Source organism: Pseudoalteromonas sp. SG45-5 (genome assembly GCF_014164085.1).
GTDB classification, from domain to species: Bacteria; Pseudomonadota; Gammaproteobacteria; order Enterobacterales; family Alteromonadaceae; genus Pseudoalteromonas; species Pseudoalteromonas aliena.
On the sequence record NZ_JACJEM010000038.1, the window covers coordinates 1 to 48,407 of the forward strand.

Sequence of the window (48,407 nt, forward strand, 5' to 3'; positions counted from 1 at the left end):
CCGAAAAAATAATTCAGTTCTAGGCGTAAATTGATGTAAATGGTTGTTCCCTTTGCGAAATTTACAACAAAGAAATGGGTTGTTTTAGCAAGTAAAATAGATCAGCTATTTATTGGAATTGGTATAAGACAGGCCGAATTATGTGAACTACTTGCAGTTAAAGCTGCCAATCAATACTTGTCTTATTTAACTTACATACCAAACACCGCGCTATAAACCTTTGAGTGCTAGTTTTGCCATGCTGGTCAAGGTGTTTATCATTAGAGTTAAAGTACTCCTTATAAACTTGTAAGATAATTCAATGGCCTTAAAGGGTAATCCACAAAATGAAAGGATGTGGCCCAAAATACCTCTTACATCTTCGGTATTACCTTTTGATATATCAATACTGTCCGTTAACACTTTTGCAATTCTATCGTAAACCGTAAGGGTATTCGAAATATCAGCTTGTATCGCATGTAATCTGCCCGACGCATGTAAATGAGTTATAATCGCTTCGCCAATTGTTCTTGCCCAACGAGTTGTTGGTCTAGCTTGCAAGCGCTTATCATAATCAAGTTTTACTTGGCGTCTTAATCTAGATTCCTTCCCTTTATTGATTGCAGCATAGCTCTTAAAGCAACTAGCAGTATGTAAATACCCTGGTGTTTTTTCCGTCATACTGTGAGCTTTTGCTGTTATTGTCGGTGCACCATGCAAGATGTATTCATCCTCGGTGTGCACAAAAGGCCACACAGGCACTAGCGGAACTGGGTCGCCAGCATGGACACAACGATAAATACCATTATCGGTCGCATAAACGGTTTTTAATGCAAAGCTTGGATACCCCACCCTAGGGGCACCAAAGGTATATAGTTTTACATTAGCGTTAAAGTGTTTCTTTAACCAGTTTGTAGCTAGATTAGCTAACGCGCCTCCTAAGCTATGACCAACAACATGAATATTTAGACCTGTTCTTGATTGCGAAGCGGCTAATGTGAAGTAATCTTCAAGCTGCTGCTTTAATGAATTAAAAGTGTTATTAAATCCAGCATGAACAGGTTGCCCATTAGCGCATGTATTCACACCACAGTGTAAATCAGTAATAATATCACGCTTCTTTTCCGTCCCTCTTAAGGCTATTACAAAGTCACCTTCAAATGGCCCTCGTTTGCCTTTTGCTATACAGCCGAAAGGAGTTGTATGTTTAAATATTCTTTCTAAAACACTGCCACTAATTGCTTGCAAATTATCACTTTCAAAAGAAAACCCTACTGCCAACCTACTATGGTAGAGACTTTTTTGAGTTCCGCCGTTACGGTTTACATCATAAGCTACCGAAGCAAACAATGCAGCTAACTCCGGTGTTAATACATTCATATTTGTACTCATTCCAATATCCTTATTGTCAAATTCCGCTTATCATCCGATCAAAATCGGCTTCAAGATCTATTAAAACAAAATCGTCGTCCCATCGACAGATACTTTTTGCACAGTACGAATTCTGACACGATGTACCTTTAAAGGAAAAAAAAACTTCCTCATTAATAATGTCGCCATTCAACGAGTTCAACTTATCGGCATACTCTTGAATAACAGCAATTCCACTAGGGTTACTTGACCATAATATAAAGTTGTCGCCACCGTATTGGGCTGTAATTTCCTGCCATCTTATCCTCTCTGCTATTAGCAAAGCAGGCTGACTGGATCTCAAGCTCATTTCTGGCATTTCAAATTCGCCATTGCTATCTGTAAAACACTCATCTTTTGTGTATTTACCATCAGAATAACTAAGTGATCTTAATATTCTTACATTGGCAAGAGGCGCACCATTATTAACTAAACGGCCTTTCACTTCGGGACATAAATGTACTTTGTGAGTACCTATATGATTATTGATCTTTCTTAATATTTCAGAAAATGACATCAGCGAACCTTAAAATTACCGTTAGCTGACAAAGTAGGAAATATTCCATATTTATATTGCCAACATCCTTGTAAAAAAAGCAATATAACAAAAAAATGTAAAATTGCAAATTAACTAAAATAACAGCTACTCTGAAATCTTTCCTTTGATCACATCACCTGTTTGATCTTTCTTAAATTAAGCAATTACTATTGATTCACTCTCCTATCTAGCAAGTGTATAATTTGCCTAATATTATAAAGGTGCTTTAATAGTTACTTTTTAAGTTTCGCCTTTGACAAAAACAGCCCCCATTCAAGTTGATATATTTTTTATTCTGGTTTGGCTATCCTGATCAATAAACTTATATAGATCATCATTGTTAACTTCTTGAAAATTTTCTTTCCAACGGCATATACTAACGCCATTATATTCATTAATAAGATGATTATCTTTAAATGAGAATAAGATTTCTTCGTCAGTAATATAACCATTTAAGGTCCGTAACTTATTTGCGTATTCAGGTTTCGTGTTTATACCCGAATTCTCACTTGACCATAATAAAAAAACCTCATTTTTATTATGTACAAATATCCTTTGAAAAGTAAACCTTTCAGCTATTAACAAAGCAGGCTGACTGGATCTCAAGCTCATTTCTGGCATTTCAAATTCGCCATTACTATCTGCAAAACACTCATCTTTTGTGTATTTACCATCAGAATAACTAAGTGATCTTGATATTTTTACATTAGCAAGAGGAGTACCGTTATTGACTAAACGGCCTTTTATTTCGGGACATAAATGTACTTTATGAGTACCAATATAATTATTGAGCTTTCTTAATATTTCAGAAAATGACATCTGCAAACCTTTAAGTTACCGCTAGCTAACAAAGTAGATAATATTCCGTATTTATATTGCCAGATAGCTTATCCACGACTGTTTTAATCTCGATAATTTGTTTGTTTTAATCAATATTAAATTGCGTTGCGCCAAAAAAATTGCTGTTCCCCTTGCGCGTAAGGTTTGTAACCTAATGGACTCAGTAACGGCTCCTGCGTTACTCTAATGGCTTTCATCTCTGTAAGAATGAGCAAAAATAGAGCAGTGAAAAGTTAATCGCCCCTAGTTCAAGCTCAAAAGGCAGCGCATATTTGGCATTTTAATGCGCTATCGCCTATTTATGGGAAATAGCCACACATCATAGGTTCTACCTTGCCTAAAAATCAAATAGCTTGCTGGCAAATTCAACTACCAAAGTTCAACACGCCTTTATTAATCACACAGCTCTATATTAAGGCTGGTAAGCAAATTAAGTGCTTCGAAGCGATCAAACTTAGCATTCGCTAAGATATTATTATTCAAATCTATATTAAACGCTGTCGCACCTACAAAATCGCATTTTGTTAGGTTAGTTTGAAAAAACTCACTATCGCGAAAATCTGTTCCTGTAAACTTACTACCGCTTAAATCAGCGTGTCTAAAATCAACGTTTTTAGCAAAGCAATGTGTTAGTTTGAGGGCTTTAAGGGTTAATTCAAAAAAAGAACTATTACTGAGCTCGCAATAATTAAAGCTCACAGGCGCATTAATACAAAGCGCTGGCCAATCTACATCAGCCCATTGCACATTATTTAATTTACAGTGGCTAAAATACACATTTTCAAGCGAGCTGTAGTTCCATTTAAGTGACGACAGATTACAGTTTTTAAAACTGCATTCTATAAATCGGCAATGTTTAAACTGCCCGTATACAAAGTCGCAATCGGTAAATGTGCACTGTTCAAATTCTGAATTTTCAGTTGTTTGCTCTGCGTGTTGCAAAGTACTAAATTGTTGTTCGAAATAATGAGTATGATTGGCAATTAACACTGTTGACTTAATTTTTAATGAGCATAGGCGCTATTTTTAGGTAAATCTTTTCTTAGCGCAAGCACAGCAATAAAAATTAAACCAAATAGTGGGAATAATGCTAAGCATCCACCAACAAAGGCCAAAATGCTTGGCATGTTACTTTTACGCTTACCGACTTTATAACTAATAAAGGCAAATATAGGGATGCAAAATAAAATGAAAAAAACTAAAAACTCACCAAATAGAGTTAAATTAACAGACATAGGAATTCCTTTTCATGCGTGGTTAAATTATGAACACCCTTAAATTTAAGCACAAAAAAACCCTTAAGCAAACAACTCAAGGGTTTTTATATTAATCGCTATTTGCTAAACAGAATTACTCTTCGCTAGAAGGCGCTTTTTCTACAACACTAATTGCAAGTTCAGCTAACGAATCAAGGTTAGGCTTACTAGGCGCGTTAGTTAATAAACACGACGCTTGTGTTGTTTTAGGGAAAGCAATAACGTCACGAATGTTATCGGTACCACATAAAAGCATTGCTAAACGGTCAAGGCCAAATGCTAAACCAGCATGTGGTGGTGTACCGTATTTAAGTGCATCAAGTAAAAAGCCAAATTTGTCTTGTTGCTCTTGCTCGTTAATACCTAAAATTCTAAATGCAGTTTCTTGCATATCTGCATTATGAATACGTACCGAACCGCCACCCACTTCGTAGCCGTTTAATACCATGTCGTAGGCATCTGAAATAGCCGCAGCAGGGTTTGCTTCAAGCTCACTTGCAGTAATATCTTTTGGTGCAGTGAATGGATGATGCACAGCATGTAATGTACCTTCGTCATCTTCTTCAAACATTGGGAAGTCTACAACCCAAAGTGGTGCCCAACTGTTAAGGTTAGTGATTTCTAAGTCAACACCAATCTTAACGCGCAGTGCGCCCATTGCTTCATTTACTGTGTTGCGTTTATCGGCACCGAATAAAATGATATCGCCAGACTGAGCATTAGTACGCTCAAGTAATTTAGTAATTACGTCTTCACTTAAAAATTTAGCCACTGGTGACTGAACACCTTCAACGCCTGCAGTGTGGTCATTTACTTTCATCCACGCCATACCTTTAGCGCCGTAAATACCAATAAACATAGTGTAATCGTCAAGCTGTTTACGAGAAAGCTTAGCGCCACCCGGTACAGTTAATACAGCAACGCGACCTTTTTCGTCGTTAGCTGGACCTGAGAAAACATTAAACTCTACATCTTTCACTAAATCTGCAACATCAACTAATTTCATTGGGTTACGCAAATCTGGCTTATCAGAACCGTAAAGGCTCATTGCCTCGCTGTAAGGCATGATTGGAAAATCGCCTAAATCAACGTTTAACAATGTTTGCCACATCTCGCGGATCATTTTTTCAGTCATACCACGTACTTGATCAGAGCTCATGAACGAGGTTTCTATATCTATTTGGGTAAATTCTGGTTGACGATCGGCACGTAAATCTTCATCACGGAAACATTTAACAATTTGGTAGTAACGGTCAAAACCCGACATCATCAACAATTGCTTAAACAACTGCGGCGACTGCGGTAATGCGTAAAAACTACCTTTATGAACGCGGCTTGGCACTAAGTAATCGCGTGCGCCTTCTGGCGTTGCTTTAGTAAGTACAGGTGTTTCGATGTCTAAAAAGCCGTTTTCATCTAAAAAGCGACGAACAAAGCTGCTTGCTTTAGCACGTAATTTAATACGGTCACTCATTTCGAGACGACGTAGGTCTAGGTAGCGGTATTTTAAACGACGCTCTTCAGAGTTTACTTGGTTAAAATCAAGTGGAAGCGGTTCAGAGCGGTTAATAATTGTAAGCTCAGTACCTAAAATCTCAATCTCGCCTGTCGCCATGTCTTTATTTACTTGGCTATCTGGGCGTGCACGTACAGTGCCTTTTAGCTGAACACAAAATTCTTGGCGAAGTGTGTTCGCTGAACTCATTAGCTCTTCAATGTCAGAGTCGAATACAACTTGCACTAAACCTTCTCTATCGCGTAAATCGACAAAGATAAGTCCACCAAGGTCACGTCGTTTGTTGATCCAGCCACATAGTTCTACTTCTTGATCTACGTGAGTTTTATTTAGCTGTCCGCAATATATAGAGCGCATAGTTTTCCTGTCAGATAAAAGGCTTGAACGGTTATATTTATTTGTTTTAAGACGTGTGATTCAAAAAGCAGGTCACCACAATACAAATAAAGCCGCTAGCAATCTAAAAATAATCAAATTAAGCCCTGCATTATACTCAACTAACATTAAGATGCTAGGGCGTGTACGGCTTTTACCCTTGAATTTACAGCAGCTCGTTTTGTTATTTGCTACACTATCGCCACTTTATAATAAGGCGCTAGTTTGTATGTTATATATTGGATGCCCTCAGTGGTCGAGCAACGCATGGAAAGGCAATTTATTTTCAAGCCAATGTAAAAACGCCGATATGCTTAGCCAATACGCTCAGCATTTTAATTCAGTTGAAGGCAATACCAGCTTTTACGCCGACCCATCGCCAAGCACCGTGTTGCGCTGGGCAAACAGCGTTCCCGACGATTTTAAATTTACGTTTAAGTTTAATCGTCGCTTTAGCCACGAATTGCACCTTACTAATGTGCAAACCGAGCTTACTGATTGGCTAAACTTGTTTACTCCTATTTTAGAAAAAACTGGGCAAATCATGCTGCAATTACCTAAAGCATTTGGCCCTGACGACTTACCCAAACTCGCCCAATTTATTAGCCTATTACCAAAAGAGGTTAATTACGGTGTAGAGGTACGTCATACTGCGTTTTTTCAAAAAGGTGAAGCCGAAATAGCGCTTAATCAGTTATTAATGGCAAACAACATAAATCGCATATCGATGGATACTCGCGCCCTCTTTGCCGTAAAACCAACAACCGACGCGCTAATAGATGCACAACAAAAAAAGCCGCATTTACCCGTGCATGCCATTGCTACAAGCACGCAACCCATGGCGCGCTTTATTATAGCCGATTTACAAAACGACTATAAACCCTTTTATAAACCGTGGCTAAGTAAAATAAAACAATGGCTTGATGAAGGAAAAACGCCTTATGTGTTTTTTCATACGGCAGATAACCGAGAAGCGCCATTATTAGCAAGGCAGTTTTGTAAGGACCTTGGTTATAATCACAAAGCATTAAACCCATTTACTGGCGAAAAAGAAGCCCACCAGCAAGCACTTTTTTAAAAGTAAAACGACAGAGAAATAATAATGAGTGAATACGCACGTTACTTTACCGGCTACCCAGCTAACATTGTTGAGCAAGTATTAAGCCTTATAAGTAACAACAAGGTATGTGACTACTTACTTAAAAAGTATCCGCAAGCACACACTATTACCAGCGATAAACTACTTTATAGCTACGCCACAGAGCTTAAAAAACAGTATTTAAAAAACGCCCCACCGTTTGGCCGTGCTGCATTTAAAAAACAAGGCGACATGGTCACCAACGCACTTGGTACGCACACTTACCGTATGCAAGGTAAAACCCGTAAGCACGATTTAGCGATTAACAGCGACTTGCTGCGCGCTCCAGAGCCGTTATTAAAAGCGTTAGTGGTACATGAGCTCGCCCACTTTAAAGAAAAAGACCACAATTATTCCTAACAACCGATTATTGGCTAAATGTTGTCAACTTATGTATGGCTATTGTAGGTCAACATCACTAAATATTTAGCTCAAAAAAAGATGCTCTTTCTTCTTGCACTAAAAAAACAATAATTAATTTATTTGACCTAAAGCTCGACGAAAGATGGATGGTTAGCAGTTGTCACTATCAGAGTAAAAATAAGTAAGGTACAATTTTCTTTATTCAATTACCAAAGCTTAAAAATACCTAAATGTCATCTTCAAAAGTTAAGTCAGCCCCGTTGAAATATTTATCGTCATATTCACTTGGAGTACAAGATCAAATTCTAAAGATGATTGAACAAGATACATTAGGTCAATTTTTACTTAAAAAACATCCCAAAGTGCATAATATTAACAATGATAAATTGCTTCGTGAATACGTCATGAATTTGAAGAATACTCATCTACGAAAATCTTCCCCATTAAGTAAAGTTATTTACGATAAAAAAATACATGTAGTAAACAATGCTCTAGGCATGCATACATTTGTTTCTAGAGTTCAGGGTAATAAGTTAAAAAGTAAAAATGAAATACGCATTAGTGATATTTTCAAAACAGCACCTGAAGTATTTTTAGAAATGATTGTTGTTCATGAGTTAGCCCACATCAGGATCAAGCCACACGACAAGGCATTTTATCAATTGTGCCAACATATGCTACCAGACTACCATCAACTAGAGTTTGAGATGCGTTTATATCTAACTCAAGTAGAATTAAAAGGTCAAATTTACTAATAAAAATTTGATATTTATTACTACGTATAATTTCTGAGGTTACCAATAACTAAATAAGATTTACATTTGGGAACTAAAACATATAAAAACAACTCAATTAGATATAGATTTATCACAGTGTTTTTTCTTTAGAAACATCCAATACGAAAACATCAATAAACCCCTTTATCTCTGGCGGGATTTCAGTTTCAATTGATTCTTTTAATTCCTTTGCATTGGTTATTTGGTGCCTCTTTTTGTTAGCAACGTTTTCATCAGGGCCAAACCAAATCACAAGGTATATTCCTTGTTGTTCTGCATCAGGGTGAATCGAGTAGCGTTCATAAAGTTGAGTCGATGCAGCAGTGTATAGCTCCGGATGCCATTGCCCTTTTGCTTCAATTACAAGTAACCGTCTTTTGCCATCAATCATCTTGGCGGCAGTAATATCAATCCGATTTTGGTTTTGAGTCTGGTGTTCAGAGGTAATGATGATATTTTGAGGGTGGAGGCGTAAACTCAGCCTTTCCGCAATTATCTCAACAGACTCTACTTCACCTAGACGTTCATCACCTGTTGTTTTGTTACTTCTATAAAAACGATTCGCGGCATTAAATTCACCGCCATCAATATCTTTTTGATAGTTATTCAACTCTAAAATTATTAGTTGTCGTAGCCCCTCCACTGTCACTACCGCATTGTCATCTAATAACTCTATAATTTTTTGTGGTGAAGGTGGCTTAAAATCTCTTAGTGCTTTTTTCCTTAGTTGCTCTGCTTGTATACTTTTCAATGAACTATGCATTTCTAGATATAGAGGGTTACATAAAAGAGTACCAAGTACAGGAAGTGCCTTGTCGGGACCGTCGCTACCTATTTGCCAAATAATATTTGTTAAAAAACGATAGGCGGTTTCTTCAGGAGGGCTCCCTGTCCCAAAATGACCTGGCAATACGACTTGAGGCCAGTCTGAAAAAAAAGCTTTCAATATTTCTAGAATTTTATTGGACGTTAGATTTGGCCAATTTGGATGATCACTTCTATTCATTCGACCAGAACGTTTATCAAATAAAAAGATTGCACCTTTATCTTTCTTGAGGAAATTCCAATAAGGTACTGTTTGCTCTGTACTTAAAAAATAAAACGCTCTGACAAACCAAAACTTTTGTCTTTGCTCAAATACATCAGCATCTATTTGAGCAGGTTTTTCCTGTAAAAGCTGAGAACAACGCATTAGAATAATACCGTGTAGCTCTGCACTACTTCCGAATTGAGTTGCAATCTCAAAAAGTGTATTCATTGCGTAATACGTCAACTCCTCGAAACGACCAAGCCAATCAATTGATAACTTTCCTTTCAACGGACTGAATATGTCATCGTTATTTAACAAGTCAACTTCAGGGTGAGCACATATTGGGCTTACCAGCTGAGGTACAAGGTACTCTATAAGAAAACCTTCAGCCGCATCTATATTTGGAAAAAGTAAGCGATCTAACTCAATTTTAATTGCATTAACTTCATCTTGACCAACCATACGATGACCAATATTCAAATTCGTTCTCAGAGCAAAAAGCAAAGATGTTTTTACCTCCTCTAAATTCCCAGTCTCGCGTATGATTTCTATACAAGCAGCATAAAGGATAGTTTCAACTCTCAAACTTTTTGATTCGCACTGTAAATTAGCTAACTTTGTTAAATCAGGAATACTAGGTTCAATAAATTCTAAGCAATTTCTTAAGGAATTACGAACTAGTGGTTCATCACCAAACTCATCTTTAATCTTATCTGGATTGTCTAAGACCAAATAAGCAAAACGTTCCAAGTAACCAAAGTGTTTCCCTTCTTCTATCAACTTTCTATTTTCTTGAATGTAATTTATGTTTTCGGCATTAATTTGTAATTTACGGATATCACGTCGCCTCATTGAGCGACGATATTTTACATCCCACTTTCTGTTCTCATGTTTAGCTTGATTAGACAACTCTCTACTCTGCAATGCCCACCTACTCATAAATTCAGGTTTCTCATTTGCTTGTTTTCTCATCTGCTTTCGTAAAGTGTCAGTACCTTTTATTTCTGACCAGTAATTATGAGAGTGTTGTGATAAGAAACTTGTCCATAATTGAATGTTGTTCCGTTCAAATGCCAAGTCCACAATGAATCTATGATCGTCTAGAGTCAGATTAAGTCCAGCATGTGAGTAACGCCCTCCGAAAGAATGTATTCTTGTATCAAATATAAGTTCACGATCTGTTAAATCGCCGAAAACATGCGCAATAATGCTTTTTCGTAACGTTATATCCTCCTGCAGTACCTTTACCGATTTAATGTCTTGAGTGTTTCCTTGACCTGTAAAGTTTAAGTTTTTGACCCAAGTCCAAACTTGTATGGGGTTATAAGAGAGGTTAATTAATTCGAAATAATTATCTAACAAAGAACCAATTACTTTACTTATTCCTGTTCTACATTCACATTCATATGCAGACTTTTTACAATCACAAGTTAAGCCATTACTTAAAGTATCTAACAGCGATTCTGTTTGGCTTTCTTTTAGTTGAAATATAAAACGTTTAACAAAATAGCGACTCGCTAGAGTTCGAGACATATATTGTTCTTTACTTGGATATAAGTTCGCACAATTACGTAAAAAGGTTTCCAGCTCTTCGAGAGAAAATGTTTCAGGTCCAAGTGTTTCAATTACTTTCGAAGCAAGGTTAAGTGATGAGTTACTAGCTTCCTTGATTAAACAACTCAAATCCAATCGAGGTTTATAACATTTAGAACTGATAAGGCAGTTGATTGCTAACATTCGTGTCTGCATAGTTTCTGAAGGAACTAACAATAACTCTCTTAACTCTTTAATTAGTAAGCTTACAGCATCGGTATCCACCAGGAGCTCAAGTAATAAGTCTCGTAGGTCGCCATCACTTCCCACTGTTATTATTGGTCTAACTTCATTTATAACTTCCGGTGTAAAAAAACCTGCAACGCTAAATCTACGCCAAGAATCACTTCGTCTAAAGTAAGGGTCTTCGGCCTCAATATCCTTTAACCTAGATAACAATTTACCTTTTGACGAAGGACTTAATTGAGAAGGGTCTCCATTAGCAAGAACAGCGTATGGGTCTACCATAATTGCAGCTTCTTCAACTTTTTTAAAGCCCAATGATGCCATCCAGCCTAGTAAGCCCCTTAACTCATCACGAACGGTGCTGTTTGGGGCGATGACGGCTAAGCAATGATCCATAGTCAACGAATCTGATGGAGAAGAAATGCGCTTGGTAAGATAATCGGCAGCACAGTATTCAGAAACTATTTTATGAACGGGTCTATGCTGATCAGGATTATCTCCAGGCTTAAATAGTCTAGTCGCTAGAATACTGCTAACACTTCTATCATTACTGATGAGGGAACCTATGAATGGAAACATTCTATTTTCATTTACTTCATTTATACTTAGTCCTTCAACTCCAGCTAACAAAAATTTGGCAAAAACCTCCGAAGCTAATTCTATTTTCTGACTACTCGATAACGCTCCTGTAGGTTTATTACTAGCATTTACTTCTCTCGCCAAACTTCTAATAGCAAGAGTAAAAATTGATCGTTTATCAGGAAAATGTCCATCACTTTCTACATAACCATCTGCGAACAATTTAAGGAATTGTGGGTTAGGAAGGAGTGGTTCCAATGAAAAACGAGTAACTTCGGTTTGAAATTCGTCAAAAGAATCCAGCTTGGTATGATGGTGATAAATTTCTCGCTGCTCTGATTCACTAAACTCACACAGCCTGACGACAATAGGTTTATGACCGATAAACTGCTCAAAAGTATTCGTAGCTGAACTATCCCATTCGCTGGATCGACTCGATACTATAAAACATTTGGGTTTTGCCTTCGCGACATTAGCTAGAAGCTTATGAATACCGGTATTATCTACTTTAGCTAGTTCATCAAAAGCATCAATAAGCAAAGGGGTACCTACATTATTAGCTCCTAGAGAACTAAATACATTTGCAGTTATTTCTTTTGTACCTAACCGCCTAGCCAGACTACTTAATAGCTCAGTCTTACCTGCTCCTGGTTCCGCGAGGATTACAATATAGTTTGAAACAGTAAGTAAAACTTCTTCTGTGTAATTTTCATTATCAATAAAGAGTGTTCGGTTGAGATAAAATTCCTGAGACATGAAAATATATTACCTCTCAAAAAACGGTAGGGAGTTTGCTAAACATTGATACATTACTTTTTTCCAGTGATTATCAAATTGGTCGGAGTCGATAATTGGTTGCAAGTTAGCTTCAACAAATGCATCTTTTATCTGAGCGGAAGTTGCATTAGGGTTAAATTTAAAAATCATTTTTTTAAATGCGTTTTTTTGATCAATAACTTCACTTAAATGCTTTCCTGCTTCCAAGCGATACCTGTTAGCTAAGCTTAATGATTTAAAGTGGTTTTTCGCCCTATTTATATCTTCTACCCTCCAAGTTACAGGGCACTGAACAAAGTACCTTAAAGCACCATCATCTTCATTTAAATACTCAGCAAAAACCCATTGTTCTTGATAAAAAAGATCTTTATCAACATATGGATGAATAGCCTGGTCGTCTTCTAAAGTGGCATAATCTTGACCTTTCTCACCCATGTTACAATCACGGCAAGAAGGAACTAAATTAAGCGGCATTACTGAAAATTCAGGAAAATGAGCTTTGGGTAAAAAATGATCTAAATTCTTGGTTTGTCCTATATCACCACAAAATGGACAACGCTCTCCAGAAGAAACCAACAATGTATCGTAATAATCTCTTGCAGGTTTATCTTTATCACGTAAATTATTTTCATATAGATTAACTAATTTCCTCTTTGTCATGTGACCAACAACTGGAGTTGTATTAGTTAAAGGGTTAACTTTAGGGTACGCGTATAAATTACCAGCCAGACTTAATGCTTGGTATTGTTGTTCTTTTGCGTAAAAGGTTAGGAAAAGCGAAATAAAGTTATTTCTAACATTAACTTGTTCCATTCCTTCTGAGCACTTTAATAACATATCATTGAAAGAAATATCAGGTAGGGCTAGTCTTTTCATTATGCTTTATTCGCATCCCTACTTAAAACCATTGCTTTTAAAACGGTTCTGCCTTCTAAGCCTATTTGATTTTTATATTCTGATAATATTTCATCATACGATGCCCCAGACTCAACAGACCTAGTTAGAAGCGAGTGATATCCTGAATTCTTAACTTCTAAAGCAAATACTTCACGAGTTAATACACCAAGATTTTCTCCAAAAGTTTCTATTTCTGGTCTTTCAACTGCAATAGCTTCTCTAACGCGATTGACTTTCCATACACATGATTTAGGTACTTCTTGAAGAACAACAGGGGAATGAGTAGCGATTATTGCTACTCCATTATTGATATACAATAAATTACTTAAGGTACGCAAAAACGCAGACAAAAGAGGTGGGTGTAGATGCCCCTCTGGCTCATCTAACAATACAAGAGATTTCTCCCCAACAGTATTAACTAATCTCGTGATAGTAAATAATACAATGGCATGGCCTGAACTCATGCACTGTAAGTAATTGGTAATGTCCTGATAAAATAACTCTTCAAATTTATTATTATCAATTTCAGTGTTTTTGTACTTTTCTTTAAGGTTGGCATACCTCGTGTTGAGGATGCTTAACCCCATATTTTCGAAGTTCTGATCGCTACTTAAACTATTAATAGCATCTAACCATAGCTCTTTTTTACTTTCATTACTTAAACAACCAATTAAAGCAGAAACAAACTCCTTACGAAGAGCTCCTAATGAATTTAAGCCTTCATTATTTTCTCTGCTTTTTAAACCAATATAAAAATACTTTGTTCCCTTAGCCGGGTCTGGTTGTTCTTGAGGAGGAGTAAAAGGGTCAAAAGCGCTAAATGAAACTGATACTAAGGAACGGAAATAACCTTTTGGTATTCTAGTTGTCCTTTGATCATTAATTTCTGTAAAAAAGCATTCGTTATTAGACGGTTGGGTAATTGCATCAATCATATTATTTAAGATTGTTGTTTTACCACATCCATTACGACCGATAAATGCATGGATATTGGTATTTGGCGTAGAGCGAACTTGGACTAAAAATGGTATTGTTAAATCACAATACTCGGCATGATTAGCTCTTGTAAAAGCGAAATTAAAACCAATGAATTTAAGACCAGATAATTCTCTAGCAAACTGCCCATGTATTTCTGATAAAGTAACATCACGAAGTAATGATACATTTAAAACATCTTCGTCTTCTATATCTTCGAGTTTTTCTGGGTTATAAACAATATCTTGTAATGAAGTCAGAATTTCCTTACTTAATTCTGAATCCAGTTTATTAAGTTTTTTGTAATATTCAACATCTGTCCCTAATGAAAAGTACTGTTCATTTAAAAGTGAAAAACTTTTATCAAACGTTGTATATGTACCTTTATCGGTGGTTTGCCCCTTAAACCCTATTTTAACGTCACCAATTTCATGCTTACTCCCTGTTTTATCAAAAATAGTCAGATAAAACATAGTAATAAAAGAATGATCATTCCAATAATCTACATTCAGGTATGCGGTGCTAATACCTGTAGTTGGTCTATAAGCATTTCTCGGAAGAACTACAAAATTCATCATTACATCCCACCATAAAACGTATTAACAAAGCCTTTTAGCTTTTCTGCCAACCTTGGTATTACTTTTTTGCGTTGTAATACACTAGGTGGCTTTTCCATGGTGGCTACAATGTCTTCACGCAACGGCTCTTGGTTGCTGAATATCATGCGTTCAACAAGTTCTTTTACGTTTTCTGGTATCAAGTGTTCTTCTTCAGCCATTGCTTGGGTAGCTTTTTCTTTTTCTACTTCCCAGTAAGCGGCAAAGGCATCGTCAACTTCTTCGGCTGACTGTACATCAGGCAGGTTTTCTTGAATGAATTTATCAATCAGCTCTTGTTTACTACGCAGTTCAGGATCTCCACCAATGGTTTGCATTAGTGATTTATACTGCTGCTGGTATTCTTCGTCAGAGTCAGATTGTTTAAGCTTGCTTAGTAGCTTTAAGATGTAAGCAACATTCACTTCATCCATTGCTAGTAACTCAAGCTCAAAGTCAATTTCTTCTAATATCGACTCTTTTTCAGGGGCTGTATTAGTTTTAACCTTGTCGTATAAATCGAGGTATTTACTTTTATAGTCTTCATATTCTTGTTCTTGAATACAAACATCATCAAACTTAAAGTCAGCAAAGGTAGAAAGCACATTACGTAACCGCATCAACTCCCTGAAAGCTTTAATAAACTCTAACTCAGCGTTTTCATCTTCAAGGCTATCAACGCTCGCTGTATCAGGTGCGATGATTTGCATTTGGTCTAACGCTTGGTTAAACATCTTAATGAATTCTTCATACGGCGGCATGATCACCGTATCTTTCGCATCCTTATTTGAAAACAGCGCTAAAGCATCATCGGTGCGCTTTTTCAGGTTACGAAAGCTAATAATGTTACCTTGCGACTTTTGCTCGTTTAAAATGCGATTGGTGCGTGAATATGCTTGTATTAACCCGTGATACTTAAGGTTCTTATCAACATAAAGTGTATTTAAGGTTTTACTATCGAACCCCGTTAAGAACATATTTACCACAAGCAAAATATCAACTTTTCGCTCACGCACTTTTTTAGAAATATCGTTGTAGTAGTTGTAGTAAGACTCGCTATCTTTAGTGGTATAACTACTGCCAAACATTTTGTTGTAGTCGCCTATAAACTCTTCCAGTCTATCTCGGCTATGGCTGGCTATACCTTCGTACTGGGCTTGAGGCTCTGCAACTTTATCTAATACAACTTCTTTACCCAAAACAGCTTCGTCTAAACCATCAGCATCTGGGTCTTCTTCGTTCGCGGCATACGAGAAAATAGTAGCGATTTTAAGGTTATGTTTATCTTCTGCCTTTTTCTGTGCAAATAGCTCATAGTACTTAATTAATGCTGGCACGCTTGAAACACAAAACATGCCGGTAAAGGCTTTGCTATGGGTTTTACGATTATGCTGAGCAATAATGTAGTCGGTTATTTTTTCTAACCGAACTTCAGACTCCATTAACTCTTTGGTGTCGATACCTTCAACGTCAATATCAACTTCATTGGCGCTATCTTTTTTCTTATAACGGCCCACATACTCAACATTAAACTTAAGTACGTTTTCGTCTTTAATAGCATCAACAATGGTGTACTTGTGTAATGGCTTATGGAATAAATCACTGGTGGTGTATTTACGAGAAAATTTAGACACCGCATTTTCAGCAAAAATAGGCGTACCAGTAAAACCAAACATTTGGTGATTCATAAAAAAATGGCGAATTCGCTTATGCGTATCACCAAACTGACTACGATGACATTCATCAAAAATAAATATCACGTTTTTATCTTTTACAGGTTCCATACGGCTTGAATAACGTTTATTGCTAATGGCGTTATTAAGCTTTTGAATAGTAGTAACAATCAACTTTTCATTACGGCGAGTATTAACCTTGCCACCTTTTGCTTTAGTTGATGACTGCTGTTCACCGTCTTTTTCAAGGTAATACACATCTTTACCGGTGAACTGGTCAACTAGTACTTTGGTTTTGTCTGTACCGTCTACACAACCTTTGATGAAGCTATTAAATTCTTTGGCGGTTTGATAATCCAAGTCTTTCCGGTCAACTACAAACACCACTTTGTGAATGGCGCTATCACCGGTAAGTAACTGAGCGGTTTTAAATGAAGTAAGTGTTTTACCTGAGCCGGTAGTATGCCAAATATAACCATTTTGCTTTTCTATTGATTGGTTACTAGCTTTTAATTTTTCACGCTCCGCCACCCCGTCAATAATCGCTTCAGTGGCGTATATTTGATATGGGCGCATCACCATTAATATACGATCTGTTTCGTTCAGCACCACGTATTTAGTGATCATATCGGTTAAATGATTAGGTGTTAAAAACACCTTGGCAAATTCGCCTAGCTCGGTATAACGGTCGTTATTTTCTTTTGCCCAGAAGAAGGTTTGTTTAAAGCTTTGCTTGCGGTTATTGGCGTAGTATTTGGTATTGACACCATTAGAGATAACAAACACCTGCACATATTGGAATAAGCCATCTTCAGCCCAATAAGAATGGCGCTGATAACGATTAATTTGATTAAACGCTTCTTTAAGCTCTAAACCACGGCGCTTTAATTCAATTTGCACTAGTGGCAAGCCGTTAACCAATATTGTTACGTCATAACGGTTTTTATAACGGCCTTCTACGGTAACTTGTTGCGTTACCTGAAAATGGTTTTGATTAACATCGTCATCAATAAAGCGGATATAACCTGCTGTGCCATCATCTTTGTTAATTTGTAGCCTATCACGCAGTATTTTTGCTTTATCAAATACATTACCTTTACCTAAGGCATTACGAATCTGTTTAAGCTCATTGTCACTTATTTCAAAGCCATTAAGCTTTGAAAGCTGCTTTTTTAAGTTAGCTCTTAATGACTCAACATCGGTGATGTTAACCTTTTCAAACTGCTGCTTACCTGCAACTTTTTTAGCAAGCTGAGCAACTAACTTATCTTCTAATTGTTGTTCTGACTGATAGGCCACATTAACTTCCTTTTCTTTTAGGCATAATCAATTTATTCCTATACAAGCATCTGCTGTAGCAAACCTTTTTTGAAGGTTTGGGTAAGTTCCAATTGCTGTTTTACAGCATCTATTTTACTTTGCAATGAAAGAAAAAAGTTCGCGATTTCATCTTGCTCATCTTTGTTTGGTAGTTCTTTTTTAAAGTGAATAAACTCACTGAAATGAACACGTTTTTTTTCTTCTAAGGTTCCTGTAGCTGTTTGATGGTATGTTTTCATCATTTCATAGCTTCTGAGGTAGAGCTCAAAAAAATCCATATTAATTGACTCATCAACATAAAAGACGTCGTAATATTTAGAAATTTTAACTGAGCTTTTTAAATTATTTTTAGCTATAGCACCGAAACGTAAATTCATCGGGTTTGCTACGAAGTCATTTGGATACACAAGTTTATAAGCCTCAGTTTCATCATTGACCAAGAAATCTCTTGTATATCTAGCAGACTTCATTTCAATTCCAGTCTCTATCGTTAAGCTTGCTAACGGACTACTATCCAAGTCATTAGGATATTCGGTACGCTGTTTTATGAAATCATTAAAGTGTCTTTCCTTCCAATCAGGAAAAAAATTGCCATCATTGTTTTTAAAACGAACCTCCTGCTTAAATATTTTTTGCAGCAACCCCTTTTTGTATAGCTTTAGACATTCTTCTTTTTCTCGGAGTAAGTTTACTTTCTTTTCAAGTTCATTAAAAAATTCAGCGATTTTTCTCTGCTCTAATTTATCTTTTGGAAAAAAGAATGGATATGCGTTAATAAAGTCCATATCTGCTCTTGGCATTTTAGAGCCAGAACTAATTGTTGATACACGAAAAAACTTGTCTGTGCGCATTAGATAAAGTAAGAATTCATTTTCTAATTCTTCAGACTCCATAGGTAATATTTCTGAAGAGCAGACGCCATCAACCGGAGCTATTGCCAATTTTTTTAAGTTAGGCCTTAACTTACCAAATAGGACTTGTCCTCTAGAAAATCTATTCTTAATGCTTTTTTGATTCTTGGACTCGCAGTTACCTAATACCCGCCCACTGCCTTTCTCTATGTGTTCTAATTCTATGCAAGGGAGATTTTCATGATCTTTATCTGGGTTATATTTTCTTTTTGTTACTGAGACTATTTTTCCAAAAGGTTTTGAAACCCAATCGTCTGAAAACTCAGGAAATCTTATCTCTGGATTAGCTTTATTGATACTCATTTTACGCTCCAAAAGGTAATTTAATACCTAATTTTGAAGCAAAATTTTGAAGCTGTTCATCTGAGTTTGACAACTTGTCTTCAATTTTTTTAGATTTATAAAGTAATTCATTTAAATCGATTGCATCTTCCTCTTCATATGAATCAACGTATCGCGGAATATTCAAATTAAAGTCATGGTCTTTATTAATCTCAGAGATTGGGGCGAGGTAAGAAAGTTTCTCTGTTTGCACTCGTTTTCCATAAATATCTAAAATTAATTCAAGGTGCTCATCTCTCAAATAGTTCTGTTGCTTTTGCTTCTCAAACTTTTGGCTTGCATCAATAAACAAAATATTGGCACTATGCTCTCGATTTTTTTTGAGCACTAAAATACATGTAGGAATATTTGTTCCATAAAAAATATTGGCAGGTAGCCCAATTACTGCATCTAGGTAGTTTTTATCTTTAATTAAATGCTTACGAATATGCCCTTCAGCCGCACCACGGAATAAAACGCCGTGGGGTAATACAACAGCCATAGTGCCATTTTCATCTAGCTGATGAATCATATGTTGAACAAAGGCAAAATCGGCTTTGCCCTTAGGTGCCAACTTACCGTAATCTTGAAAACGTTCATCTGTTAAAAAGCCTGCTGACGCACTCCAACCAGCTGAAAATGGCGGATTTGCTACTACCGCTTCAAAGCGCTTTTCTATATGGTGCGGTTGCTCTAAGGTATCGTCTTGCTGAATATCAAAATTACGGTAATGCACACCATGTAAAATCATATTCATGCGGGCTAGGTTGTACGTACTTGGGTTAGATTCTTGTCCAAAATAGCCGCCAACTTCACCGCCTTTGCGTTTGATCTCTTTTGAGACTTTTAAAAGCAGTGAGCCTGAACCACAAGTAGGGTCGTAAACACTTTTCAGCTTATCTTTACCATGTGTCACTAACTTAGCTAATAATGTAGAAACCATAGGTGGTGTATAGAATTCACCGGCTTTTTTACCTGCACCTGAGGCAAACTGACCAATGAGGTATTCGTAAGCATCACCTAGTACATCAATGTCAGTTTCATGATGAAGAAAATCAATATCATCAAGGTGGGTAAGTACTTTTGAGATAAGCTCGTTTTTAGCGTTTTCTGTTTTACCTAGCTTGTTCGAGGTTAGATCTAAGTCGTCAAACAAACCGTTAAAGTCATCTTCTGCGGCAGTACCCATCGTACTTTGTTCTATATGGTTAAGCACATCAGATAAGTCTTCTAAAATAAACTCGCCGTTTTCACCTTTTTGCGCCAATACATGAAATAGCTCGTTAGGCTTTAAAAAGTAACCTAAATGGTCGATTGTCTCTTCTTTAATCGCTTCTAAGTATTCTTTGCCTTCGTCTGTGTTTTCATCAATAGCGTCAAACTTAATGCCATCTTCTTTTAATAACTCGTCAGCATATAAATCCATACGCTCAGACAAATACTTGTAAAAGATAAACCCTAAAATATAATCACGAAAATCATCGGCACTCATATTGCCGCGAAGCGTATTAGATATTTTCCAAAGTGTTTCTTTTAATGCTTTTGTATGCTGTTCAACCATGCTGGTTAACTTCCTTTTTAAATTCTTTAATGAGTTTTTTTTATGTCTATCAATGGCTCTACTCGTTCGGTAGACGCATGTTCGTCCATAATTTTTCTCTTCAACCATTGACTGATCCGATTAGAGAGATTTTTGTAAAGACTAATTAAAGTTATCCCCCATATCGCTCCTAGAAGATTCAAGATTATCGTAATCACCGTAGCTATAGTAAAAATCAAGCTTGTTTTACCATTGAGTACGTTTATACCTTTTAACGAAGAGTAGATCCCTAAAACTAAAAAAAAGCATAAAACTAATGTTAGCATCAACGATACAACCCTCCCTGAACTGTCGAGGAATGATTCAAACTTTCCTATTTTTGAATTGCTTATGATTAGCTCTTCATTTACTAGAGATAACTTTGATTGTTCAATATTTACTGCATTTTCAATGGCTGATTTTTTATCTTCTTCTTTTTGAATCTCAAGACGTTTAACTATTTCTAAAACACCTTCGTCAGAAAAGTCATCACCAATTTCGATTGAGTAATCATTAACTTCTTTAAGTAAATTTTTATGATATCGAACTATTTCAACTGTTTCGTCATCAATAACACCAGCACTGTTCATTTTTTTAAATCTAGATAAGAAATTTTCCCATACAGAATTAGACTTATTTAATGTTGCATAAGCATGAGAAACCAATGTCTGTGTAGGTAAATCTTCATAATTATCTTGATGCTTTAGCCAGAAAATAGTTGTTAGCCAAGTATCCGATATTACAACTGGTATGCCTGAATCAATATCTGATGAAAGAAACCTGTTGGCATATTTAATTAAAGCTGTATTTGGTGTTACGAAAACTGAGAATTTATCGCTAAGAGACTTAGTTACTTCACTAGCTCGTGAATTGTGAATTCTTGAAATACAAACAATATCATGTTCTATGCTTTGCTTCGAAGTTAAACTAACGGCGTGTTTGCTTTTCAAATGATTTTCTAGCTCTGTTTCATTACATTGATGGTCTGGGTCTATTTTCCAGCCATATTTGACATGAATTCCTGAATCAGCCAGATTTTTTTCAAGTAAAGCTTGTTGAGTTTCAAGCTGCGGAATATCAATATTCTTGCTTAATAATAGATGAAGTGTTGCAGGGTTAAAATTATCGCTATTCCCCCTTTTTAAGTCTCGCTTCCAAGCCTCAAATAGACCTTCTGTTTCTTTTAATGTTTTATCAAAAATATAGACATTTACTTCCAATAATCGAAGTAACTTTACCAACTCTTGTATAGCATTTTGTGACATGCGGCCGCTGTAACCAAGAAGTGCAACAATTAGTGGGGTATCAAGGTAAACACTTATATTTGAATATATTTTCTTGGTTGCACTTTTAGCTTTCTTATCTGCAAAGAATAAATAATTAGCTAACACAACCCCTTTAAGAACTGTTTGAACTTCTTCCCAATTCCTTGAGTTACTCTGATAAAGGTGCGCTATATAACTAGCAACTAAGTGAGATTCGTTTTTAATATTTTGCTTAGAGTCTTTTTTAGAAACGGCCTTCTTTGAGATTAATGACGCGACATTATTTTCAATAAATGTAAGTAATATCTTTTCTGCATAATCAGCTGTGATTGTTTTATCAAAATTTGATTTAGTGAAATCTACAAAATCAAAAATGACCGATTCTAATGCATCTTCAAGATGACTTTTATTTTTTTCATACTGCTCTCGATAAGGCGTTAAGCTTTCACTAATAGGCACATAAAGGTGATTATCAATTTTTACTAACTTCTTTTTCTTGGCTCTAATTAGCAATACTTTTACGACAGCCTCAGGTGGTTTAAAGCCAAATTTATCTTTAAATTTATTCGCTAAAGAAGGCACATCAAAAGGATAATTTTCTATCTCTAGAATCGTATTAGCTAAAAAAGGAATATATAGATCTATTTCGTCTTTAAAATCATGCGCTTTTAGTGATTCAAGTAATGCTAAATTAACAATTGCACTCATATTCTATTTAATTCCTTTAAATTTGATAGCCGGGTGCAATAGCGAGGTTTTCAGCACCGTATAATGTTTGGCAGTTTTGTAAATAGAGCTGGTATTCTGGGCCTGAAAGTGAACCACTTTCAGAACAATCCACGTTCCAGCGCCTTAATAAATATCCTGCCATTGCTGCACGTACGTTAACTTCTAATACGCCTTTTTCCATTCCAAAATCGAGCTTAATGGCGGTTGGATGCTTAACGTTATTTGGGTGCGGAATAATTTGTAATGGCACCATACGCATCCACTGATGATCTTCTAACTTATCTTCTTCTAGGGATGGTGGCTGTGCAAGCAGGGTAACTTGGGTAATACGAGTTAATACAAAGTCTCTGAATGACTTTGATTTACGATCATAGGCTCTTAAATGCCAACGTAAGCCGTTATCTACTATTGAGTGAGGCACTAACTCTCTTGCTCCCAAACCGCTGCTTAAAGACGTGTATATAACTTTAATAGGCTTATGGTTGATAATCGCTTGAGATAGCTTAGCAATAATATCAATATCAGGTACGTTTAACGAGCTCGGTGATTCAACAGGGAATGAAATATCGCCAATAGAGTCAAAGCCATCACTAATGTTATTCGCTAACTTAATAAGCGTGCGGCGTGCATCATGTTTAAATATGGGCTTGAATTGCGTGGTGATGAAGTATTTTTTTTCTACGTTGTCATACGCCATATTCTCAGGCGCATTGTCTTTGTAGAATTTTAAATCTCTGGTTGCTGCGGCAAGGCCTAATTCGAAATGACTGACTATTTCACTGCGAGTTACCATCCCAGTAAAATAGAGCTTAAAGTCGATATAAGCTAAGCGCTGCTTCTGTGCAAAACTGAATTCGTCCATTTTGAATTTTTTAGCCGTTATAATCGGATAGATTTAATATGTATCATTTTGATTCGAACTACAAGTGATTTAGAACAGCACTTAAGGATATGCAATATTAGCCTTCTCTAAATAGCTCACTAATTGAAACTTTAAGAACTTGTGAGAACTGCTTTACTTCTATATCGGTAACTCTTCTAACATTCGACTCTATTTTAGCCAAAGTGCTTCGAGTAATGTTCCATTGAGCTAAGTGACATTTAGCGACGAGAACTTCTTGTGTCCAAGCTTTGTCTTCTCTAATTCGTTTAATATTTGTACCAATAATATTCATAACATCGTTTGCTCCGTTAACGGAGCTTGATTGACACAAATAAAAACCCTAGAATTGCTCCGCTTTCGGAGCAAAAAATTAAATTAGAGGTTTTCTTGAAAATAGATGTTCTTGTGGCACAAATTATTAAAGCGCCAAATTTTGACAACTTTACAACCAGCGATGTCAGATCATCCTATATAACTTTAAAAAATGATCCTTCTTTAGATCGTGTAATTGTAAGAAAAAAGCTTTATGCAGAACTCCTAAAGCTAGTGAAGAAAGGCTGGTTAAATAAAAAAAGTACAGGAAGAAAAGGTTTTACCCGTTTTAGTAAAACAGAGTTATTTGATTCTGAGTGTCTTAATATTCTTCAAGTCAATAAACCAATATCAAAGATGTTTAAAGAAGATAAAAATAAAAATCTAACTGCTAAATTAAACCTCTATAAAGCGGATTTATTATTGAATATTGGTGAGTCAGAGGCTTACAAAGAACTGTATTCAGAGTTTCCTGAATTAGTGGACGAGATACAACCTCAATTTAATAAAGCTAGGGATAATAATACGAGAATACTAGGGAAAATAAGAGCTATTGAAAGCTTACTTAAGCAAAATGAACCTGTAGAGAAGATATGAAATTAAGGCAATGGCAAGCTAAATGTATTGATTTAGCATTAGCTCAATATGTAAGTGGAAAAAGACATTTTTTAACTTTGGCAACACCAGGTTCTGGTAAAACGGTGATGGCCTCAGAGTTAGCAAACCAGTTATTACAAAAAAATCTAATTGATTTAGTAGTTTGCTTTTCTCCTTCTTCTATTGTGGCCAAAGATTTTAGTGAATGTCTGCACTCAAGAACACAAGAGCGTTTTGATGGATTAATAGGTGCTAAAGGCAGGTCGATCACATATCAAAACTTACAATACCTCGATACAGATTTTTGGTATCTATTTGAGAGATACCGTGTGTTTGTAATATTTGATGAAATACACCATTGTGCAGGCTCAAATATTGATAATGCCAATGCATGGGGTGAGCAGATAATTCTTAACATTCAAGGCAAGGCAATATTTACACTGGCATTGACAGGTACGCCTTGGCGCTCAGATGCAGCCCCTGTTGTTCTTTCTAATTATTTGTTCCCTAGCAATAAAATATCCTGTGATTACACTTACGGGCTTGCTGAAGCGATTAAAGATGATGCTTGCCGCATTCCGAAGATCATCGCTGTTGATAATAATAATATTTCGGTTATCGGTGATAAAGAAACTAAAACGTTCACTAGCTTTAAGTCTTTATTAAGTGACTCCGGCGTTTCTTATCGAGGAGTTATTGAAAATGAAGCAGTGATAAAATACATAATTTCTTCCGCAAATAATAAATTAATACGACTAAGGAAAGTTAATTCCGATGCCGGAGGTTTAATTGTTGCGTCATCGATAGAGCACGCAATAAACATATCTATATTAATAAAAACTTGTTTTAACGAAGATTCTATCGTGGTGACGTATCGCGAAAATGAGCCAGCTAATATCATTCAACAATTTAGGCATTCGAATTCTAAATGGATAATTTCAGTGGGAATGATTAGTGAAGGAACTAATATCCCTCGATTACAGGTTTGTTGCCACCTAACCAACATAAAAACTGAAATACACTTTAGACAGATATTAGGTCGAATATTGAGAATGACTGATTCAAAGAATCAAGAGGCAATATTATACATGCCTGCTGAGCCTAAGCTGTTGGAATATGCTTATAGAATTAATCAAGATATCCCTATTGAAGCCGACATGGTTAAATTTGATAAAATGAAAAAGATTGATTCTGAAGGAATTGAAGATAAAGAATTAAGTACCGTGACTTTTGATAAGAAAAAACCTACTAACCACTTGATTGAATTCGGATTGGGTGGCCTAGACAACTTTAGTGGTACTATTGAGCAATCTGACTTATTTAACGTTGATGATCCAGTTGAAAAACATTTTTTGACGAGTTCTTATGAAAAAGTGATGAATATTTATGGTCAATTTCGACAAGAGTCGATTGCGCTAGGCTTGAGTGAATTAAGGTGAACTAATACAACTAATACAAATTAAGATTTGGCCTGTTTAATATCTAATTCAAACGCCTTTATTGTGCTTTTCAGTGATGCCAAGGCTTCTGTAAAGTTCAGCTCTTTATCCTGAATTTGCTTTTCAATGCGAATTAATTGATCTTCCACAATTGCTACCGATGCTGATAGCGCAACTGCACTATAAGCTTTAGCGTAGCCTCGTATTTTAGCGAAAGCTAAGTGGATGTAAGTATCAAGGGAGTGTAATTGCGTATGTCCTGTCCACTCTCTTAACTGTAATTTAAAAGTTTCGGCATTAAGTAAGTGTTTTCTAAAATCATCAGTATTCGTAATATCTTCATGCTGTTGAATAATTTCAATAAGCTTGTTTGTAATAAACGCATGACGATAGAGATGCGGGTGAAACTCACCTTTGAGGCCTAACTCGTTTTTCCATTTATGGAGGTATGTAGTCCATGAATCAGGTTTAAAAGGCTCACCTGTTTTTGTTGCGATGAACAAGAAACCATGATCTTTATCTCCAATGAGCCCTTTTTTCTTCATGATTTTGCGACGATATTTCATGTATTGAGCAATATCAGTAATAAGTGTATGGGGAATGGGCACATGTCTTGTCGCTCTTTCATCCTTGCGCTTCAGCGTGTGCATTTTAAGGCTTGGCTCGAGCATATCTCTCGCCTCTTTAAAATCATCCACAGTTACGAGATGTAGCTCTTGTACGCGTCCTCCAGTTTGCTCCATTAATTGATATAGTGCTATGTCACGATAACGAACTGCTTTATTAGGGTTGGTTTGTATAAAGCGCCATACCTTTAACGCGTCATTTTCACCAACGGGTAACCGTCTTTTAACAGCATCTTTGCTTGGCAAGCAAAGATGAGAAATCGTGGTAACTTCTTTCTTGTGCCTACTTCCCTCAATTGAAATTTTGTGAGTAGTTTCGACCACTGTTATAGCATTCGCTTTGTCTACGCCAATAAATAGATTCAAGTCATGGTAAATTTGGACAAACTCAAGAAATTTAAGGCATCTAATTCCGACTTCTAAAACTCTATTATTACTTTTAACCTTTTCACCATTAAGATGTTTCTCGCTTTGTAGACCCTGTATAAACAGACGAAAAGTAGCATCGGTTAAGTCGCTAAAACGGTTGAGATGTGTTGCGCTCTCGACGTGATAGATCAAAGCTATAATACTATTGGCATACGTCCTAATTGTCTGATATTTCAACCCTTCCTCTAGAAGTTTATGAATATACATATTTGCTTCGTAGCAGGGCATATTATTTTTATATGTTACAAACGGGATATCTCTTGGTTTATAAAATGTCAATTTGCCGTCAAAACCCAGATGTGACCAGCGAGCAAAGTTTTTTAATTTAGTTATAGGCATTATACTTCGCCATAGTTAGCATAATTAAGCTGTGCTTCAACCTTCTTATTAATATCTTTGTAGCGCTTTAAACGCTCTTCATCAGTCCCATCTTGTAATGCCATTGCTTTTAAGTTTGCGCGCATTTCTTTAATGACTGTATTCAATAAGAAATTACTTTGCTGAGTGATAGCAAGGGTTTCTGCAATTGATGCAAGCTTTTGTCTTGCACTCTCTTCATTACTCTTTTTTATTTTTCCTGTTAAAGCTTTCTCTATGGCAACACGAGCATTCATTCTGAGTCTATCAAAACCTGTAAATCCATCGTCAAACAACAACTCTGAAAGGCTTTTAACTGTATTAATGGCACAAGCAACGATATTTCGTTCGATATTTTCATACTTGGCTAAGCCACCTTGTGATTTAAGCGCTTTTACAAGGTGGCTATTGTTTTTAAATTCATCTGGCGATTTGATGATCTCCATTAACAGGTATTGAGTTGCCAGTATTGATCTTTGATTATTTTCTTTATTTTTTCTCATTATCCTGGTTCTTATTTTGCTTTTACTTGAAATGCTAAGTTGAACGTTTCTCTAACCACCCCATCTTCGTCTGTAACTTTAAAAAAATTAGGCTCCAAGCTGATTTCACCCGATTTAAGTAACTCTTCGAGGTTCGATTCCAAATTTGCTTCTGCCTTCAATTGTTCAATGTGTGGAATAGTTATGTCTTCTTCATCAGCCAGATCAATGACGCTTTCCAAATCATCAATAACTACCGCACCAGCATTATATTTTTTAGCGAGTGTTTCTTTTAACTCACCAATACTTTTAAGCTTTTCTAACTCACCATTCTTATTCAATACACCCTGCACAATAACAGTAGCCTTGACCCCATTGAGAATGTCGCCCACTTCATTACTTGATATGTAATGATATAAATGGGACATATCAGTATGTCCAAGCATCCATCGCAAGGCTTCAAGTCCTTGAAAACGTTTTTGCCAGAAAAAAAGCAAGGCAAAAAAACGGCGCAACTGATGCTGCCTCACATACTGTCGTCTTAGCTCTCCATTATTCATTTTAACTAGGGGGGTTTCAAAATAGTCACATATTAAATCGAAGTTGGCATTGAAGCTTTTAACCGAAGATCTAGTAAGATGGCACATTCTTGCATCTAAGTTATTAAAAAGGTTTGTACTTTTACCCTTAACTATCCCTTGCGATATTGCTGATTCGTTAAATGCTTCGAGTCGCCAGATAATTTTAGCGATAGAGGTTGTAATAGGCCTTTGAATGCTTATGTTAGAAGATATCTTTCCGCCATTTCCAGACTTTTTTAGTTTAAAAATAAGATTGTAATCAATATTTTCATGTTCAAACGGGCTTAAATTTGGAGATAGATTACCACTACTTTTTAATGATATTAACTCATCTTGTCGTCTTGCCGTAATAATACCGGTGAGGTACTGACAGCTCCCTATTAATAAGCTGTAAAGCTCAAATAAGCTCTCATTATTCCGTATGGCGTCATATTTGTTAGCATCTAAACTTTCAAAAGGTAAAACCTGTCGAATACCCATTGCTTTGATCCCTTTTTCATTCAACATACCCATTACTTTCGTTTTCATAAAGTGTCCACGCTCAGTTAATGACATGCTCTGGTAAATATCAGAAGTTGACGTACGTAACCTTTTGCTCGATCGCTCTTTATTACTTCCTGTTTTTGGATTTTTGCTAGCCCCTTGCACGAGCGCAGTAAAGCAAGCGTCCAAAATTTCTTGTTGATACTTAAGAGTAAATTCAAAAGATTGTCGTATGAGTTTAAAGACCATATCAGGGTGCAAGGTTTGAGTACGGCCTTTGGGCTTCAATGCTACCAAAGCATCAATTTGTCTTAAGCAAAGTGATTTTGTGGCCTCGATGGGTGGTGAACTTGCGTTGTCTTTGAATATATTTGTGTTAATCAACTTAGCCACTGATATGTAGGTTTGAATTGTCACCTCTGAGACTGACGTCTCTGAGCTATCAGTGTTAAAGGAAGGATATTCAGTGGATATGGTTTTTTCGGCAATCCATAGCTCAGGTAAACTGGGAACATTTATGTCTGATACTATCTTGCCCTCAAAGAGCAGCGTTGAGAGCACTTTGCCTTTAGCAGCAACTCCAGCTTTACTTTTATAATAACCTTGTTCGTTAAGCCAGCAGCATGCCTTGATGCGATCAGCCTTTGATAAATAAAGTGTTAAATCGTCCTCTGCTATATTTCTGCTTACAAAAGGGTACTTAACCAAAAAAGCTTTCACCTGCTCTTGTGTGATGCTATCGCCGTGCATTTTAAGTAGCTCAACAGTTCGATTTTTAATGTCATATATCCCATTGATTGGTCCGTCCTCAGACATCACTTTAAAAAGAGACAACCAGAAATCAGCAGTAATGTTGCTAAGGTGATATTGACTTAACTCTAATTCGGTTGAGCGTAATAAAATTGCATCAATTAATGAGGTGACTTTCGTTACCCGACTTTGTACTGTGGTAGTTTTAATGAGCGAACCACCATTTTCAAGAGGATCAGACACTGCGAGTAGCCAGTTTTTAAAACCATTGAGAAGAGGCTTATGTTTAGAATGAGTGAGAGGTAAACCATCGTCAAGAATAACCGATGACCAGTCAATAACCTTATCCCTTTTTATAAAGTTCATGACAGTGACATCATCATCATACTCACTCTTAAACCAATAAGGCATTTCGTAAGCTTGAACGTAAATGTGGGTAAAATGATTACCAATTTCGCGTTGTAGAGCAAAGTCTTGGTTTTCAACAGCGTAGTAAAGTGCTTCAGTTAACTCTTCGCTGTTTAGCTCATGAAGACCTACTTTTCTTTCCTTTAAGTTATTTACTATTAATTTTAATATGTTAACGCTCCAGCAACTAGTTGAATATCAAGTGGGCTTTTCTTTGCTCTGGAGATAAGCTGTGTACGTTCTAAATTGACTATACTTTCTCGCGCATCTTCGGTCAGAATGATTGTAGCTGCCTCATACCAGGTTGATACGATGTCGCGAAAGATTTGACCATCTTGTATTTCTTTTGAGCGGTCCACGATACTTTTGATGGCAATAAGCACTCTCACCACATTCTCTGTGATAATCAAGGTGACCTCATCGAATAGTGCTTGAGGCTCTTTCTTCTCAACAAGAGATGAGGTTGCGTCATTTTTAAATTTACCAAACAATTTAGGTATGTCGTGAATACCGTGATTTTGTAGAAATTCATCGAGGTATTCAGGTTTAATATCAACTGCTTCAAAAAGATAGTCCGATTCCTTCATTGCGATATAAATAAGTGCATTTTGAAATTGGCGGATCCACCTTGCATTGAAAAAATCCATCAGCGCAGATGGAAGATACTTGTTTAATAGGTCAACATTAACTGTTTCATGTCCTAAAACCTCTGCTACTGCGCGTAAAGAGTGGGTTTTAATATATGTACGAATTGCTCGGAGCTTACGGCCTGAACGTAAGCCTACCAATTTTGATAGCAATAACTTATCGTCTTCATTCATACTACTAGGATGGTTATAAACCCACTGTCTATAATTGCTATTAAAAGAAGCCGAACTAATATCGCTACCAAAATTACAATGCCAACTTGCTTTCTGCAAATTAGCCTTGAGTAACATATACCGCCATGCGCTTCCTTGAAACTCATCTGTGCTTGGGTGAGCTTTTAAATACTTTCGAGCAAGTTTGGTATGATTGATTAATGCCTCAACGATGGCTTGGCTGTATTCGTTAAGAATAATATCTTGCTGAGCCTTTGTCGGACCCTTGCGGCCTTTATAAACAACTATTATGAAATTACAGCCAACTTGTTTATACCCAGTCATTTTTCCCTTTTTATCAAATAACTCCCAATGCTCCAGTGCAGATGGAGTGAGTTGGGGGTTCTCCAACACCAACAATGTGCACAGTGCACCGAGCGTAGCTGTAGTGGGTAGGTTTAATTCATCAGCTAGTTCAGGGAAAGAGAGTTTATCGCTATTAGGATAGTTTCCACCAAAAAATGTAATAGGGTTTGCAACGGCTGCCCCTATACCATGCTCATAGAATGTGGCTATGCTATTCTTTAAATGTTCGCGCCCCACGCGCACATGTTCAGCTTTTTTATAGCCACCAACAGCGTCGAGAATGGGCTTAACCAGACCTTCTTTCGCCAACTTAAGGTTACGTTCGTGTTTTCCTTTTATGCTTTCAAAAACAGAATGATAAGATGCACGAACATGCTCTTCACTAACTCGTAACCTATCTTCGATGATTTGGATCGCCGCCTCATCTTTGATGTGCAGCGGAATAGAAGCAAGCCAAAGCTGCTCTTCGAGGTATGTTAACTTACCGCCAGTAGCTATATCTGCAACAGGTTGAGAATCTTCTTTAAATAAGGGAGTTAAAACAGGTCGAACTGGCTCATCAATTAATCTGCTATCAATGAAACATATTTTGAAAACCTTAATCAATTTAGTCCAAAAAACAAAAAAGTTTGCACTTTTATTGCCTCTTAATAAGTTATTACTAAATGAGCACCACATAACCTTCTCAAGAAACGCACTTAATTTATTAGCTTTCAATTGAGCACGCAAGTCATCAGCGCTATTGCAATGCTTTGTAAAAGAATTTAGAAGATCTGAGTATAAGTGCACCAGAAGTGGCAAAGTGGTTCTTTTTTGTGTTTTACAATACTCACTCGTATGAAAATAAATTTCAGACGTCAGCTCATCTCCAAAGACTTCATGAAATTTACCTATTGGAAAATTAAAGGGTTTACCTTCCTTTGATTTTAATTGCCAGCCATCAAGGTAAGCTAAGCGCTCTGGGCTAACCCGTAGGCTTGTGAATTCATCAATACATTGCTTGATAAATTCATATTTACTATTAAATGAAATCTTTGGTGATTCTATTTCATGCTTAGTAAGTACCTCAAAAGTTATAAAGGTAACCCGGGTTAATTCATATGCGTTTTTGCGATTGTGTTGAGAGTACATAAATCCCACAAATCCACGTAATTGTCTAATTAAAGACTCGGGGCTACTTAGAATATCTAGTGCTTCATAACCAGCATTTTTAAAAGTTGATATGTATGCTGAATAATTGTTCACTATCACGTTCCTACTCTTTTTAGGGGCGTTGTCAAAGAGTAACTTTCTAAAAGCTGGTGATAATGCCTTTTGTACAGCTGGTAATGATTTAATAGCGAGATGGTTCAATATATAAGAACCTTATTTGATTGTGTATATTTAGTATTGTAGAACAATGATAATTGTCAATATTAAAATACTTTATAACCCTTTTAATCTATAGCTGGTAAGGTAATTTAGGCTTCATTGATTGATTTTATTCTTAGGAGTAGTTCGAAAAGGCTTTTATCAACTTTGCTGCCATATGGAACCGAGTTACCACCAGCTAGAGTTAGATTTAAGGATATTTTGTGTGGTAGTGGCGATGGGGGCAAACCCTTATAACTAGATGCTTTACACTGAGCCTACATAATTTGCGATAAAAAGTTAATTGCGAAACTAAGATGCTTAGGGCGTGTTGACCTTTCGTGATTGATTTTGCAGCTGACTGTTTGGTTTTGAGCCTATGTGGTGTGGTTATTCCCCATAAATAGGCGATAACGCAGCATAAATGCCAAACATGCGCTGCCCTTTGAGCTCGATCTAGGGACGATTAACTCTTTGTTGCTCGGTTTTTACTTATTCTTACAGGGATCTAAGCCATTAGAGTAACGCAGGAGCAGTTACCGAGCCCACTAGGTTACAAGCCTCGCGCCGCGATTAAATCGCTCCTAGATTGAACAAATTTCAATCCACAAAGGTCAACATGCCCTAGCAAAAACAGAAAAGCGCAATATAAAATCGCGCTTTTTTTTTATCGTTTATTACAAGCTACCAGCTTAAATTTTTAGCTTTAAAGCCCAAGTCCTGCCATAAAGTCATCGTCATTATCATCTTGCGCTGAAGAGGCAGCCGCTTTAGATTTTTCAGCTTGTTGCTTTGCTTCATTTTCAATAATGTCATCAGGGTCTATCGCTTCTACAATGTCAAAATCATGCAGTTTAATAAACTCAGTTTTATCCATAGCAAGCTCTAGATAAAATATATTTTGTTTACTGGTGGTAAACGTTACGCGACGTGCTTGTGGGCGATCCATCGTAGTGTCTACCGATATTTGAACTTGTTTGTTAATTGCCATCATTTTTGGCTGATTTTGCGTGATAGAGGTGTGTAATTGCTCGCGCACTTTTGAAGTAAAGTCGCCAACAATTTGGTTCATTAACTCACCTAACACGTTAGACACATCATCAGATAAATGGCTGTGCGCTATTTCTTCTTCAGGCATACCCATGTTACGCATGTAATCGCCATAAATTTCCATCGCAGCTTGCGAGGTAAAGTTTGTAATTACAAGACCGGTAAAACCACCATCAAACAATACAAAACAACCAATGTCTGGTCGCATACAAGTACGTGTTATTTTTTGAACCATAGCAGAATAACTAATGCCATTACCGCTGGCTGATGTAAGCACACCTGTTACCGAGTGACACAGGGTTGCCAAGATATCGTCTGTACTAATAATCTTACTTTTACTCATTTAATAATCTCTTTTTGTACTTATTATTCATAATTCTAGTCAAGCTACTGAATTTATCACTGACTATCCAGTATAAAATGTTAAAATAGCACTATTATTTTTAAAGAGACTGCTTTCGTGACCATAAAAGACAGTATTTATGCCTCTGAGCAACAAGTTAAAGACTTTAGTTTTGATCAAAATGTAGTCGAAGTATTCCCGGATATGATCCAGCGCTCTGTGCCTGGCTATGCCACTATTGTAAGTACGATGGGCAAACTTGCTGGGCAATATGCACAAAGTAATTCTAATTTATATGATTTAGGCTGCTCACTGGGTGCCGTCACGCTTAGCATGCGCCGTAACATTCGTACCGATAACTGCCATATAATAGCCGTAGATAACTCTCAAGCTATGGTTGAACGCTGTAAAGTACATTTACAAGGTTTTAAGTCTGATGTGCCAGTTACTGTCACTTTAGGCGATATTAATGAGCTTGAGATTCAAAATGCATCGGTTGTTGCAATGAACTTTACATTACAGTTTATTCCACATGCTCAGCGCCAAGCGGTGCTTGAAAAAATATACGCGAATTTAAAACCTGGCGGTGTATTGCTGCTAAGCGAAAAAATTAAAGCTGAAAATGAGCAATGCGATAATTTATTAATAGATTTGCACCACGACTTTAAACGTCACAATGGTTACTCTGAGCTTGAAATAAGCCAAAAGCGTACCGCTATTGAAAACGTAATGCGTCCCGACACACTCAGTACACACGTTAATCGTTTAAGTGACATTGGCTTTAGCCAAACGCAAGTGTGGTATCAATGTTTTAATTTTTGCTCAATGGTAGCAATTAAATAAAGAGAGTTATTAATGTCTCAATGGTTTAATCAATTTTACGCATCTATTGCACAAAGCCCACTTAGCCACTGGTTAGAAACCTTACCTGCGCAATTAAAGCATTGGCAGTTAGAGGCAAGCCACGGCGATTTACCTAAATGGCAAAAAGTGCTTAAAAACTTGCCTGAGGTTTCAACACGCCATGTTGATATTTCAACTAAAGTAGAAATTGGCGCTGCTGGCGAAATAAGTGAGGGTGAACAAAAACAAGCCATACATTTATTAAAACGTATGATGCCATGGCGTAAAGGCCCATTTACTGTGCACGGTATTGAAATAGATACAGAGTGGCGCAGTGATTGGAAGTGGGACAGACTCCTGCCTCATATTGAGCCATTAAAAGGCCGCACTGTTTTAGATATTGGTTGTGGCTCTGGTTATCATTTATGGCGTATGCGCGGTGAAGGTGCAGAATTTGTGGTGGGTATTGATCCATCTGATTTATTTTTATGTCAGTTTCAGGCTATTAAACACTACAACCCAGACGAAAATGTGCATTTACTGCCACTAGGCGTTGAAGCATTACCCGAGCTTAAAGCGTTTGATACGGTTTTTTCGATGGGCGTACTTTATCATCGTCGCTCACCTATCGACTTTTTAGCACAATTAAAGGCGCAGCTTCGCCCAGGCGGTGAACTTGTACTTGAAACGTTGGTAATTGAAGGCGACGAAAACACAGTATTAGTCCCTACCGATCGTTACGCTAAAATGCGCAATGTGTGGTTTATTCCAAGCACTGCAGCACTAAAGCTATGGATGGAACGTGTTGGCTTTAAAGATGTGCAAATAAAAGATTGCGCTATTACTACTTTAAATGAACAACGTAAAACCGATTGGATGGAAAACGAGTCATTAATCGATTTTTTAGATCCAAACGATACCAGCAAGACCATTGAGGGTTACCCTGCTCCGCTTAGAGCCATATTAACGGCCAAAGCGTAAAACGCTAAAAGCACCTACGGGTGCTTTTTTGTGTAATTAACAGCCTAACAGCGGACAAGTGTCCTTGTTAATTATTTCAAAGGTATATTTACGCTAGCCGCGCTGTTGCAATTGTTGTAAAATACGCGCGTTTCTAAGCAACCCAAAACAACTATTTTGAGGAAAACCTGTGAGCGAACAAAAACAGTCTCTTAGCTATAAAGACGCGGGCGTAGATATCGACGCTGGTAATGCACTTGTTGAGCGTATTAAAGGCGTAGTTAAAAAAACGCGTCGTCCTGAAGTGATGGGCGGAATTGGTGGTTTTGGCGCACTTTGCGAAATTCCTGAAGGTTATAAGCAACCAGTACTCGTTGCAGGCACAGATGGCGTAGGTACTAAACTACGTTTAGCAATCGATTTAAAAAAGCACGATACTGTTGGTATTGATTTAGTTGCGATGTGTGTAAACGATTTAATAGTTCAAGGTGCTGAACCCCTGTTTTTCCTAGATTACTATGCAACAGGTAAGCTAGATGTAGACACAGCAGCCGACGTAGTGACAGGTATTGGTAAAGGGTGTGAAATTTCAGGTTGTGCCCTAATTGGTGGCGAAACAGCTGAAATGCCAGGTATGTATGATGGTGAAGACTACGACATGGCGGGTTTTTGTACAGGCGTTGTAGAAAAATCAAAAATTATTGATGGCACAAAAGTAGCCGCCGGCGATCAGCTTATTGCCCTTGCGTCAAGCGGCCCTCATTCAAACGGCTTTTCTTTAATTCGTAAAGTACTGGAAGTGTCAAACGCAGATACCAGCGCTGACTTTGAAGGTAAAACATTAGGCGAAACCTTACTTGAGCCTACGCATATTTACGTTAAACCTTTACTTGAGTTATTTAAAAGCGTTGACGTACATGCACTTTCGCATATTACTGGCGGCGGTTTTTGGGAAAACATTCCACGCGTATTGCCTGCTTCAGCAAAAGCAGTTGTTAAAGGTGATAGCTGGCAGTGGCCACCTATTTTTAACTGGTTACAAGAAAACGGCAACATCACTACACACGAAATGTACCGTACATTTAACTGTGGTGTAGGCATGGTTTTAGTGGTCCCTGCAGATAAACTTGAACAAAGCTTAACAATGTTAAAAGACTTGGGCGAAAACGCTTGGCATCTTGGTGAAATTCAAGACGCAGCCGCTGGCGAAGAACAAGTTGAAATTGTAGGTGGTGCTAAGTAATGACACCCACTCGTCTGGTAGTTTTGATCTCAGGTAGTGGCTCTAATTTACAAGCCATCATAGATGCCTGCGAACGTGGCGAGATAAACGGACATATAGCGGCTGTTATTAGTAACAAAGCAGACGCTTATGGCCTAGAGCGCGCTAAACAAGCAGGTATTGCCACAAAGGTGCTCAGTCATAAAGATTTTGACTCGCGCGAAGCGTACGACGCGCAATTAATGAACATTATCGATTCTTTTATGCCGAATCTAGTTGTATTAGCTGGGTTTATGCGTATTCTTACTCCTAGCTTAGTGCAAAAATATGTTGGAAAAATGTTGAACATTCATCCATCTTTGTTGCCTAAGTATCAGGGGCTGAATACCCACCAAAGAGCAATTGATGCAAAAGACGATGTTCATGGCGTAAGTGTTCATTTTGTTACTGAAGAATTAGACGGCGGTCCCGTTATACTTCAGGCGCAAATACCTGTACTCAAGGACGATACAGCAGACACATTAGCAAAACGCGTGCATGAGCAAGAGCATGTAATTTATCCTTTGGTGGTCAAATGGTTCAGTGAACACAGACTTACTATGGAAGCAGATTATGCAGTTCTTGACAAAAAACAACTTCCTGCACACGGCGCGCACTACCCACAATAAAAAAATAAGTGCCTTGCTATTATGTGCGGGCGCTTTACTTCCAACTAGCCTGATTGCAGGCGAATTGACCCAGTATCAAGCTAATTATGATATTTTGCGCAAAGGTAAAAATCATGGTGAAGCTGTGCGTGAGCTCAAAAAAATGGGCGACAATACTTATCAGTTAACATACCACAGTAATATTGAGTGGATGATTTTCTCTGACTCTCGTGAAGAAACATCAAAATTTACTTTTCAAAATGGCAAGGTTACTCCGCATCATTACTCGATGATCCGCACCGGTACAGGCCCAGATAAAGACTACAAAATAGACTTTGATACGCAAAATAAAGTAGTCACTAGCAGCCGTAGTGAATACCCACTTGAATGCGAATGGACAGATGATTTTCAGGACGCTATTTCATATCAAGTGCAAGTACGCGAAGGCTTAAAAAAAGGTGAAACAAGTTTTTCATTCCCACTGATTGATAAAAAAGGTAATCGTCGCGACTATAACTTTGAAGTTGTAGGAAAAGAGATGATTCCATTGCCAATCGGAAACGTAGATACAATTAAAGTGAAGCGTTTATACGATAACGATAAACGCCAAGCTATTGCATGGTTTGCACCAGAGATGGATTACATGTTAGTGCGTATGTGGAAAGGTGAAAAAGGTACTGAGCAATTTGAAGTACAGATGAATTCCTTTACAGTTACCCAGCCAACGGCTGTTACAGCAGCGCCGACACCAGTCCAACAATAGCTATTTAACCTGAACTCTGGATAATACACCTATCTCGAGCAGCTATTTTCAGGTTATTTAAATAAAATGGGTGAGCTATATAAGTTCACCCATTTTAAATAACGCAAACTCCCCTGGCAGCATTTTTTGCCATCGCTCATCATTAGTCAAAGGCCTTGTGGCTATCACTGTTACTACATCGTTTGGTGTGGTTTCTTGTTGAAAATCAACCACCATATCGGCATCAATTAATGTTGCTTTACCAAATGGCGCACGGCGCGTTATGTAATGTAAGTTATTAGTGCAATAAGCTAAAACAAATACGCCATCGGTAAGTAGCATATTAAACACCCCTTTTTCACGCAGTGTATGCGAAAGTTTAGCGGCATATCTGAAAACCGACGCCATATTACTTGGACGCTTAGGGTATTTTTCGCGAATTTTATCAAGCAACCAACAAAACGCCAGTTCGCTATCGGTATTTCCCACCGGACGATAATATTCTGTTTTTAAATCATGATAATTAGACAATTGCCCATTGTGTGCGTATGTAATCTCGCGCCCCCACAACTCACGTGTAAATGGATGAGTGTTTTCTAGACATACTCGCCCGCGGTTACCTTGGCGAATATGGCTAATTACCGACACACTTTTAATAGGGTATGCTTTAACCAGCTTTGCAATTTCGGACTGATAACTCGGCTCAGGATCTTTAAAGGTTCTACAGCCTTTACCCTCATAAAAGGTAATACCCCATCCATCTTTGTGAGGTCCCGTATTCCCACCGCGCTCTAAAAGGCCTGAAAAACTAAAACAGATATCAGTAGGCACATTGGCTGACATACCAAGTAACTCACACATAAAATAAATTAACCTTTAAGTTTATATAGTTAAAAAATTAACCGAAGTAAAAAACCATTAGTGATCACAGTTTTGGTCACACATATATTCTTGTAATTGCTATATTATACCAATTCGCTTAATTTAAATGCTCTATTTTAAGGTGAGAAAATCGTGTCAATAACAAGGCAAAAAATCCGTTCTCTAGTTGCTCTTGGTAATTGCTCCTGTATTGCTCTATCTCCTGTATTCATGCAGTCGTTAGCGTCAGGTTTAATCCCTCAAATTAATTAACCTGAACTTTGGTTAAGAGATTTTCTAACGTATTAAATAATGGTGATATTTAAATTTATTTTCTCTAGCCAGAGATTTTCAGTGAAAACAAGGCGAATTTACGCGTCAATAGCGGGCCTATTGCAAGTAAATTCAACGCAGTTAGCGCTGAAAATAGCTGCTCGAAATAGGTTTATTATCCAGAGCTCAGGTTAATTAGGTATTATTGCAAATGGGTATTACATATGCTGAATTCAGGGTACTTATTTTCAAAAATTTAATACAGTTATTTTAGAGTAAACACACTTAATTCGCATACCATTAAACACGTCATAATGAAGGATCAATAATGCATAGATTAAAAGAAAAAGTGGTCTTAGTGACTGGCGCTGCGAGGGGAATTGGACAAGCTATTGCACAATTATTTTGTGACGAAGGTGCAACTGTAATCCTCAGCGATATTAATGATGAACTAGGCCAAATAGTGTCATCTTCTATAAAAGGTAAAGCTGAGTATCACCATTTAGATGTTTCAAAGGTCGATGACTGGGAATTGATAAGACGTTATATTGAAAGCAAATATGGCAGACTTGATGTATTAATTAATAATGCAGGAATTACGGGATTTCTTGAAACAACAGGGCCTCATGATCCAGAAAATCTAGATATTGAGAGCTGGCATAAGGTGCACAGCGTTAACTTAGATGGTGTCGCTCTAGGGTGTAAAACGGCGATCGCATTGATGAAAAAGTCAACATCAGCAAGCATTGTGAATTTATCGTCTCGCTCTGGCATTGTTGGTATACCTGGAGCCGCAGCTTATGCATCAAGTAAAGCTGCAGTAAGAAATCATAGCAAAACAGTCGCCTTATATTGTGCACAAAACAATTACCCTATTCGCTGCAATTCAATACATCCAGGCGCAATTTTAACGCCAATGTGGGATGCAATGCTAGGTGAAGGAGATGCCAGAGAGTCAGCCATTAAAGCAATCTCTAGTGATATTCCATTAAATACCATGGGAGACGCTAAAGATGTTGCATATGCAGCACTTTACTTAGCTTCTGACGAATCGAAATATGTGACCGGAATTGAACTCAATGTTGACGGTGGTATTTTAGCGGGTAGCTCTGCTTCGCCATCTGAAGAATAGTTCAAAAAATATTTTTATCTGGATCTCTCAACGTTAGGGCATGTTGACCTTTGTGGATTGAAATTTGTTCAATCTAGGGGCAGTTGAATCGCGGCGCGAGGTTTGTAACCTAGTGGGCTCGGTAACTGCTCCTGCGTTACTCTAATGGCTTACATCCCTGTAAGAATAAGTAAAAACCGAGCAACAAAGAGTCGACCGTCCCTAGAAGAACCCCCAAAGGGCAGCGCATGTTTGGTATTTATGCTGCGTTACCGCCTATTTATGGGGAACAACCACATATCATAGGCTCTGCCTTACTTAAATACCAAACAGCCTGCTGCAAATTCAACCACAAAAGGTCAACACGCCCTAAGGTCTATCGCCATTTCGAACACTCTCTTTGAGCCAGTATTCATAATGTGATGATAAACAGTGACACCGATTTTGTTATAAGATTATAAAATTATAGTTATGATCAACCTTAGCGCGCATAATATATATGTTGCCAAAGTTTAACCAACAAAGCTTTATTTATATAGCTAACGCTTGTCGTGCCGACTTTAGGTAAACTAATCTCGCCCTTTAACTATTTTTACTATAATTTAACGCTTCAATGTACTTGAAAAATACTGTTACTAGCGCTACTCTAAGTGAGGTGGTCTGACCTCTATTAAGGAATAAAAATGACACTCATATTTACACTCGGTTTAATCGTGCTGCTTTGCGCTGCGATTTACCACAGAGCGAGTTGGAACACAGCACTTGGTGTTTCTGCCGCAACCCTACTTATAGGTACCTTCGCCGGTGCTTTTGGTTTAATTAGCTGGTTGATCTTCTTGGTCATCGCGGTTCCTCTTTCTGTTACTGGCATTCGTCAGCAATATATTATCAAGCCAATTTTTGCTACGTTTAAAAAAGTAACGCCAAGCATGTCTGATACTGAAAAATCAGCCATTGCCGCCGGTACAACGTGGTGGGAAGCAGATTTATTTTGCGGTAACCCTGATTGGAAAAAGCTTCATCAATACCCTGTGCCTAAGCTTACAATTGAAGAACAAGCTTTTGTCGATGGCCCAGTTGAAGAAGTGTGTGCCATGTTGGATGATTGGGAAGCAACACACGAACTAACCGACCTTCCACAAGATGTATGGCAATATCTAAAAGATAATAAATTCTTTGCTATGATCATCAAAAAGGAATACGGCGGTTTAGAGTTTTCTGCATTTGCACAATCATGTGTACTTCAAAAACTAACAAGTAAATCAACGTTACTCTCGTCAACTGTTGGCGTACCTAACTCTTTAGGCCCCGGTGAATTATTACAACACTATGGAACAAAAGAGCAAAAAGACCATTACTTACCGCGTTTAGCTAGCGGCCAAGAAATCCCTTGTTTTGCCTTAACCTCACCAGAAGCGGGCTCTGATGCAAGCTCTATCCCAGACTACGGTGTGGTGTGTAAAGGACAATGGAATGGTGAAGAAGTTGTGGGTATTAGCTTAACGTGGAACAAGCGTTATATTACACTTGCACCCGTTGCAACCGTACTTGGTCTTGCATTTAAATTACAAGATCCTGATGGCTTAATTGGCGACAATAAAGAGCCAGGCATCACCTGTGCACTTATCCCAACAGATACTCCTGGAGTTGAAATTGGTCGTCGACACTTTCCGCTTAACGTACCATTTCAAAATGGTCCTACTCGCGGTAAAGACATCTTTGTACCACTTGATTACATTATTGGTGGGCCAGATATGGCTGGTCAAGGCTGGCGCATGCTGGTTGAATGTTTATCGGTTGGTCGTGCAATTACATTGCCGTCAAACTCTGCCGGTGGCATTAAAATGATTGCTGTAGCAACGGGTGCTTATAGTCGCATTCGTCGTCAGTTCCGTTTACCTATTGGTAAAATGGAAGGTGTTGAAGAGTCACTAGCTAAATTAGCTGGTTATGCTTACAGCTCTGATGCAGCGGTTAGCATGTCTACGGGCGCGGTTGATTTAGGCGAAAAACCATCGGTTGTGTCTGCCATTATTAAATATCACCTTACAGAGCAAATGCGTGATGCAACGATTCATGCAATGGACGTACTTGGTGGTAAGGGCATCATGCTTGGGCCAAATAACTATTTAGGTCGTGGCTATCAAGGTGCACCTATTGCCATTACTGTTGAAGGTGCAAACATCTTGACCCGTAATATGATTATTTACGGTCAAGGTGCAATTCGCTGTCATCCATTTGTACTTACCGAACTAGGTGCGTGCGAAATTGAAGACCGCGAAGAAGCGCTTAATGTATTTGATAAAGCGCTAATGGGTCACATTGGCTTTACTATGTCAAACCTTGTACGTACTAAGTGGCTTGCACTTACTGGTGCTCGCTTTACAAGTGTGCCGTACAACGACGAAACCGCTGAGTTTTATCGTATTGCGTCACGCTTTAGTGCATCGCTTGCACTTATGTCTGACATAAGCATGGCTGTATTTGGCGGATCACTAAAACGTAAAGAACGTATTTCTGCACGTTTAGGTGATTTACTAAGTTACTTATACTTAGTGTCTGCAACGCTTAAGCGTTACAACGACGAAGGCCGTAAAAAAGAGGATTTTGCCCTAGTAAAATGGAGTTGCCAAGATCATCTTTACCATTGCCAACGTGCACTTGCTGATTTAATCAATAACATGCCTTCTGCACCACTACGTGGCGTATTAAAAGTATTGTTATTCCCGTTTGGTCGCCCAGTACGCAAGCCAACGGATCAGCTTGAGCATAAACTTGCTAAGTTACTTCAAGTACCAAGCGAAACACGCAATCGTTTAGCAAGCTACATATACTTAAAAAATGAGCCACTTAACCTTGTAGGTCGTCAAGAGCAAACGCTTAAAGACATCCTTGAAGTTGAACCGTTATTTGACCGTGTATGTAAAGAAAAAGGCCTTAAACTGCCATTTTTCCAGCTGGATAAAGTAGCGCAAATGGGACTAGAAGCTGGCATATTAAGCCAAGCAGAAGCTGATAAACTAGCTGCTGTTGAACAGTCTCGTTTAGATGTTATTAACGTTGATGACTTTGACCCTGCTGACTTACTTGCAGGTAAAGCCGCGCGTAATAGCGTAGTAAAAAATGCTGATGCGGCTTAACTAATTTAGTAAAGCAAGCAGCCCTGCCGTAAAAACAATCCAAACCAGCGCATAATGCGCTGGTTTTTTTTGTGCAAAATAAACCTGCAACAAGCACCATGGTAAGCATAAACTCAACAAAATCATATTCAATCTATCAAACGTAATGCTGTAAGTTACAAAGGTCGCTAAAAATAACAGTATACTAGGTATAAACTGACTAATATAAAACGTCCGTGCTTTTTGGCATGTCTTAAAAAACAAGCAATATTGTGCATAAACTTTAGCGCAATCAAATTGTAATGAGCTGCAAAATAATACAATAAAAGCCATAGCCACAGCATCAAGTATATTTACGAGATCAGCACGCTCAGCGACTAACGTAGTCGAGGCCATAAACACACATAAAAGTAACGACATACGCCATACTAGCGTCCAGCTGTGGTTTACAAAGTAGCAAAACCAAAAACCAAACAGTGACCGAACACTAACACGCCCATTTATATTAACTCTAGGTATAAGCAAGCTAATGCTAAAGATGATTAAAAAACCAATATGATAAATAAGCGGCGGTATGTTGATGGGAGTGAATAAAAAAAGGCCGCTTAACATAAAACCATAAACCAGTGCGCTAGGTTTGTATAAACACACAATGCCTAATCCTAACTGAATAAACATAAATACTATAAAATGCGGCACCTTTAACCACTGTGCAAAGGTAAGATCAAGCGCTATCAACAAACTAGCGATAAGCCAGCCATTGCTGATAAATAACAATTTAATATCGGCAAGGTGAAGCCAGCTAGGGTGAGCGATCGTAAGTTGGAACAGCCGTTGGTTACTATTTTTAATCGCCAGTTTCATTGCGCTTATCATCACGCTTTGCAATAACAAGTAAAATAGTGCCATTTGCGCGCCATATAAAGGCGTATCTGCACTATCTATAATTTTCCCTAAGCCTAAAAAAAGTAATAATACAAAACCAAGAGCGGATGATCCCAACACCACTAAAAATAACAAACCAAAGTTTTTTAGCTGTTGAAGCAATTGCTTAAGCTCAAACGTGTACGCTAAATACCGGTAACCTATAAACGCGAGATACTGATTAAGTTTGCTTTTTATACTTATGATACTCATAGCGAGATACACTTAAAACCATGCTCAATAAACACAGCGGGCTCATGGCAAGTAATGATAATTTGCCCATTGGGTTTGTCAGCCAAATAAGCATCGAGTTGGCTTAAAAGGTACTGAATACTGGTTTGATCGAGCGCAGCACTTGGCTCATCTAATAATAAATAAGGTGATTTACGCATCAATGCTAAAATTAGCTGGCATTTTTTTTGATTGCCCGACGACAGTGCTTCGAATCGCGTATTCAAAAATGCATTAAAGTTAAACCCGTTAACCAGCGAATGGGGCCAATCGCAACCTAATGTGTTAACAGATAAATCAATAATTTGATTTGCAGTTAAAAAATCTGGTAACGCAATACGGTCACTGGCAATTGCTACGGTTTTTGTTGGAGTGTTCAATCGGCTACCAGCAAATAAAAACTCACCACTTTGCGGCTTTTCAAGTCCTGCTAGCATCATCAGTAATGTCGTTTTTCCTTGGCCGTTAGGCGCTTCAATACACCCCTTTTGATCTGAAAAAACTTTGTTGTAATCTTTAAAAACAACATTGCCAGAAAATTGCTTATTTAGGCCAATGACTTCAATCATAAATATATCCTTTAATGAGAAGTGTCATTATAGCTATTGATATATTTAAAACGACAGACCCTTTGTAACACTTTGTTGCAGTTAACAATCAGTAATCACTTGCGTTTAAAAAGTGTTCAGGTGAGACTAAAAATTCAAAACAATAAACAACAGGATGTCGATATGAAACAGTCTTTAAAATTAGCAAGCCTTACCTGTGCGATAACGCTGGCATTGGCTGGTTGTAGCCAGTCAACAGTATTTAATAGCACCGCGAATCCGCAAGTTACTCAAACTCAATCAGTTAAAAATTATGACGCTGGTACCTTTTTTGATACTACCTCTATCACAGGAAATAGTTTCTCCTCAACAGGCGACAAAATTTTAGTCAGTAGTGATGAAAGTGGTATTTACAGCTTGTACGAAGTAGATGCGAAAACTGGCGGAAAAACTCGTTTAACCAACTTTGAGGACAGCACTTATCCTGTGCGTTACTTTCCAAATGATGATCGAGTGCTATTTACCAAAGATTCAGGCGGTAACGAACGCTACCATGTGTACGTGCGTGAAGCTGATGGCACAATGACAGATCTAACGCCAGGGGATGAAACCCGCGCCAGCTTTGCCGGTTTTACCAACGATGGTAGCCAGTTTTTCATCACCAGTAACAAGCGCGATGCTAAATTTATGGACTTATACCGTGTTGATAGTAAAACCTACGCAGTAACATCGGTTTATCAAAATACCTTAGGTTTAAATGTAGGGGCAATCAGCCCTGACGGCCGTTATATTGCACTATCCAAAAGTAATACTAACAAAGACAGCGATACTTTTATTCTTGATACGTTTAAAAAGTCACTCAAACCGCAGTTAATTTCAAAGCATGATACACCAGCGCAATATAGCCCTGACACCTTCTCTGTTGATAGTAATTATTTATATTACTCAACAGACGCTAAAGGTGAGTTTTCACAGGTATGGCGTTATGACTTAGCCACCGGTGAACATAGCGCCGCATTAAAAGATGACTGGGATGTTAGTTTTATTTATTTCTCTAAATCGGGGCGTTATCAAGTAAGTGGTGTGAATGCTGACGCAAGTACTAAAGTCACTGTGATTGATACCCAAACAGGCAAAGAAATTGCGATGCCGGCATTACCCGCAGGCAACTTACGCAGCGTTAACTTCTCAAATGACGAAAAAGCGATGGCGTTTTATTTAAACTCAGACACCTCTCCAAGTAATTTATTTGTGTGGCACGTGGGCAGTGATCAAGCAAAACAGCTTACAAATACACTAAGTAAAGAAATTAACCAAAACGACTTAGTTGAAAGCACAATCGTTCGCTTTAAAAGTTTTGATGGCCTTGAAATACCTGGCGTTTTATACAAACCAAAACAAGCAAGCAGCACAAATAAAGTTCCTGCGCTTATTTGGGTGCACGGCGGACCAGGTGGGCAAAGCCGCACCGGTTACAGTGCCATGCAGCAACATTTAGTGAATCACGGTTACGCCATTTTTGCCGTTAATAACCGTGGCAGCTCTGGCTATGGTAAAACCTTTTTTCATCTGGATGATAAAAAACACGGCACCGATGATTTGCAAGATATTGTTTACGGCAAAAAACACTTACAAAGTTTAGATTGGGTTGATGCCGATAAAATTGGTATCATGGGTGGAAGCTATGGCGGCTTTATGACCGCAGCAGCGCTTGCCTTTGAGCCTGAGGAATTTAAAGTAGGTATTAATATTTTTGGCGTGACAAACTGGGTGCGTACCTTAAATTCTATCCCACCTTGGTGGGAAAGCTTTAAAAAGTCGCTATATGATGAAATGGGTGATCCTGAAACTGATGGGGAACGTCATCGTGCTATATCACCATTATTTCACGCTAAAAACATTACAAAACCATTAATGGTGATCCAAGGTGCAAACGATCCGCGCGTTTTACAAGTAGAAAGTGATGAACTCGTCGCGGCGGTAAAAGCCAATGGCGTGCCTGTAGAGTATGTATTGTTTGACGATGAAGGCCATGGTTTTAGTAAAAAAGAAAACCGTATTACGGCCTCAAATGCTTACTTAAACTTTTTAGATACCTATTTAAAATAGTCCGTTAGCCCATACAAGTATGGGCTAAATTTAAGATAAAGACTGTGTGCTTGTTCGCATGCAGATTTTTATGGGTGACGCGTTAATTTTGGTTCAAATAACGCAAGCGCTAAACCAAACACAACTGCAAATAGTCCAATAAATTCAAGCCAGCTATTACCTGCATGTGAGATGAAGCGTGGGATAGCATCTGTTGTGTAAACACGTTTACCACCAGCCACTTCTTCAACAAATGATTCGCCAATATACTCATCCATTAATTTAAAAAGCTCAACACGCCTAGCAAGCATCTCTTTAAGTTTTTCTGTACGCTTTTCAGCACTGGGATCTATTATATAATTTTTCCAATGATTGAAAACATTGAGTGGTTCATCTGCTTTAATAATTCCAATAGAGCGATACTCATAAAAGCGTTCATTAAACACATAATTTTTATGACCTACATAAAATAATGCACAACCAAACGAAATTAAAAACATGACTAAATAAATCAGTGTTCGTTGTTTAGCTGAAGTATTAACAGCTTGTTTTTTAAGCCACTGTTCAACATCTGTTATTTGTATTAACCTCGCTTTATCATGACTAGCTGCAAGCGGTTTCATAAATTCATCAATAGACATATCTAATGCCAAAAGCAAAGATCTGAAAATGTCGTTAGAAGGAATTGATTTATCATTTTCTAGTTTTGATAAGTAACTTTGTTCTATACCTACTTGCTCTGCAAATTCAGGTTGGCTCAATTTTTTATTATTTCTTAGCTGCTTTAGTTGTTGACCTAATGTGCTCATTTTAGTGCTTCCTTTTTTAAAGTGAGACTAGATTCTTGGCTATTCATGCAGATATAAAAAGCTGAATATTAAAGAATAGGCAGGAATATTAGCAGGTTAGCATTAAGTAGTCGATTTTTCAGCTGATAGCTGATAGCTGATAGCTGATAGC

36 protein-coding genes and 2 pseudogenes are annotated in these 48,407 nt (G+C 37.6%); 14 read left to right on the plus strand and 24 right to left on the minus strand.

The window, feature by feature from the left end; translation table 11 throughout:
• Window positions 1-210 precede the first annotated feature (210 nt).
• The 6 genes from H5119_RS12995 to aspS form a co-directional block, all read right to left on the minus strand.
• The gene (locus tag H5119_RS12995) at window positions 211-1,371 is read right to left on the minus strand and encodes a lipase family protein (protein WP_259398974.1); all 1,161 of its coding nucleotides are present in this window, start codon (window positions 1,369-1,371) and stop codon (window positions 211-213) included.
• Window positions 1,372-1,387: 16 nt separating this feature from the next.
• On the minus strand, window positions 1,388-1,906 hold the full coding sequence (locus H5119_RS13000; protein ID WP_182702521.1) for a DUF6795 domain-containing protein: 519 nt from the start codon (window positions 1,904-1,906) through the stop codon (window positions 1,388-1,390).
• A gap of 294 nt (window positions 1,907-2,200) precedes the next feature.
• Window positions 2,201-2,746 carry a DUF6795 domain-containing protein gene (locus tag H5119_RS13005; protein ID WP_182702522.1) on the minus strand — a complete coding sequence of 182 codons (546 nt, stop codon included), beginning with the start codon at window positions 2,744-2,746 and terminating at the stop codon, window positions 2,201-2,203.
• A 414-nt stretch (window positions 2,747-3,160) separates the two neighbouring features.
• Entirely contained in the window at window positions 3,161-3,751 is a 591-nt protein-coding gene (locus H5119_RS13010; RefSeq protein ID WP_404936251.1) for a pentapeptide repeat-containing protein, read from the minus strand.
• A 20-nt stretch (window positions 3,752-3,771) separates the two neighbouring features.
• Window positions 3,772-4,002 (minus strand): hypothetical protein, encoded by a 231-nt coding sequence (locus tag H5119_RS13015; protein ID WP_138585234.1) that lies wholly within the window; start codon window positions 4,000-4,002, stop codon window positions 3,772-3,774.
• A gap of 115 nt (window positions 4,003-4,117) precedes the next feature.
• Window positions 4,118-5,896, minus strand: a complete 1,779-nt coding sequence (gene aspS / locus H5119_RS13020; protein ID WP_182702524.1) for an aspartate--tRNA ligase — start codon at window positions 5,894-5,896, stop codon at window positions 4,118-4,120.
• Between the two features lie 247 nt (window positions 5,897-6,143).
• On the opposite strand from aspS, the gene H5119_RS13025 reads away from it, so the two are divergent.
• The 3 genes and pseudogenes from H5119_RS13025 to H5119_RS13035 all read left to right on the plus strand — a co-directional run bounded on the left by H5119_RS13025 (window position 6,144) and on the right by H5119_RS13035 (window position 8,170).
• Complete coding sequence (locus tag H5119_RS13025) at window positions 6,144-6,992, plus strand: DUF72 domain-containing protein (protein WP_182702525.1); 849 nt, start codon at window positions 6,144-6,146, stop codon at window positions 6,990-6,992.
• 24 nt (window positions 6,993-7,016) lie between these two features.
• A pseudogene (locus tag H5119_RS13030) lies at window positions 7,017-7,403 on the plus strand (YgjP-like metallopeptidase domain-containing protein); the annotation flags it as partial.
• Window positions 7,404-7,645: 242 nt separating this feature from the next.
• On the plus strand, window positions 7,646-8,170 hold the full coding sequence (locus tag H5119_RS13035; RefSeq protein ID WP_182702526.1) for a YgjP-like metallopeptidase domain-containing protein: 525 nt from the start codon (window positions 7,646-7,648) through the stop codon (window positions 8,168-8,170).
• A 112-nt stretch (window positions 8,171-8,282) separates the two neighbouring features.
• Here H5119_RS13035 and H5119_RS13040 read toward each other — a convergent pair whose 3' ends face one another.
• From H5119_RS13040 to H5119_RS13080, 9 genes are all read right to left on the minus strand, one after another.
• Window positions 8,283-12,335, minus strand: coding sequence for a hypothetical protein (locus tag H5119_RS13040; RefSeq protein WP_182702527.1), 4,053 nt, complete (start codon window positions 12,333-12,335; stop codon window positions 8,283-8,285).
• Between the two features lie 9 nt (window positions 12,336-12,344).
• Window positions 12,345-13,232 carry an HNH endonuclease gene (locus H5119_RS13045; RefSeq protein ID WP_182702528.1) on the minus strand — a complete coding sequence of 296 codons (888 nt, stop codon included), beginning with the start codon at window positions 13,230-13,232 and terminating at the stop codon, window positions 12,345-12,347.
• Complete coding sequence (locus tag H5119_RS13050; protein WP_182702529.1) at window positions 13,232-14,806, minus strand: AAA family ATPase; 1,575 nt, start codon at window positions 14,804-14,806, stop codon at window positions 13,232-13,234. Before H5119_RS13050 ends, H5119_RS13045 begins: the two co-directional genes overlap by 1 nt.
• Window positions 14,806-17,796, minus strand: coding sequence for a type I restriction endonuclease subunit R (locus H5119_RS13055; RefSeq protein WP_182702530.1), 2,991 nt, complete (start codon window positions 17,794-17,796; stop codon window positions 14,806-14,808). The genes H5119_RS13050 and H5119_RS13055 overlap by 1 nt, the downstream gene beginning before the upstream one ends.
• A gap of 38 nt (window positions 17,797-17,834) precedes the next feature.
• Window positions 17,835-19,031 carry a restriction endonuclease subunit S gene (locus tag H5119_RS13060; RefSeq protein ID WP_182702531.1) on the minus strand — a complete coding sequence of 399 codons (1,197 nt, stop codon included), beginning with the start codon at window positions 19,029-19,031 and terminating at the stop codon, window positions 17,835-17,837.
• Between the two features lies 1 nt (window position 19,032).
• The gene (locus H5119_RS13065) at window positions 19,033-20,610 is read right to left on the minus strand and encodes a type I restriction-modification system subunit M (protein WP_182702532.1); all 1,578 of its coding nucleotides are present in this window, start codon (window positions 20,608-20,610) and stop codon (window positions 19,033-19,035) included.
• 26 nt (window positions 20,611-20,636) lie between these two features.
• Window positions 20,637-22,601, minus strand: a complete 1,965-nt coding sequence (locus H5119_RS13070; RefSeq protein WP_182702533.1) for a hypothetical protein — start codon at window positions 22,599-22,601, stop codon at window positions 20,637-20,639.
• Window positions 22,602-22,617: 16 nt separating this feature from the next.
• Entirely contained in the window at window positions 22,618-23,484 is an 867-nt protein-coding gene (locus H5119_RS13075; protein WP_182702534.1) for a WYL domain-containing protein, read from the minus strand.
• A gap of 97 nt (window positions 23,485-23,581) precedes the next feature.
• Window positions 23,582-23,836, minus strand: coding sequence for a helix-turn-helix domain-containing protein (locus tag H5119_RS13080; RefSeq protein ID WP_259400090.1), 255 nt, complete (start codon window positions 23,834-23,836; stop codon window positions 23,582-23,584).
• On the opposite strand from H5119_RS13080, the gene H5119_RS13085 reads away from it, so the two are divergent.
• Both H5119_RS13085 and H5119_RS13090 read left to right on the plus strand, forming a co-directional pair.
• On the plus strand, window positions 23,824-24,414 hold the full coding sequence (locus tag H5119_RS13085) for a hypothetical protein (RefSeq protein WP_259400091.1): 591 nt from the start codon (window positions 23,824-23,826) through the stop codon (window positions 24,412-24,414). The genes H5119_RS13080 and H5119_RS13085 overlap by 13 nt on opposite strands.
• The gene (locus H5119_RS13090; RefSeq protein ID WP_182702536.1) at window positions 24,411-25,853 is read left to right on the plus strand and encodes a DEAD/DEAH box helicase; all 1,443 of its coding nucleotides are present in this window, start codon (window positions 24,411-24,413) and stop codon (window positions 25,851-25,853) included. Before H5119_RS13085 ends, H5119_RS13090 begins: the two co-directional genes overlap by 4 nt.
• 20 nt (window positions 25,854-25,873) lie before the next feature.
• Here H5119_RS13090 and H5119_RS13095 read toward each other — a convergent pair whose 3' ends face one another.
• The 4 genes from H5119_RS13095 to H5119_RS13110 form a co-directional block, all read right to left on the minus strand.
• Entirely contained in the window at window positions 25,874-27,247 is a 1,374-nt protein-coding gene (locus H5119_RS13095) for a site-specific integrase (RefSeq protein WP_182702537.1), read from the minus strand.
• Complete coding sequence (locus H5119_RS13100) at window positions 27,247-27,768, minus strand: hypothetical protein (protein ID WP_182702538.1); 522 nt, start codon at window positions 27,766-27,768, stop codon at window positions 27,247-27,249. The genes H5119_RS13095 and H5119_RS13100 overlap by 1 nt, the downstream gene beginning before the upstream one ends.
• A gap of 11 nt (window positions 27,769-27,779) precedes the next feature.
• Window positions 27,780-29,972 (minus strand): integrase, encoded by a 2,193-nt coding sequence (locus H5119_RS13105; protein WP_182702539.1) that lies wholly within the window; start codon window positions 29,970-29,972, stop codon window positions 27,780-27,782.
• Window positions 29,973-30,133: 161 nt separating this feature from the next.
• Window positions 30,134-32,380, minus strand: a complete 2,247-nt coding sequence (locus tag H5119_RS13110; RefSeq protein ID WP_182702540.1) for a hypothetical protein — start codon at window positions 32,378-32,380, stop codon at window positions 30,134-30,136.
• Between the two features lie 256 nt (window positions 32,381-32,636).
• Between H5119_RS13110 and H5119_RS20505 the strand changes: the two are divergent.
• A pseudogene (locus H5119_RS20505) lies at window positions 32,637-32,747 on the plus strand (metal-dependent hydrolase); the annotation flags it as partial.
• A 444-nt stretch (window positions 32,748-33,191) separates the two neighbouring features.
• On the opposite strand, the gene H5119_RS13115 reads toward H5119_RS20505, so the two are convergent.
• Complete coding sequence (locus H5119_RS13115; protein ID WP_182702541.1) at window positions 33,192-33,878, minus strand: DUF3334 family protein; 687 nt, start codon at window positions 33,876-33,878, stop codon at window positions 33,192-33,194.
• A 117-nt stretch (window positions 33,879-33,995) separates the two neighbouring features.
• On the opposite strand from H5119_RS13115, the gene cmoA reads away from it, so the two are divergent.
• From cmoA to H5119_RS13140, 5 genes are all read left to right on the plus strand, one after another.
• The gene (gene cmoA, locus H5119_RS13120; RefSeq protein WP_138584608.1) at window positions 33,996-34,721 is read left to right on the plus strand and encodes a carboxy-S-adenosyl-L-methionine synthase CmoA; all 726 of its coding nucleotides are present in this window, start codon (window positions 33,996-33,998) and stop codon (window positions 34,719-34,721) included.
• Window positions 34,722-34,733: 12 nt separating this feature from the next.
• Window positions 34,734-35,702 (plus strand): tRNA 5-methoxyuridine(34)/uridine 5-oxyacetic acid(34) synthase CmoB, encoded by a 969-nt coding sequence (gene cmoB, locus H5119_RS13125; protein WP_182702542.1) that lies wholly within the window; start codon window positions 34,734-34,736, stop codon window positions 35,700-35,702.
• Between the two features lie 169 nt (window positions 35,703-35,871).
• The gene (purM, locus tag H5119_RS13130; RefSeq protein WP_182702543.1) at window positions 35,872-36,924 is read left to right on the plus strand and encodes a phosphoribosylformylglycinamidine cyclo-ligase; all 1,053 of its coding nucleotides are present in this window, start codon (window positions 35,872-35,874) and stop codon (window positions 36,922-36,924) included.
• Complete coding sequence (gene purN, locus H5119_RS13135) at window positions 36,924-37,571, plus strand: phosphoribosylglycinamide formyltransferase (protein ID WP_182702544.1); 648 nt, start codon at window positions 36,924-36,926, stop codon at window positions 37,569-37,571. The genes purM and purN overlap by 1 nt, the downstream gene beginning before the upstream one ends.
• Entirely contained in the window at window positions 37,525-38,313 is a 789-nt protein-coding gene (locus H5119_RS13140) for a DUF3108 domain-containing protein (protein WP_404936259.1), read from the plus strand. The genes purN and H5119_RS13140 overlap by 47 nt, the downstream gene beginning before the upstream one ends.
• 75 nt (window positions 38,314-38,388) lie before the next feature.
• On the opposite strand, the gene H5119_RS13145 is transcribed toward H5119_RS13140, so the two are convergent.
• The gene (locus tag H5119_RS13145; RefSeq protein ID WP_182702545.1) at window positions 38,389-39,153 is read right to left on the minus strand and encodes a class II glutamine amidotransferase; all 765 of its coding nucleotides are present in this window, start codon (window positions 39,151-39,153) and stop codon (window positions 38,389-38,391) included.
• Window positions 39,154-39,754: 601 nt separating this feature from the next.
• Between H5119_RS13145 and H5119_RS13150 the strand changes: the two genes are divergently transcribed.
• Together H5119_RS13150 and fadE are read left to right on the plus strand one after the other, a co-directional pair.
• Window positions 39,755-40,558 carry an SDR family oxidoreductase gene (locus H5119_RS13150; RefSeq protein WP_182702546.1) on the plus strand — a complete coding sequence of 268 codons (804 nt, stop codon included), beginning with the start codon at window positions 39,755-39,757 and terminating at the stop codon, window positions 40,556-40,558.
• Window positions 40,559-41,220: 662 nt separating this feature from the next.
• On the plus strand, window positions 41,221-43,677 hold the full coding sequence (fadE, locus tag H5119_RS13155) for an acyl-CoA dehydrogenase FadE (RefSeq protein ID WP_077537539.1): 2,457 nt from the start codon (window positions 41,221-41,223) through the stop codon (window positions 43,675-43,677).
• Here the strand turns inward: fadE and H5119_RS13160 are convergent, their stop codons facing one another.
• Window positions 43,678-44,793 (minus strand): DUF6136 family protein, encoded by a 1,116-nt coding sequence (locus H5119_RS13160; protein ID WP_182702547.1) that lies wholly within the window; start codon window positions 44,791-44,793, stop codon window positions 43,678-43,680.
• A complete protein-coding gene (locus tag H5119_RS13165; RefSeq protein WP_182702548.1) occupies window positions 44,790-45,380 on the minus strand; it encodes an ATP-binding cassette domain-containing protein in 591 nt (196 codons plus the stop codon). The genes H5119_RS13160 and H5119_RS13165 overlap by 4 nt, the downstream gene beginning before the upstream one ends.
• 162 nt (window positions 45,381-45,542) lie before the next feature.
• On the opposite strand from H5119_RS13165, the gene H5119_RS13170 reads away from it, so the two are divergent.
• Entirely contained in the window at window positions 45,543-47,468 is a 1,926-nt protein-coding gene (locus H5119_RS13170) for a S9 family peptidase (RefSeq protein WP_182702549.1), read from the plus strand.
• Window positions 47,469-47,536: 68 nt separating this feature from the next.
• Here H5119_RS13170 and H5119_RS13175 read toward each other — a convergent pair whose 3' ends face one another.
• Complete coding sequence (locus tag H5119_RS13175; protein WP_182702550.1) at window positions 47,537-48,256, minus strand: helix-turn-helix domain-containing protein; 720 nt, start codon at window positions 48,254-48,256, stop codon at window positions 47,537-47,539.
• Window positions 48,257-48,407: the final 151 nt, after the last annotated feature.

Bases quoted from the DNA above. Each gene is read 5' to 3' on its own strand.
- H5119_RS13105 (WP_182702539.1), bottom strand. From the start codon at position 29,972: ATGCCTTATTGGTTTAAGAGTGAGTATGATGATGATGTCACTGTCATG.
- H5119_RS13075 (WP_182702534.1), bottom strand. From the start codon at position 23,484: ATGGACGAATTCAGTTTTGCACAGAAGCAGCGCTTAGCTTATATCGAC.
- H5119_RS12995 (WP_259398974.1), bottom strand. From the start codon at position 1,371: ATGAGTACAAATATGAATGTATTAACACCGGAGTTAGCTGCATTGTTT.
- aspS (WP_182702524.1), bottom strand. From the start codon at position 5,896: ATGCGCTCTATATATTGCGGACAGCTAAATAAAACTCACGTAGATCAA.
- H5119_RS13060 (WP_182702531.1), bottom strand. From the start codon at position 19,031: ATGAGTATCAATAAAGCTAATCCAGAGATAAGATTTCCTGAGTTTTCA.
- H5119_RS13070 (WP_182702533.1), bottom strand. From the start codon at position 22,601: ATGAGTGCAATTGTTAATTTAGCATTACTTGAATCACTAAAAGCGCAT.
- H5119_RS13065 (WP_182702532.1), bottom strand. From the start codon at position 20,610: ATGGTTGAACAGCATACAAAAGCATTAAAAGAAACACTTTGGAAAATA.
- H5119_RS13145 (WP_182702545.1), bottom strand. From the start codon at position 39,153: ATGTGTGAGTTACTTGGTATGTCAGCCAATGTGCCTACTGATATCTGT.
- H5119_RS13045 (WP_182702528.1), bottom strand. From the start codon at position 13,232: ATGAAAAGACTAGCCCTACCTGATATTTCTTTCAATGATATGTTATTA.
- H5119_RS13095 (WP_182702537.1), bottom strand. From the start codon at position 27,247: ATGCCTATAACTAAATTAAAAAACTTTGCTCGCTGGTCACATCTGGGT.
- H5119_RS13150 (WP_182702546.1), top strand. From the start codon at position 39,755: ATGCATAGATTAAAAGAAAAAGTGGTCTTAGTGACTGGCGCTGCGAGG.
- H5119_RS13115 (WP_182702541.1), bottom strand. From the start codon at position 33,878: ATGAGTAAAAGTAAGATTATTAGTACAGACGATATCTTGGCAACCCTG.
- H5119_RS13015 (WP_138585234.1), bottom strand. From the start codon at position 4,002: ATGTCTGTTAATTTAACTCTATTTGGTGAGTTTTTAGTTTTTTTCATT.
- H5119_RS13035 (WP_182702526.1), top strand. From the start codon at position 7,646: ATGTCATCTTCAAAAGTTAAGTCAGCCCCGTTGAAATATTTATCGTCA.
- fadE (WP_077537539.1), top strand. From the start codon at position 41,221: ATGACACTCATATTTACACTCGGTTTAATCGTGCTGCTTTGCGCTGCG.
- H5119_RS13025 (WP_182702525.1), top strand. From the start codon at position 6,144: ATGTTATATATTGGATGCCCTCAGTGGTCGAGCAACGCATGGAAAGGC.
- cmoB (WP_182702542.1), top strand. From the start codon at position 34,734: ATGTCTCAATGGTTTAATCAATTTTACGCATCTATTGCACAAAGCCCA.
- H5119_RS13175 (WP_182702550.1), bottom strand. From the start codon at position 48,256: ATGAGCACATTAGGTCAACAACTAAAGCAGCTAAGAAATAATAAAAAA.
- H5119_RS13090 (WP_182702536.1), top strand. From the start codon at position 24,411: ATGAAATTAAGGCAATGGCAAGCTAAATGTATTGATTTAGCATTAGCT.
- H5119_RS13160 (WP_182702547.1), bottom strand. From the start codon at position 44,793: ATGAGTATCATAAGTATAAAAAGCAAACTTAATCAGTATCTCGCGTTT.
- H5119_RS13005 (WP_182702522.1), bottom strand. From the start codon at position 2,746: ATGTCATTTTCTGAAATATTAAGAAAGCTCAATAATTATATTGGTACT.
- H5119_RS13050 (WP_182702529.1), bottom strand. From the start codon at position 14,806: ATGATGAATTTTGTAGTTCTTCCGAGAAATGCTTATAGACCAACTACA.
- H5119_RS13040 (WP_182702527.1), bottom strand. From the start codon at position 12,335: ATGTCTCAGGAATTTTATCTCAACCGAACACTCTTTATTGATAATGAA.
- H5119_RS13100 (WP_182702538.1), bottom strand. From the start codon at position 27,768: ATGAGAAAAAATAAAGAAAATAATCAAAGATCAATACTGGCAACTCAA.
- H5119_RS13165 (WP_182702548.1), bottom strand. From the start codon at position 45,380: ATGATTGAAGTCATTGGCCTAAATAAGCAATTTTCTGGCAATGTTGTT.
- H5119_RS13170 (WP_182702549.1), top strand. From the start codon at position 45,543: ATGAAACAGTCTTTAAAATTAGCAAGCCTTACCTGTGCGATAACGCTG.
- purN (WP_182702544.1), top strand. From the start codon at position 36,924: ATGACACCCACTCGTCTGGTAGTTTTGATCTCAGGTAGTGGCTCTAAT.
- H5119_RS13000 (WP_182702521.1), bottom strand. From the start codon at position 1,906: ATGTCATTTTCTGAAATATTAAGAAAGATCAATAATCATATAGGTACT.